This window comes from Ruegeria sp. CDSA034 (genome assembly GCF_059612275.1).
Map to the genome: position 1 here is coordinate 1 of NZ_JBXWQH010000019.1, position 57,671 is coordinate 57,671.

Annotated in this window: 44 protein-coding genes (1 of these 44 running past the window's edge); 22 read left to right on the forward strand and 22 right to left on the reverse strand. The window is 54.2% G+C overall.

Annotated elements, in window-relative coordinates:
- The 5 genes from AC2FLJ_RS21615 to AC2FLJ_RS21635 form a co-directional block, all read right to left on the reverse strand.
- A partial coding sequence (locus AC2FLJ_RS21615) for a phosphoenolpyruvate carboxylase (protein ID WP_496707596.1) occupies positions 1–1,767 on the reverse strand: 1,767 nt, incomplete at its 3' end.
- Positions 1,767–2,738 (reverse strand): 2-hydroxyacid dehydrogenase, encoded by a 972-nt coding sequence (locus tag AC2FLJ_RS21620; protein ID WP_282169679.1) that lies wholly within the window; start codon positions 2,736–2,738, stop codon positions 1,767–1,769. The genes AC2FLJ_RS21615 and AC2FLJ_RS21620, both read right to left, overlap by 1 nt.
- Entirely contained in the window at positions 2,738–3,628 is an 891-nt protein-coding gene (gene sucD, locus AC2FLJ_RS21625) for a succinate--CoA ligase subunit alpha (RefSeq protein WP_496707598.1), read from the reverse strand. The genes AC2FLJ_RS21620 and sucD overlap by 1 nt, the downstream gene beginning before the upstream one ends.
- Positions 3,628–4,824: a malate--CoA ligase subunit beta gene (locus AC2FLJ_RS21630; RefSeq protein WP_058273745.1), complete on the reverse strand. Its 1,197-nt coding sequence runs from the start codon at positions 4,822–4,824 to the stop codon at positions 3,628–3,630. Before AC2FLJ_RS21630 ends, sucD begins: the two co-directional genes overlap by 1 nt.
- A gap of 31 nt (positions 4,825–4,855) precedes the next feature.
- Positions 4,856–6,097, reverse strand: coding sequence for a pyridoxal-phosphate-dependent aminotransferase family protein (locus tag AC2FLJ_RS21635; protein WP_496707600.1), 1,242 nt, complete (start codon positions 6,095–6,097; stop codon positions 4,856–4,858).
- Positions 6,098–6,350: 253 nt separating this feature from the next.
- Between AC2FLJ_RS21635 and AC2FLJ_RS21640 the strand changes: the two genes are divergently transcribed.
- Entirely contained in the window at positions 6,351–6,947 is a 597-nt protein-coding gene (locus AC2FLJ_RS21640; RefSeq protein ID WP_082649293.1) for a response regulator transcription factor, read from the forward strand.
- A 278-nt stretch (positions 6,948–7,225) separates the two neighbouring features.
- Here the strand turns inward: AC2FLJ_RS21640 and AC2FLJ_RS21645 are convergent, their stop codons facing one another.
- Entirely contained in the window at positions 7,226–8,125 is a 900-nt protein-coding gene (locus AC2FLJ_RS21645) for a LysR family transcriptional regulator (protein WP_496707601.1), read from the reverse strand.
- A 123-nt stretch (positions 8,126–8,248) separates the two neighbouring features.
- On the opposite strand from AC2FLJ_RS21645, the gene cuyA reads away from it, so the two are divergent.
- Positions 8,249–9,262 carry a D-cysteate sulfo-lyase gene (gene cuyA / locus AC2FLJ_RS21650; RefSeq protein ID WP_496707603.1) on the forward strand — a complete coding sequence of 338 codons (1,014 nt, stop codon included), beginning with the start codon at positions 8,249–8,251 and terminating at the stop codon, positions 9,260–9,262.
- Between the two features lie 3 nt (positions 9,263–9,265).
- Complete coding sequence (cuyB, locus tag AC2FLJ_RS21655) at positions 9,266–9,979, forward strand: cysteate racemase (protein ID WP_496707605.1); 714 nt, start codon at positions 9,266–9,268, stop codon at positions 9,977–9,979.
- 44 nt (positions 9,980–10,023) lie between these two features.
- Here cuyB and AC2FLJ_RS21660 read toward each other — a convergent pair whose 3' ends face one another.
- Positions 10,024–10,908, reverse strand: coding sequence for a LysR family transcriptional regulator (locus AC2FLJ_RS21660; RefSeq protein WP_496707606.1), 885 nt, complete (start codon positions 10,906–10,908; stop codon positions 10,024–10,026).
- A gap of 269 nt (positions 10,909–11,177) precedes the next feature.
- Between AC2FLJ_RS21660 and AC2FLJ_RS21665 the strand changes: the two genes are divergently transcribed.
- The 4 genes from AC2FLJ_RS21665 (at position 11,178) to AC2FLJ_RS21680 (ending at position 15,524) form a co-directional block, all read left to right on the forward strand.
- On the forward strand, positions 11,178–12,143 hold the full coding sequence (locus tag AC2FLJ_RS21665) for an ABC transporter substrate-binding protein (protein WP_496699941.1): 966 nt from the start codon (positions 11,178–11,180) through the stop codon (positions 12,141–12,143).
- A gap of 68 nt (positions 12,144–12,211) precedes the next feature.
- Positions 12,212–13,267 carry a quaternary amine ABC transporter ATP-binding protein gene (locus AC2FLJ_RS21670; RefSeq protein WP_496699940.1) on the forward strand — a complete coding sequence of 352 codons (1,056 nt, stop codon included), beginning with the start codon at positions 12,212–12,214 and terminating at the stop codon, positions 13,265–13,267.
- Positions 13,264–14,805, forward strand: a complete 1,542-nt coding sequence (locus tag AC2FLJ_RS21675) for an ABC transporter permease (RefSeq protein WP_282119241.1) — start codon at positions 13,264–13,266, stop codon at positions 14,803–14,805. The genes AC2FLJ_RS21670 and AC2FLJ_RS21675 overlap by 4 nt, the downstream gene beginning before the upstream one ends.
- On the forward strand, positions 14,802–15,524 hold the full coding sequence (locus AC2FLJ_RS21680) for an alpha/beta fold hydrolase (RefSeq protein WP_496699939.1): 723 nt from the start codon (positions 14,802–14,804) through the stop codon (positions 15,522–15,524). Before AC2FLJ_RS21675 ends, AC2FLJ_RS21680 begins: the two co-directional genes overlap by 4 nt.
- Positions 15,525–15,813: 289 nt before the next feature.
- Here AC2FLJ_RS21680 and AC2FLJ_RS21685 read toward each other — a convergent pair whose 3' ends face one another.
- The 3 genes from AC2FLJ_RS21685 to AC2FLJ_RS21695 form a co-directional block, all read right to left on the reverse strand.
- The gene (locus AC2FLJ_RS21685) at positions 15,814–16,596 is read right to left on the reverse strand and encodes an ATP-binding cassette domain-containing protein (protein ID WP_496707609.1); all 783 of its coding nucleotides are present in this window, start codon (positions 16,594–16,596) and stop codon (positions 15,814–15,816) included.
- Entirely contained in the window at positions 16,596–17,666 is a 1,071-nt protein-coding gene (locus AC2FLJ_RS21690; RefSeq protein WP_109310884.1) for an ABC transporter permease, read from the reverse strand. The genes AC2FLJ_RS21685 and AC2FLJ_RS21690 overlap by 1 nt, the downstream gene beginning before the upstream one ends.
- A 117-nt stretch (positions 17,667–17,783) precedes the next feature.
- The gene (locus AC2FLJ_RS21695; protein WP_109311180.1) at positions 17,784–18,803 is read right to left on the reverse strand and encodes a sugar ABC transporter substrate-binding protein; all 1,020 of its coding nucleotides are present in this window, start codon (positions 18,801–18,803) and stop codon (positions 17,784–17,786) included.
- A 186-nt stretch (positions 18,804–18,989) separates the two neighbouring features.
- Between AC2FLJ_RS21695 and AC2FLJ_RS21700 the strand changes: the two genes are divergently transcribed.
- Positions 18,990–20,189: an ROK family transcriptional regulator gene (locus tag AC2FLJ_RS21700; RefSeq protein ID WP_496707642.1), complete on the forward strand. Its 1,200-nt coding sequence runs from the start codon at positions 18,990–18,992 to the stop codon at positions 20,187–20,189.
- A 100-nt stretch (positions 20,190–20,289) separates the two neighbouring features.
- Here the strand turns inward: AC2FLJ_RS21700 and AC2FLJ_RS21705 are convergent, their stop codons facing one another.
- A complete protein-coding gene (locus AC2FLJ_RS21705; protein ID WP_496707612.1) occupies positions 20,290–21,189 on the reverse strand; it encodes a hypothetical protein in 900 nt (299 codons plus the stop codon).
- A gap of 406 nt (positions 21,190–21,595) precedes the next feature.
- Between AC2FLJ_RS21705 and AC2FLJ_RS21710 the strand changes: the two genes are divergently transcribed.
- From AC2FLJ_RS21710 to AC2FLJ_RS21750, 9 genes are all read left to right on the forward strand, one after another.
- Complete coding sequence (locus tag AC2FLJ_RS21710) at positions 21,596–22,309, forward strand: DUF4129 domain-containing protein (protein ID WP_496707614.1); 714 nt, start codon at positions 21,596–21,598, stop codon at positions 22,307–22,309.
- Complete coding sequence (locus tag AC2FLJ_RS21715; protein WP_496707616.1) at positions 22,306–23,622, forward strand: hypothetical protein; 1,317 nt, start codon at positions 22,306–22,308, stop codon at positions 23,620–23,622. The genes AC2FLJ_RS21710 and AC2FLJ_RS21715 overlap by 4 nt, the downstream gene beginning before the upstream one ends.
- Positions 23,612–24,568: an AAA family ATPase gene (locus AC2FLJ_RS21720; RefSeq protein ID WP_496707618.1), complete on the forward strand. Its 957-nt coding sequence runs from the start codon at positions 23,612–23,614 to the stop codon at positions 24,566–24,568. Before AC2FLJ_RS21715 ends, AC2FLJ_RS21720 begins: the two co-directional genes overlap by 11 nt.
- Positions 24,569–24,612: 44 nt before the next feature.
- A complete protein-coding gene (locus tag AC2FLJ_RS21725) occupies positions 24,613–25,863 on the forward strand; it encodes a DUF58 domain-containing protein (RefSeq protein ID WP_496707620.1) in 1,251 nt (416 codons plus the stop codon).
- On the forward strand, positions 25,863–26,861 hold the full coding sequence (locus AC2FLJ_RS21730; protein WP_496699934.1) for a stage II sporulation protein M: 999 nt from the start codon (positions 25,863–25,865) through the stop codon (positions 26,859–26,861). Before AC2FLJ_RS21725 ends, AC2FLJ_RS21730 begins: the two co-directional genes overlap by 1 nt.
- Positions 26,858–27,778 (forward strand): RDD family protein, encoded by a 921-nt coding sequence (locus AC2FLJ_RS21735; RefSeq protein ID WP_282119250.1) that lies wholly within the window; start codon positions 26,858–26,860, stop codon positions 27,776–27,778. Before AC2FLJ_RS21730 ends, AC2FLJ_RS21735 begins: the two co-directional genes overlap by 4 nt.
- Before the next feature lie 151 nt (positions 27,779–27,929).
- Positions 27,930–28,703, forward strand: a complete 774-nt coding sequence (locus AC2FLJ_RS21740; RefSeq protein ID WP_496707622.1) for a hypothetical protein — start codon at positions 27,930–27,932, stop codon at positions 28,701–28,703.
- Positions 28,704–28,914: 211 nt separating this feature from the next.
- Positions 28,915–29,946 (forward strand): NADPH-dependent curcumin/dihydrocurcumin reductase, encoded by a 1,032-nt coding sequence (gene curA, locus AC2FLJ_RS21745; protein ID WP_496699932.1) that lies wholly within the window; start codon positions 28,915–28,917, stop codon positions 29,944–29,946.
- Between the two features lie 355 nt (positions 29,947–30,301).
- Positions 30,302–31,918: a GMC family oxidoreductase gene (locus AC2FLJ_RS21750; protein ID WP_496699931.1), complete on the forward strand. Its 1,617-nt coding sequence runs from the start codon at positions 30,302–30,304 to the stop codon at positions 31,916–31,918.
- Between the two features lie 61 nt (positions 31,919–31,979).
- Here the strand turns inward: AC2FLJ_RS21750 and AC2FLJ_RS21755 are convergent, their stop codons facing one another.
- The 5 genes from AC2FLJ_RS21755 to AC2FLJ_RS21775 all read right to left on the reverse strand — a co-directional run bounded on the left by AC2FLJ_RS21755 (position 31,980) and on the right by AC2FLJ_RS21775 (position 38,397).
- A complete protein-coding gene (locus tag AC2FLJ_RS21755) occupies positions 31,980–33,446 on the reverse strand; it encodes an oligosaccharide flippase family protein (protein WP_496707624.1) in 1,467 nt (488 codons plus the stop codon).
- 158 nt (positions 33,447–33,604) lie between these two features.
- Positions 33,605–34,306 carry a glycosyltransferase gene (locus AC2FLJ_RS21760; RefSeq protein WP_496707626.1) on the reverse strand — a complete coding sequence of 234 codons (702 nt, stop codon included), beginning with the start codon at positions 34,304–34,306 and terminating at the stop codon, positions 33,605–33,607.
- 563 nt (positions 34,307–34,869) lie between these two features.
- Entirely contained in the window at positions 34,870–35,748 is an 879-nt protein-coding gene (locus AC2FLJ_RS21765) for a glycosyltransferase family 2 protein (RefSeq protein WP_496699928.1), read from the reverse strand.
- A gap of 287 nt (positions 35,749–36,035) precedes the next feature.
- The gene (locus tag AC2FLJ_RS21770) at positions 36,036–36,737 is read right to left on the reverse strand and encodes a sugar transferase (protein ID WP_496707628.1); all 702 of its coding nucleotides are present in this window, start codon (positions 36,735–36,737) and stop codon (positions 36,036–36,038) included.
- 244 nt (positions 36,738–36,981) lie between these two features.
- A complete protein-coding gene (locus AC2FLJ_RS21775) occupies positions 36,982–38,397 on the reverse strand; it encodes a hypothetical protein (protein ID WP_496699926.1) in 1,416 nt (471 codons plus the stop codon).
- A 292-nt stretch (positions 38,398–38,689) separates the two neighbouring features.
- Between AC2FLJ_RS21775 and AC2FLJ_RS21780 the strand changes: the two genes are divergently transcribed.
- Positions 38,690–39,574 (forward strand): methyltransferase, TIGR04325 family, encoded by an 885-nt coding sequence (locus tag AC2FLJ_RS21780; RefSeq protein ID WP_496707629.1) that lies wholly within the window; start codon positions 38,690–38,692, stop codon positions 39,572–39,574.
- Here AC2FLJ_RS21780 and AC2FLJ_RS21785 read toward each other — a convergent pair.
- Positions 39,550–40,257 (reverse strand): 4'-phosphopantetheinyl transferase family protein, encoded by a 708-nt coding sequence (locus tag AC2FLJ_RS21785; protein WP_496699924.1) that lies wholly within the window; start codon positions 40,255–40,257, stop codon positions 39,550–39,552. The two genes, AC2FLJ_RS21780 and AC2FLJ_RS21785, sit on opposite strands and share 25 nt — an antisense overlap.
- A 68-nt stretch (positions 40,258–40,325) precedes the next feature.
- On the opposite strand from AC2FLJ_RS21785, the gene AC2FLJ_RS21790 reads away from it, so the two are divergent.
- Positions 40,326–42,104 carry a CocE/NonD family hydrolase gene (locus tag AC2FLJ_RS21790; RefSeq protein ID WP_282169656.1) on the forward strand — a complete coding sequence of 593 codons (1,779 nt, stop codon included), beginning with the start codon at positions 40,326–40,328 and terminating at the stop codon, positions 42,102–42,104.
- A gap of 24 nt (positions 42,105–42,128) precedes the next feature.
- Here AC2FLJ_RS21790 and AC2FLJ_RS21795 read toward each other — a convergent pair whose 3' ends face one another.
- The 3 genes from AC2FLJ_RS21795 to AC2FLJ_RS21805 are packed head-to-tail and all read right to left on the reverse strand — an operon-like array spanning position 42,129 to position 46,807.
- Positions 42,129–43,226 carry a glycosyltransferase gene (locus AC2FLJ_RS21795; RefSeq protein ID WP_496707632.1) on the reverse strand — a complete coding sequence of 366 codons (1,098 nt, stop codon included), beginning with the start codon at positions 43,224–43,226 and terminating at the stop codon, positions 42,129–42,131.
- A 27-nt stretch (positions 43,227–43,253) separates the two neighbouring features.
- Positions 43,254–45,473: a GumC family protein gene (locus AC2FLJ_RS21800; protein WP_496707634.1), complete on the reverse strand. Its 2,220-nt coding sequence runs from the start codon at positions 45,471–45,473 to the stop codon at positions 43,254–43,256.
- Positions 45,470–46,807 carry a polysaccharide biosynthesis/export family protein gene (locus AC2FLJ_RS21805; RefSeq protein ID WP_496699921.1) on the reverse strand — a complete coding sequence of 446 codons (1,338 nt, stop codon included), beginning with the start codon at positions 46,805–46,807 and terminating at the stop codon, positions 45,470–45,472. The genes AC2FLJ_RS21800 and AC2FLJ_RS21805 overlap by 4 nt, the downstream gene beginning before the upstream one ends.
- 229 nt (positions 46,808–47,036) lie before the next feature.
- Between AC2FLJ_RS21805 and AC2FLJ_RS21810 the strand changes: the two genes are divergently transcribed.
- Entirely contained in the window at positions 47,037–49,532 is a 2,496-nt protein-coding gene (locus AC2FLJ_RS21810; RefSeq protein WP_496699920.1) for a condensation domain-containing protein, read from the forward strand.
- Between the two features lie 247 nt (positions 49,533–49,779).
- On the opposite strand, the gene AC2FLJ_RS21815 is transcribed toward AC2FLJ_RS21810, so the two are convergent.
- Positions 49,780–49,965, reverse strand: coding sequence for a hypothetical protein (locus AC2FLJ_RS21815; protein ID WP_496707636.1), 186 nt, complete (start codon positions 49,963–49,965; stop codon positions 49,780–49,782).
- Between the two features lie 72 nt (positions 49,966–50,037).
- Between AC2FLJ_RS21815 and AC2FLJ_RS21820 the strand changes: the two genes are divergently transcribed.
- Positions 50,038–51,063 (forward strand): glucosamine inositolphosphorylceramide transferase family protein, encoded by a 1,026-nt coding sequence (locus AC2FLJ_RS21820; protein ID WP_282169652.1) that lies wholly within the window; start codon positions 50,038–50,040, stop codon positions 51,061–51,063.
- Between the two features lie 221 nt (positions 51,064–51,284).
- Positions 51,285–52,706: a glycoside hydrolase 5 family protein gene (locus AC2FLJ_RS21825; protein WP_496707638.1), complete on the forward strand. Its 1,422-nt coding sequence runs from the start codon at positions 51,285–51,287 to the stop codon at positions 52,704–52,706.
- Here AC2FLJ_RS21825 and AC2FLJ_RS21830 read toward each other — a convergent pair.
- Positions 52,701–57,671: the 3' portion of an amino acid adenylation domain-containing protein gene (locus AC2FLJ_RS21830; protein ID WP_496707639.1), read on the reverse strand. It continues 4,872 nt past the right edge of the window; 4,971 of the gene's 9,843 nt are visible here — the last part of the coding sequence; its start codon lies beyond the right edge, outside the window; its stop codon occupies positions 52,701–52,703. The genes AC2FLJ_RS21825 and AC2FLJ_RS21830 overlap by 6 nt on opposite strands.

The window sequence follows — 57,671 nt, forward strand, 5'->3', positions numbered from 1 at the left end:
TGCCCGGCCTGTGGGGGCACCACCCCGGCTGACAGAACCACCACGTCCGTGAAAAAACGCGGCACTAAATCCCTGCGACGCAAGTGCTGTAACGATCCGGCGCTGCGCACGGTCCAGTTCCCAGGTCGAACAGAAATATCCGCCATCTTTGCCGCTGTCGGAGTATCCCAACATCACCTCGATCACATTGCCACCTGACTTAAGGCTGCGGCGGGCAAGCGGAACATCCAGAACATCCAGCAGAATTGCTGAGGCGTTGCGCAGATCACCGATCGTCTCGAACAGCGGCACCACAGAAATATCAAGTGTCTCTGATCCGAACCCGGCATAGCGGGCGAGAAGATAGACACCCAGGATGTCGTCTGCCGAGCGTGTCATCGACAAGATGAATGGTCCGACAGCTTTGGGATCCGGCCCTGTTCGAACAGCGTGCATAAGGGCTAGTAAGGCTAGTAATTCCTGCGCCTGATCACTCAACCCGTCACGCTGAGGATACTGCAGGTTCTGGTCTGCCAACTCGGTGCGCAGACGGGTCGACCATTCGGGTGTTCCGTATTTGGGCGCAGGTTCGAATGCAGACCAGATTTCTGCCAGAACGCTAGTCGTCACAGTCGAATTCTGCCGTATGTCCAAGGTTGTGGTACGCAACCCGAATACGGTTGCCGCCCGGCGAAGAGGTCGGATATGCCGCCTTGTTAGAATATCGGCGTTTACTGCACAAAGCGCCTCATCAAGCGCGTCGAGATCACACTCGAACTGCGAGATATGCTGATAACCGGCACTTGTCAGTCTTTGGCGGACGGCATTCAGGGCCTGCCGAAACGGTTCGTTCGGGTTGCGGTCATTCTTGGGTGCGCGGTTGATAATTGCCTGCAACCGTTCACCGTGAGGTTCGGTCAGTGGTAGGATCAGGGCGCTAATGCTCAGTTTTTGCGCGGCTTTATCAAGAGCCTGACAGTAGAGATCAATCGCTGTCTCGCGCCCACGTTGCAGAGCCAGTTTGGTCATCTCAGAGGTTACATTCGGGTTGCCGTCCCGGTCACCGCCAATCCAGCTATGAAATCGGACATTGGGCGTCACATTTAAAGTCTTACCCAAAACCTGCATACAGGCGTGATCGAACCGGTCGATGACCTGTGGTACAGCATCGAATATTGCGTCGCGGAAAAATTGCAAACCCCATTCGATCTCGTCACGTAAACTGGGACGTGACAAGCGTAATTCTCCGGTCATCCATAGTAGGTCGATCTCGCCTTCCAGATCATTCAACAATGTTGAACGTTCAATTGGCGTCCAGCGCTGAGATTCGAGGCTGACCAGGATACGATAAATCCGGCGGTGAATTTCAAGAACGGTGACGCGTTTGGCTTCGGTCGGATGAGCCGTTAGCGTGGGGCCAGTCATTAAACTACCTGCCAACTTTTCGGTTTCCCCAACACTCAGATTAAGGTCCGACAACACTTCGGCAAATCCACCTGCAACCGCTCGGGCACCTTTTTGGGTTTCGATTTGTCGACGATCCCGCACATCTGCGTTTTCGTCGATGATGCGCAAAAGCTGAAACCAGATCGACAGGGCCTGCAAATACGGGATTGCGGCCTGGCCAGTTGGAATGGGGGGCAGCGGCTTGGCTTCGGCCCAAGAAGCGACATGTGGCGCCCTTTTCAAAAGGATGTTTCGCCATAGCGTGCGCAATTCAGTCCGAAGACCGTCCGCATACGCGGAAGGTGGAAGGGACAGCTGGGTATCCTGAGCCAACGCTTGCATCAGATCACTTTGTCTCTTGGATTTTTGCCATTGAAGAAATCATTGAGGTTTTCAATGACGCGGAACCCCATAGCTTCGCGTGCTTCTTTAGTCGCGCTTCCGAGATGTGGCAGCATGACGAGGTTGTCACATTGCAGCAGGTCCGAGCTAATGCGGGGCTCGCCGTCAAATACATCCAGCGCCGCGCCGCCAATTGTGTCGAACATCAGGGCCTGGATCAGGGCGTGTTCGTCGATGACCTCGCCGCGCGCGGTGTTGATCAGGAAGGCGTCGGGTTTCATCAAGTCGAGTCTTCGACCGTTGATCAGGTGCCGGTTTGCGGCCCCTCCGGGGCAGTGCAGCGAGACGAAGTCGCATTGCGGCAACAGCTCATCGACAGTATCCACCTGAGTGGCATTGCACTTGGCTAAAACGTCGGGCGCCACCTGGCTGCGATTGTAAATAACGACATCCATACCAAAGCCATGATGGGCGCGGCGGGCCATTTCCTGCCCGATGCGGCCATAGCCGATGATGCCCAGGGTCTTACCGCTGACCTTGGTGCCGACCAGATGCGTGGGCCGCCAACCGGTCCAGTTTCCGGCGCGCAGCTCGCGTTCGCCTTCGCCTGCGCGGCGCGCTACCATCAGCAATAAGGTCATTGCGATATCGGCGGTACATTCAGACAGAACGTCAGGCGTGTTTGTCACGGTCATGCCAAGTTCGCGGGCTGAGGGCTCGCAAATGTGGCTATACCCGACCCCGTAATTGGCCAGAATTTTGGTCTGTGCTGCGGGGACGTCCAGCGCCTCGGCGCTGAGCGTATCGGTAACGGTGGGCAGCACCGCGTCATAGTGTTTCAGGGCGTCGCGGATTTCAGCCGGGGACATCGGAGTATCCCCGGTATTGAGTACGGTGTTGTAGTCTTCGGCCAGTCGCGCCTCGACGGCGGCGGGCCAGCGACGGGTGACAAGGACTGAAGGTTTGGTCATCACGCAGCCTTTCCCATGACGCGGGCAATGGTTTCGCCAATCACCGCCGGGTTTTCAGCAACGGTCACCCCCGCCGCCGACAAGATTTCAACCTTCTCGGAGGCACTTTCGCCAAAGGCCGAGATGATCGCACCAGCATGACCCATAGTCCGACCTTTGGGCGCGGTCAGACCTGCAACATAGGCGACGACGGGCTTGGTTATGTTGTCGCGGATGTATTCTGCGGCCTCGGCTTCCTGCGGGCCGCCGATCTCGCCGATCATGGCAATGACTTCGGTATCCTTGTCCTGTTCGAACCGCTCAAGGATATCGCGGAACGAAGACCCGTTGATCGGGTCGCCACCGATCCCGACACTGGTTGAGACTCCGATGCCGTGTTCTTTCAGCTGGGCTGCGGCCTCATAGCCGAGCGTGCCGGATCGACCGATAATGCCGACATTGCCGGGCAGGTAGATATGGCCTGGCATGATCCCCAGCAGAGCCTTCCCGGGGCTGATGGTGCCCGCGCAGTTGGGTCCGGTCAGCACCATGCGCTTGTCTTTGGGATAGCGGTACATGTACCGCTTGACCCGGATCATGTCCTGCGCCGGGATACCGTCGGTGATGCAGACGCAATAGCGGATACCCGCATCTGCGGCCTCCATGATGGAATCGGCGGCAAATGGTGGCGGCACGAAAACAAGGCTGGCATCGGCACCGGTGGACTCGACAGCTTGTTTTACGGTGTCAAAGACCGGCACGCCCTCGACGGTCTCGCCGCCCTTGCCGGGGACAACGCCGCCGACGACATTAGTGCCATAGTCCAGCATGTCCTTGGTATGGAACCGTGCCATTCGTCCGGTAATGCCCTGAACGATAACACGGCTGTCGCGATCCAGAAGAATGCTCATTAGACAGCCCTCATCTTGGTGTTTTGGGTCAGATCGTTTTGCCACGCGCCAACAGCGCGTTCGGCGGCTTCCATCAGGGTGGTGGCGCGGATGATCGGCAATCCGGATTTGGCCAGGATTTTTTGACCTTCCGCGACATTGGTGCCGGCCAGCCGCACGATGACAGGGATTTCAAGCTCAAGTTCGCGTAGCGCCTGTACGACGCCCTCTGCGACCCAGTCACAGCGATTGATCCCGGCGAATATGTTGACCAGCACCGCCTGCACGTTCTTGTCTGACAGGACCAGACGAAAGGCCTTGGCCACACGTTCGGGTGAGGCGCCACCGCCGATGTCCAGAAAGTTCGCAGGTTCGCCCCCCGCCAACTTGATCGTATCCATCGTGGCCATGGCCAGCCCGGCGCCGTTCACGATACAGCCGATATTGCCGTCAAGACCGACATAAGACAGGCCGCGATCCGCAGCGCGACTTTCGCGCGGGTCTTCCTGGCTTTTGTCGCGTAACTCTGAGATCTGCGGATGCCGGAACAATGCGTTGTCGTCAAAGCTCATCTTGGCATCCAGCGCCAGAACCCGATCGTCACCGGTGATGACCAGCGGGTTGATCTCGACCATGGTGGCGTCCAGATTGCTGAAGGCGGCGTAGCAGCCCTGTAGCGTGCGCACCATTTGCTGAACCAATTTCGCCTCAAAACCCAGTTGAAATGCGATTTCGCGCGCCTGGAATTCCTGCAGGCCCACGGCCGGTTCGACGATCGATCGCACGATGCTGTCGGGGCGTTCGGCCGAGATATCTTCGATTTCCATGCCGCCTTCCGACGAGGCCACGATCATCACCCGCTGGCTGGAGCGATCCAGCACGAAGCCCAGATAAATCTCGCGATCAATCGGCACGGCGGATTCAACGTAGACACGGTAGATGCCCTTGCCTTCGGGACCGGTTTGATGCGTAACCAACCTGCGTCCGAACATCTCGTCACAGGCTTCATGGATTTCGTTCTCGGTGTTGCACAGTTTGACACCTCCGGCTTTTCCTCGGCCTCCGGCATGGACTTGAGCCTTCACGATCCAACGATCGCCCCCCAGCTCGCGCGCCCGATATGCCGCTTGTTCGGGACTGTAGGCCAGCGCACCCGAAGGTACGGCGACACCAAAATTCGAAAGAACCTCTTTCGCCTGATATTCGTGAATATCCATCTGCAATCTTCCTCCCGTTCATGCAGTGCGGTCAGGCCGCGATCGACGTGCCGTAGCGGCTTTCCAGCAGCGCTTCGATGGCTTCAAAATCCACTGTGCCGCCCAGTTCGCGGATCGCCTCGCCAAACAGTTTTACGATACGGCTGATCGACTGATGGTTCAGTTGGTTCAGGATGCCGATGCGCACCTGTACCGGGGCGCTGAGTGTCGGCCAGATGCCAAAGCCACGCGCGCGGCAGTTCTGTACCAATTCCATTTCGCGGCCAGCCAGTTCTGTGGGCAGGTTCAGCACTACGAGGCTTGGCATGTCCGAAGTGACATCGCAGCCCATCGCGGTGACGGCGTCACGCAGGACGGCCTCATGCGTTTTGTAGGAATGCGCGCGTTTAGCCAGCCCTTCCTGCAAGGTCAGACGCAGAGATTCATGGAACGCGGCGACGGCATAGCCCGAATGGGTCCGGTGATAGGTGCCTTTCTCAACATCCTGACCGTCGACAATGCCCCAATGGCGGGCCTCGAAAATCGGGTTGTGGACGTAAGAGTAAGCACCGGTTGTCTTCAGCGCCTCGATAAAGGCGTCGGTAAAGCTGACAGGCGCATAGGTCAGGGGCAGGCAGCATAGGCCTTTTTGCGGGCACGAAGCCCAGCCTGCGATGCCGGGGAAATCGTCGATACGAAAGTCTGCAACACCCAGCGAAGACACGGCATCAATCAGACCCATGGTGCCATGATTTTCACACGCATCCGAGAATCCCTGTACATCGTTGACACGGCCGGAACCGGTTTCCCAATGCGCCATGAAAGCCCATTTTGGCTTGTGTTCGGCCAATGCGACCTCGACCATCTCACCGGTCACGGGCTGGCCATGCGGGATTTCGATCACGGTGACGCTGGCCGCAATGGGATCAAGTGGATTGGCGGCATGTTCTTCAGGTGTGGCTGCCTTAATCCGAAGGGTCAGCGCGTCAATGCCGGAAAAGGTGCCATTGGTGAACGCAACCACCTTGTCGCCAGGCATAACGGCCGAGAACATAGTGTCCAGCGCGCTCCATCCGGTGCCCGCAACCGCGAAGGTATAGGTATTGTCGGTGCCCCAGATTTTGCGCAGCATGTGCTTGCATTCGATCATACCGCGCAGGACGTCACCCTGCATGTGATCCGCAACACCCGCATTTGCAAAGGCATGCAGAACGCGGGCATCGGTATTGCCTGGTCCGGGTCCCGCAGCCAGTGTTTCCGGAATTTCGAGCGTCGGGTAGATTTGAAACGTCATTGGCGATCCTCCTCGGCGACGGGGTCCGTAATGCGCCCCGTCTGTCGCGTTACCGAAAAGAAAAGCCGATCCTTGCGTCAGGGCGCAACGTAACTTACTACTGCTTTAGGGTAGCTATTTGGGTGGGGAAAAACCTACCCATTCTGGCAAATATACCGATGTATACCGGAATCCTTCCTACCCAACATGGTAGTTCTTGGGTAAATTAGGTGGAAAATCAATGCTCGACACAACGCCCCCTCCGATCGACATTATGCTCGCCAACAACAATTCTCTCGTCCTCTCGGCGATGTCCGAAATCTTTGAGAGAGACAAACGATTCTCGTTGGTGGCGACATCTGCAACTGCCGAAGGTTTCCTTGGGGCAGTCATGCGTGTGCCGGTAAAGGTCTGTGTGGTGTCCTGGGAGCTGCCAGCTTTGGGTGCAGCCAAACTGATCGAAGTGCTGCGCGAACAGGAAAATGCACCGCGTTTTGTGGTCTATGGTGATGAGGCAGGTGATGTCCCACGTCTGGCCATGCAAGCAGGCGCCGCAGGGTTTGCACCTCGTTCCGGTGAGGTTGAAGGCCTGCTGGAGACATGCGTTGATGTTGCCAAAGGTAAGATGGTTTTCCCTTTCATCGATGTACGCACGGTGCAACATAGTCCTCTTCAGACCTTGTCGCGCAAGGAGCGGGCTATCCTTGAGGCACTGTCGAAGGGAATGTCCAACCGGGAACTGTCAAAAGAGTTACAGATTTCCACCAATACCGTGAAATTTCACCTCTCGAATATCTATGAAAAACTGTCAGTTAGAAACCGGGCGCAAGCCATCGCTTATTACTATTCAGCCAAATCTTCTTCAGATTAGGCTCGTAGGTATTGTGTCGAGACAAATAGAAAAACCTGCTCATTGCAACAAGGATGAACACCCGCTCCAATTGTGCTTGAACGTTCAAACCGAATTGGACTGGACGTTCAGCTATCTCATGAAACGTCCAACGTAGCTTTGGCCAAAAGCGCGTAGGCGACCCAGAATGAGGTCGACCGAGTAACGTGTTGCAAGAGAGTGCCCTTGCGCAACATCATGAATACGTCGTCGGTCAATATCAGCGCTCAGATGAAGCCTGTCACATCATTTCTTCGTTCTTATGATGATCGAATGCTCTGCAATTGCCTGGCTAGACGTTGCCATACTTGCTCATTGAATTCTGACTGCACTGCAGCCAATCGGACCATTCTGATTGTAAGTTCTTGTGCAGGCAGAGCATCGTCAACGCGTACAAGCTGCCCCTCTGCAAGCGGATTGGCGGCCAAAGAATAGGGCAACCACGCAACGCCGATTCCATCCAGGGCATATTGCAGCATCGCGAGCGTCAGTGCGGTCTCTGCTCTGGAGATGATTGTAATATGCTCAGGCAATCGCGGCGCGACCAATCGGGAAAACACTTGCCCAAGGAAGACATCAGGCGGGTAGACTATCGCGGGAACGGTCTCGCCAACCAATTCCTCACGCATTGCAGGCGCGCAAACTGGGATCAGAATATCTGTGCCAATCGTCTTGGCCTCAAACGCGTTTTCGAGATCTCGCGCACTGCCACCGGAAATAGTGTACATGATCGCGAAATCGACTTCTTTTGAGATCAGCTGCAACAGACATTCGTCCTGATTTCCCGATTGGACCCGCACCGAGATAGCGTCATTTTCGGTCAATGTGCGGACTACTTTTGGCGAAACGGTTGTAGTGAGAGCATGTTGGCACACAAGAGACAGAGACTTGTTGGCCCTATCACTCGCTGTTTTCAAAGTATGACGTAGTTTGTGCAACCGCGTACTCAGCTCACGCAGCTCAGGCTCCAAAGCCTGAACACCCGGCATCAGAGATACGGGTTTGCGACGGCGATCAAATAGGGTCGCACCGATACTGTCTTCGATAAGCCGTACCCGGCGGGTAAAGGCAGATTGGGTCAGCAACCGCTTGTCCGCAGCGCGGGCCAAAGATCCGCTGTCCAAAACGGCCAATATGTCATCGATCCATTCCAAACGCATGAGAACCAGTTTACTGCAACGCTCAGTAATATGCAAACTTTGCAACATAGAAGCCAAATTTCGAATTAGCGGAGCCGTATCTCACATTGTAAATTGACGGAAACCAATATTAGGAGCCATGTTATGCATCTCGCCCGCTTCCCCCGCCTTCACCTGGCTCATCTTCCGACACCGCTTGAACCGATGAAACGGTTGTCGAAAGAACTGGGTGTCGAGATCTGGATCAAGCGTGACGATTGCACCGGCATGTCAACAGGCGGCAACAAAACCCGCAAGCTGGAATTCCTGATGGCCGAGGCGGAAGCGCAGGGCGCGGATATGGTCATGACGCAAGGAGCCACGCAAACTAACCACGGTCGTCAAACCGCAGCCTTTGCCGCCAAGCTGGGACTTGATTGCCATATCCTTCTGGAAGATCGCACCGGATATCAGGACGGAAACTACAACACGAACGGGAACGTGCTGCTGGATCATTTGCACGGCGCGACGACCGAGAAATATCCCGGTGGTCACGATATGGCGGGCGAAATGGAAAAGGCCGCCGAGAAAAAACGGACAGAGGGCCGTAATGTCTATGTCATTCCCGGCGGTGGATCGAACCCGACCGGGGCACTTGGCTATGTGAACGCAGCCTTTGAGCTTTTGGGGCAAGCCAATGACAGTGGTTTGCGAATTGACCGGTTGGTACACGCAACAGGTTCCTCGGGAACGCAGGCTGGGTTGGTGACAGGAATGTGCGCCATGAATGCGCAGGTACCGGTGCTGGGTATCGGTACAAGAGCGCCTCAACCAAAGCAGGAACAGATGGTTTATGATCTCGCCTGCAAAACAGCCGAAAAGCTGGGTTGCTCAGGCGTGGTAAAGCGCGAGGACGTGATGGCCAATACCGACTATGTGGGCGAGGGCTATGGCCTTCCGACCGAAAGTGGCATCGAGGCGATTGAGATGTTTGCCGAGCTTGAGGGCATTCTTCTGGACCCCTGCTACTCTGCCAAGGGCGCCGCGGGCTTAATCGACCTGGCCCGCAAGGGTGAATTCAATGACCAGCGGATCGTTTTCCTGCACACTGGAGGTGCGGCGGCCCTGGGTGGGTATGATTTTGCATTCGACCACAAAAACCGATGGGTGAATATCTGAGCAATGACATTGCGCCCAGTTGGCATTCTAGGTGGCATGGGTCCCGAGGCCACCATCCTCCTCCAGCGTAAGCTGGTGGAGGCCGTGCCGGTAAGTGATGACCGCGATCACATCCCGCTTCTGATTGATATGAACCCGCAGGTGCCGTCGCGGATTGATCATCTGATTGAGGGGAAGGGCGAAGACCCGGGACCGACGCTTGCCGCAATGGCACGCCGTCTTCAGGGCGCTGGCGCCGCCGCGCTGGCAATGCCATGCAACACGGCGCATCACTATGTCGACGCGATCACGGATGCAGTGACCGTTCCTTTGTTGAATATGGTGGAACTGGCTGCGGATCATGCTGTCATTGAACTGGGGGCCGGTGGATGCGTTGGCGTGCTCGCCTCACCCGCAGTGCGCCGTACCCGCCTTTTCGAAACGGCATTGCAAGCCCGCGGGCTATCGATTGTCTGGCCAACGGATAGTGACAGGCTGCTGACGGCGATCCGCAGAATTAAGGTCAACGGTCCAAGTGATGACGCGCGCGAAACACTGCGAACGGCCTCAATTGCATTGGCCAAAGCGGGGGCAGATCTGCAACTTGTCGCCTGCTCAGAATTCTCGCTTATTGCCGATGGCGTCGCGGATGAGGTCAAATCAGCGGACACGATTGATTTGCTGGTCCACGCGATCATTGAGTTTTCTCAAATAGGCTATCTTAGCGACGCAGACTAGAGAACTCGCCGCGTACAGTAGCAGCTCGCTTTGGAAGATTGACGTCACAAACGTTCCCAAAGCTGGAGCGCGATTTGATCAAAGCCGGATGGATTGGAAAAGGCTGAAATTGTCAACGTCGCGCTCCACGCATCATCACCGACTGGCACTAGCAAGCCTTGATCAAGTTCTGCTGTAATTGCCGTTTCGGGCATCCAGGCAACGCCGCTTCCTGTCATCAATCGCCGCTTAATGGTCTCGACAAGGCTGTCGACATAGATCGTCTCGGTATTCAGGGATTTCCGATCAATGGTGTTTTCTACGACCATTCCCAGAAACGAAGACCGGTCATAGGCAAGATAGGGGATTGGCGGGCCGTCCTGTCGTGCAAGATCCCATCCCATAGTGCGCGCTGGTTCAACAGCCGCCACCGGCACCAGACGATCCTTTACCAGATCCTTACGTTCAAATGCGGCCTCATCAATCATTGGCGAGACTGAATGATGATAATAACAAAGCAGGATATCCACCGCGCCTTCGATCAAAAGATCACAACATGTGCTTAAGGAATCAGATAAGACACGTGTGCGTAATTCGGGGATTTGCCTCTGCAACTCGTCTATCCGGGTTGCCAGAAAATTAACGGCTATGGTGTGAAGAACCGAAAACCTGATGAACCGGCTATCGCCGCGATCGGCATCCCGTAACGATTGGCGCGATTCCGATAACTGAGACATGGCCGCCAGAGCAACAGGCAGGAACTGTTGACCGGCCTCTGTCAGCTGAACAGGGTAAGTCGCTCGGTTGACCAGGGGCAATCCAACCCAACTTTCCAAAGCTTTGATTCTACGGCTGAATGCGGATTGCGTGATGTTTCTTTCGTCGGATGCGCGGGTGAAATTCAAGGTCCGGGCAAGACATTCAAAGTCACGTAGCCAATTCAGGTCCAATGTGTGCTCCAACATGTCAACAGACGTGCTAGGCCAGCATAACGCAAACTATGCAAAGAATGAATAGTTTGATGAAATGTTTGAATTGGCTCTGAGAAAAGCTCTTGATCTAGACTTCAGGACAGGGTCTGGCGGTTGGTCTTCTTTATTTCCTTCCGTCCGATGTTGCAGCCAAAAGGATATTGGCTCGACCCTATTGCGCAATAGGAAAGTCGAACGACGGAAAAAACGACGCCGAAACACGGCGCATTTCAACAGAGGAGAAGACCATGAGAACCAATCTGAAAACGCTGGGAATCGCAGCCGCGGTCAGCATTTATGCGATGCCGGCTTTCGCAGCCGAAGAGGTCAAAATAGGTGTGCCATCCTGGACCGGCGCGCAGGCCATTGCACACGTGCTGGGTGCGGTGGTGGAAATGCGTATCGGCGGCAAAGTTGAATATGTGCCCGGCAACAACGCCACGATTTTTCAGGCGATGGATCAGGGTAAGGGCGATATCGACGTGCACCCCGATGTTTGGCTGCCCAACCAAGAAAGCTTTACCAAGAAATATGTAGACGAAGCGGGCACAGTAACCCTGTCGTCGAACCCCTATGAAGGCAATCAGGGTTTCTGCGTTAGCAAGGATTTTGGTGAAGCCAACAATATCACCGATATTGCAGATTTAGGCCGTCCCGATGTTGCCGCGCTGATGGACAGTGATGGCAACGGAAAGGGTGAAATGTGGATCGGAGCGCCGGGTTGGGCTTCGGCCAATGTGAACGAAGTCAAAACCCGCGACTACGGTCTGCTTGATTTCATCGAGCCGGTCCGCGCTGAGGAAAGCGTGAAGACCGCGCGGATCAAGGATAGCATCGCCAAAGGCGAAGGCTATGCCTTCTACTGCTACAAGCCACATGCGGTCTGGTACATGTTCGACGTGCAAATGCTGAGCGAGCCGACTTTCGACCCGGCAAAATACGTGATGGTTCAGCCCTCGGACGATCCGGATTGGTACAGCAAATCCAGCGTTGCGACCAAAGACGCGCTTAAGAACGTTCAGATCGCGTGGTCCAACACATTGCCGGACCGTTCTCCGGCAGTTGCTGACTTTTTTGCGAATTTCGCCCTGACGGCGGACGATGTTAGCGGTTTTGCCTATGAAATCAGCGGTAAAGGTCGTGATCCGGCAGAAGTTGCCCGCGAATGGGTCGAGGCGAACCCGGATCGCGTGGACGCCTGGCTGGGTCTCTGATCCCACTTCCAGAAAAAAGGGTGGCGCCAATTGGTGGCGCCACCCAAGCACAGTTCTCTGGGGGACACATGAACGACGATACCGTTATTGAAATCTCGAATGTCTGGAAGATATTCGGGGGCAGGCCCGAGGTGGCGCTGCAGGCGATCCGCGACCGTGGGTTGGACAAGTCCCAAGTGCTGGCCGAATACAACTGTGTTGTCGGCGTCGCTGATGTCAGCCTTTCGGTAAACCGGGGTGAGATTTTTTGCATCATGGGTCTGTCAGGCAGCGGTAAATCCACCCTGGTTCGCCATTTCAACCGACTGCTGGAGCCGACTGCTGGTAAGATCGAAATCGAAGGCACTGATGTCATGGCCTTGGGGCCAAAAGAGCTTCAGCAGTTTCGCAACAACAAAATCGGTATGGTGTTTCAGAACTTTGCACTGATGCCGCATCGGTCGGTGTTGGATAACGTGGCAATGCCACTGGAAATCCGGCAGGTCAGCAAGAATGAACGCATGCGTCAGGCTGCTGCTATTCTCGATATTGTCGAACTGGGTGCCTGGGGATCAAAGTTCGCACACGAGCTGTCCGGTGGCATGCAACAACGTGTGGGCCTGGCTCGCGCGCTGGCAGCCAACCCGGATGTTCTTTTGATGGACGAGCCGTTCTCGGCCCTTGATCCTTTGATCCGGCGGCAATTGCAGGATGAATTTATCCGCCTGAGCAAGATCCTGAAAAAGACCACGATCTTCATTACACACGACCTAGATGAGGCGGTCCGCATCGGCAATCGGATCGCGATCATGCGCGATGGAAAGGTGGTGCAGATCGGAACAGCCGAAGACATCGTCATGAACCCCGCTGATGACTATGTGGCTGATTTCGTTGCGGGTATTTCACGCCTCAAAGTGGTGCGCGCCCATGCGGTCATGCGGCCAATTCCAGAACATATAGCGGCCCATGGGCCGCTATCGGCGGATGCCCCGCGCGTGAATGAAGGCGAAAATCTGAGCACGCTGATAAATCTGGCAATCGACAACAGCAGCGCAATCCTTGTGGAGGACGGAGGCGTGGATGTTGGCGTCATAACCCGTGCCGATCTGTTGCGCACCGTGATCGAAGGGACCGAAGTGTCATGAGCCTTTCTGATGTGAACCCGTTGGAAGATACCGAAAGCGAAGCGGCCCTTGCTTATGCCGAAGAGCGGCGTGAAAACATTCGCACCTTTGTGCGCACCAGCCCTGACTACTACATCCGCAATTTCGACAAGATTGGTGCGTCGTCCCGCTTTACGCCAACTTTCAATCTGATGGCCGGATTGTTTGGTCCGGTCTGGTTCGGCGCGCGGGGTCTGTGGTCATGGGCGTTACCATTTCTGATCCTCGAAACAATAGCATTTGTGCAGATTGCGCGAGGACTGTTCGGCGATCTGGCAGCTGAGGCAATGGAGCGTATTGCATCGATTGAAGGGACGCTTGAACTGCGTCGTCAGCAATTGGCGGCGGCTATCGAAAACAACTCGGACAAGATCGATGTCTATCAGCGAACGGTGGACTCGCTTGAAGAAAACATAGGGGGTATCCGTGCCGAGGCCGAGGCGATGGCCGCTGAAGGTCCTTACATCATTCTGACCGGCCTGATCATACTGATCATCGTCAAACTGATACAGTCTCAGGTGGCGAACTGGGCGCTTGAGGCACGTTTCTCGGAATGGTTATCAGACCGTTCGATACGCTCGGCCATGCCGGTATCGCAGATTGTGTTCAGCGCGATCTTCATGGCGCTGATCGTCGCCGCAGCGATGATGCACTACAGTTTCCCCGGGCGCTTTTCGCTGCTTAGCCATTTCCCGACAGACCCAAACATCCGCCTGACCAGTATCACGTGGGTGGAAGATTTCATCGCCTGGTGCGTACGCAACAGCGAGGCTTTTTTTGACGGGCTGACATTCGGAATCCGCACTTTGCTGGATGCGCTAGAAGTCATACTGGTCCAGACGCCATGGATCGTGATCGCGAGCCTGATCATTCTGCTGACCTGGCTGACCGCTGGCATTAGCACGGCGATCTATTCAGGCGCATTTCTGGCCTATATGGGCCTCTTGGGTTTCTGGGAAGGTGCCATGACCACGCTGGCCTTGTTGGGGACAGCGGCGTGTTTGTCTATTGTCATTGGTATTCCGCTGGGCATGTTTGCTGCACGTCGCCCACGGTTCTATGCGTTCATCCAGCCGATCATGGATTTCATGCAAACCATGCCGGCCTTTGTCTTCATGGTCCCCGTGATCGCGTTCTTTGGTGTCGGCAAGCCGGCGGCGGTCGTGGTCACCATGATCTTCGGCGGCACGCCAGTGGTGCGCCTGACCGTTCTGGGCTTGCGCGGTGTGCCCGAAAGCGTGCGCGAAGCGGCGATCAGCTTTGGCGCCAATAAGTGGTATCTGCTGACCAAAGTTGACCTACCGCTGGCAAGCCCGTCTATTCGGGCCGGTATCAACCAGACAATCATGCTGTCACTGGCAATGGTTGTCGTGGCTTCGTTGATCGGTGCTAAAGGGTTGGGCGAGGACGTTCTGGAAGCGTTGCAGTACGCGAATGTTGGCCAAGGTATCCTTGCAGGGTTCTCAATCCTGTTCTGTGCCATGATCCTGGATCGCATCGTGCAGGGCGGCCGGAAATGACACCCGTTGTATTTATCCATGGGTTCCTGGGCGGCAGTCGGCAATGGCAAGGGCAGGTCGATGCGTTGGCAGGTTACGATGTCGTCACGCTGGACTTGCCAGGGTTTGGTGAAAATGCGCAGCTTGATGCCCTCAGCAGCATCTTGGGTTTTGCTGATTGGGCGCTGAATGAGTTGAAGATGCGTGGCATCGAGAAATTTCACCTGGTTGGGCACTCGATGGGCGGAATGGTCGTACAGGAAATGATTGCCCGCGCACCCGAGCGTGTGGACCGTTTGGTTCTTTATGGCACGGGTTCTGTGGGTGTGCTGCCTGGGCGGTTTGAAACCATTGATACCTCAAAAACGCGCGCCTGCGCAGATGGACCGCAAGCGACGGCCCGACGGATTGCTGCAACCTGGTTTCTCGAGCGGGAACGGGCTGTGACCTATGAAGATTGTGCCGCGATAGCGGAGCAAAGCAGCCTGAAAGCCATACTCACGGGTTTGGATGCGATGCATTCCTGGAGCGGTGCTGAAAGCCTGTCGGCGATCCAGGCCAAAACGCTGGTTCTTTGGGGGGATCGTGATCGTACCTACCCATGGAGCCAGACTGAAAAACTGTGGCAGTCCATTCCAAACGCCAATCTTGCGGTGATACCAGAATCTGCACATGCGACACATCTGGAAAAAGCCGGACTATTCAACGGAGTATTAAGTGATTTTTTTGGTGCCTGCTGACCTATCGTGACCAAAGTAACCAAGCAATAAATGAAATTCTGCTGAAGATTTGGTAATACACGAGATTAATCGTCACCGGGGCAGCTGTGCAGTGAAACAATGTCTACTCTGAAAAATTGCATAGATCTGTTTTGGTCAACGTGTGTTTCGGGTATCTTCGTGGGCCAGAAGTTGATGTAACAACACAACTTCCCAGGCAAGCAGGTGTTCCTAAGCGACGCCTGAGTGTCAAATTCTCGTGAATTGTTACAGACTTTCATTTCACAAACGCGCATTGCGTCGCGTTCGTTTAAGCGGCGTCCTCCTCCGGTGGTTCTTTGGCTCCGGTCATGAAAGCCACGGCGTCGGACATCGTGTAGTCCTTGGGATCAATCGTGCAGAGCCTTTTGCCCAGCCGGTGCACATGTATGCGATCAGCGACTTCGAAGACGTGCGGCATGTTGTGGCTGATTAGTATGATCGGAATGCCACGTGCCCGCACATCCTGAATAAGTTCGAGAACTTTCCGGCTCTCTTTCACCCCCAACGCAGCCGTCGGTTCATCCATGATAATGAACTTGGTTGCAAAGGCTGCGGCGCGGGCGACGGCCACGCCTTGGCGCTGTCCACCAGACAGAGTCTCGACCGTCTGATTGATGGATTGAACGGTCATCAGGCCAAGCTCGGTCAGTTTTTCACGGGCGAATTTTTCCATCGCGGGGCGATCAAGCTGACGTAAATATTTGCCCATGAATCCCGATTTCCGGATCTCACGCCCCATGAACATGTTGTCCGCAATCGACAGGGCAGGAGACATGGCAAGTTGCTGATAAACGATCTCAATCCCCATGTTCCGGGCGTCGATCGGTGAGGTGAAGTTCACCTTCTTCCCTTCGATCAGAACATCGCCCTCATCCGGGATCGTGGCGCCGCAGATGGCTTTGACGATGGATGATTTGCCTGCACCGTTGTCACCGATAACCGCGAGTATTTCACCCTGACGCAGTTCAAAATCGGAATGGTCTATGGCGGTCACATGTCCATAGCGTTTGACGATCCCACGGCCCTGGACGACTGGGGTAGTGTCTGACATTAGCCCGATACCTTTCTGATCCACTGGTCGACCGCGACCGCTGCGATGATGAGAAGTCCGATAAGAAGGAAGGTCCACTGCGCATCCGCGCCCAACAGCCTCAGACCTAAGGTGAACACGCCAACGATCAGTGCGCCAAACAGCGACCCCAGAATGGATCCGCGCCCGCCGAAAAGGGAGATGCCGCCGATCACGACCGCTGTGATGCTTTCGATATTGGCCAATTGGCCAGATGTTGGTGAGACTGATCCGATGCGGCCGATCAAAGCCCAGCCGGCAAAGGCACAGATCAAACCGGATAGCATGTAAACAGACATGAGTGTTCTGTGGACGTTAACGCCGGATAGCTCGGCTGCTTCCGGATCGTCGCCCACAGCATAGACGTGTCGCCCCCAGGCTGTGTGTTTAAGCGCGTAGGCCAATACAAAGATCAGGACGAGCATGAATAGGACGCCAACAGTGAATGTTGCACCGCCGATGCTGAATTTGGTGCCGAAAAATTGCAGAAATGGGGCGTTTGCCTCGATATCCTGGCTGCGTATCGTCTCGTTTGCGGAATACAGGAAATTTGTTGCGAGAATGATCTGCCACATTCCAAGCGTGACGATGAATGGGGGAAGTTTGACGCGGCTGACAAGCCAGCCGTTGAGAGCACCGATCAGGGTTCCGACGCCAAGTCCGCACATGACTGCGATAGGCACCGGTATGCCGTATCGGAACGAGAATTGTCCCATGATAACAGAAGAAAAAACCATGATCGCGCCCACACTCAAATCAATGCCTGCGGTCAGAATGACGAGGCTCTGTGCGGCGGCCACGATACCGACGATCTGAACTTGTTGCAGGATCAGGGTCATTGCGAAGGGTGAAAAGAATTTTGACCCTAAAAGCAGGCCAAAGATCAAAATCGCTCCGACCAGAACGATCAGAGGTACGAGGGACGGGTTGACGTGAAGCAGATGCTGAAGCTTGCCCAGCACACCACGCCGAGGATCGTCAAACTCTGCCACAGTGTCGGTTCGACTGGTGGCAGTTTCAAATTCTTGGGCGCTTTGGTTCGCTTCGGACATATCTCCCCCTTTTCGTGGCTGGCTTCGTGACCACGAAATCAGCTTACAGGAAGTTTCAGTTTGCTGGTGAAAGGAATGGTAAGGCGCCCTTGCGCGCCTCACCTGATAGGTCTGCGTTTAACCCCAGCAGAGCTCCAAACCTTCTGCGACCGAAATTGACTCCACGCCGTCAACGGGTTGATCGGTGATTAGAGCAACACCGGTGTCGTAGAAGTCTTTTCCGGGTGTATTTTCCGGCTTCGTCCCTTCGTCGGCCCATTTTTTGACGGCCTCAACCCCCAATGACGCCATCAAAAGCGGGTATTGCTGGCTTGTGGCCCCGATGACTCCGGCCTGTACGTTCTGTACGCCGGGGCAGCCGCCGTCGACCGAAACGATCAGCACGTCATTTTCACGTCCGATGGATTTCAAAGCCTCGTACGCGCCCGCCGCTGCGGGTTCATTGATCGTGTGAACTACGTTGATCGCTGAATCCTTGGCCAGAAGGTTCTCCATGGCACGGCGCCCACCTTCCTCGTTGCCGTCGGTCACGTCACTGCCGACCAGACGTGCATCCGTTTCGTCGCCAATAACATTGGGATCCGCCAGCTCCACGCCAAAGCCCTCAAGGAATCCTTGGTTGCGCAAAACGTCCACAGTTGGTTGGCTGACATTCAAGTCTAGCGTCGCGATCTTTGCGTCCGCGGCAGCATCGCCCATCTTGGCCTTTGCCCATTGTCCGATAAGCAACCCGGCCTTGTAGTTGTCCGTCGCAAATGTGGCGTCGGCTGAATCAATCGGGCTGAGGGGTGTGTCCAGCGCGATTACCAACACACCGGCGTCTCGCGCTTGTTTAACGGCGGGTACGATTGAACTTGTGTCGGATGCCGTAAGAAGAATTCCTTTTGCACCGTCGAGGATGCAGGTTTCAATGGCCTGAACCTGGGTCTCGTGGTCACCATCGATTTTACCGGCAAAAGCTTTCAGCGTCATGCCAAGCTCTTCGGCCTTGGCTGTCGCACCTTCTTTCATTTTCACAAAGAAGGGGTTGGTGTCGGTCTTAGTGATCAGGCAGACGGTTTCCCCGGCAGCGTGAGCAGATGCAGCACCAAACGTGAGAACGGTCGCAGATGCGGCTAGCTTGAGTAGACTTCTCATATTCTCCTCCCAGAAAATTGTTGTGGCCCCGCGCGGCGCGCCGGCAAGACTCGCCTCCATCCCTTAATGAAGGTCCTGTTCAAGAAACTGTGATTCTGGCCTTCCTGTCAATAAATAAATAAAGTTTATTTATTAATTTGCCCGAGCGTCTTTTCATAAGAAAACAAGGTGGTTATGTTCAGGGATATGGAGAAAGAGGCGCTAAAAATACTGACCGGCGGAGTAAGCCAAAGCGGTGTTCGCGATCACAATGAACGTCTGATTTTAACGGTTTTACAACGACATGGACCGACAGCAGGTGCCGACGTCGCGCGGCTGACGGGCCTGTCCCCACAGACCGTATCAATCATTTTGCGCAAGCTCGAAAAGGACGAGATTCTCAAGCGTGGAACTCCTCTGCGTGGAAGGGTTGGTAAACCGTCGGTTCCCATGGAGCTGAACCCGGAAGGCATCCTGTCAGTCGGGATGAAGATCGGTCGGCGCAGCGCCGATCTGCTTTTGATCGACTTCACCGGCAAGCCCCGCCAACAGATTTCAACGACCTACGATTATCCGCTGCCCGAGGCCGTGTTCGGGTTTCTGGAAACAGGTTTGGAAACGCTTCTGGTCCATGAACCCCAAAAACTTCGCGATCGCGTGTGCGGGATTGGAATTGGAACTCCATTCGAGCTTTGGAAATGGCATGATTTGTCGGGGCTGGCGGCCAAGAAATTCAGCTCTTGGAAAAACGTGAACTTCTTCTCCGAGGTAGCCAAGTTCAGCGACCTACCGGTTTTTGTCGTCAATGATGCAACGGCCGCTTGCCACGCCGAGCACCTCTATGGCCGCGGGGCTGAATATCGCGATTATTTCTACTTCTTCATCGGTTCGATGATCGGCGGCGGGGTTGCATTGAATGGCACTGTGTTCGAAGGCAATCAGGGAAATGCTGGCGCGTTGGGTGCGATGCGCACCACAGGGCCATTGGGCGAAAGCCAGCAATTGATCGATAGCGCTTCGCTGTTTTTGCTTGAGGACAGGCTGATCGAAGCGGGTGTTGATCCGGGTATTCTTTGGAAATCGCCACAGGATTGGAGCAGCATTTCCAGGTATGTCGAACCATGGATTGGCACGACTGCACAGGAATTAGCCAAGGCCGCGCTTTCAATTTGTGCTGTCATCGACTTTGAGGCCATTTTCATAGACGGCGCGTTTCCGACGAATGTGCGGGAGGAACTGGTCTCACGCGTGCGCCGCTATCTGGTTAATCAAGACAAACGCGGATTGATCCCACCAGTTGTCGAAGCCGCAGCGGTTGGAAAAAACGCCCGCGGTATTGGGGCGGCCAGCAGCCCAATTTTCCGCCAGTTTTTATTGAACACGAATGCAGGGCTTTCTGGGATGTAACCGAAGTCCACGTGCTTGTTTCGCGCACGGTCAAGGACTTGGGTGCCAAGTCTGGGAAACATTATTGGTCAGGAATCGCGGCCGCAATACAGGATCAAAACTAAGCGAAGACTTTGGCCACGTCATCGCTAGTTTCTTTTTCACGCGCCAGCATAAAAGCGATGCTTGTCAGTCCGAAAACAATAAATGGCAGCATCAGCAGATTTTCTAGCTTTGGGTATACGGCGTCAATTTCTGACAAACGTTCGAACAGATGTGTGTGAAAGACCAATGCCCGAGTGGTGAGCTTTATGATGAAGATCGCTGTTACAACGACAAAAAACTGCAGAACAATATTCCAAGTTCTGACGGGTTTCCCAAAATCTGCCACGCTAAGCCGCGATGAACCAAGTACAACTGCAAAAAACCACATGACGATGGAACATTTTACCGTAATCGGTGTTGTCGGGCTATTTAGAACAAAGATTGACCCCAAGATTATTCCACTGGTGGTAAATGCAAAAACAGCAGCGAGCGCGCGGGCAGAAAAATGAACTTTGCGCAGCGCGGTTAAATCGTCGGATACATCTTCATCAGGCATCGGCCAGAGCGCATGAAGGCTGCCCATAATGCCCAGACAGATGTACAAAGCTCCACATCCCAATGCGAGAACCGCTGCCACGTGGGCTGGAACCAGCCAAGCCACCAAGGGTGCGTTAAATGCGACCGCCCCTTTCAAAGTGATCATGACACCGCCGAACAGGCATACTGCAACCTGAATTAAGATATGTCGGGCCTTATAGGGCGCGACGATCTTTTCGTTCAATCCGGGTACGCTCAATAATGCGAGGATGGCGACAAGGCCGGCAACCGTGAAATAGGGAACAATGCCCAGATCGGATCTGGTATTCCAATCAAGCTGTTGCACCAGGTACCACACTGACAGTGCGACGGTCAAAGTGGTGATAGCGATGACAATTCTCAGCAATAAACGATGAGCTATTAGGATTAACCAATTCATAGGTGGGGCTTATTCGGGAAACTTGGCTAAACTGCGACGATTTTGTTTCTTTGCAGCGCGACCTGAGTAACCAATCAATTTCTCAAGACCATTCCCAAAATCATGTTTGTTGAACGTTTCTTCCCAGGTTGGCATTGAGGCACCTGTCGTGGACATTGCGCCGCGATCTGCGGTTTTTCCGGTTCCAGATTGGTGCGTAAGCAGTACTTAGTTTGACCCAGAAGGTCCTATAGGCAAATACTGACCCACGTCGCGGTTTTCGCTGTGTACGATGAAGGCATATGCCTCACCTTAAAACTGCATTGAAACGCTACGCGCTGACACAGAGATCTTGTGCCAAAACCAAGCGAGATCAGTTAACAACTTAAGATTGCGTGCCGGCTGGCATTCTACTATCGATATGCACATGAGCCGTTATTTGCGATTGATTTACTTAACCAGCATTTTCTTTGTGCCGCATTTGACAGCCGCCCTAGAGGCTACCGAAAACCCCGTTGAGATCGGCGAAAGTGGCGAAGCCTATCTGAAGGCGATAAGATTAAGCCGTGTCGATGCAGATGTGGCCTACTTCGACCCTGCAAGCCCTCCGCCTCCGATACAGACAACGCAAGAGCCGCGACCACCCTCTAGTTCAAACCAATGGTCGGTGGGCGGCGATGTGAATTTCGCGACACTGCTTATTTCCGCCGCGATCCTGATGATGATCGCTTTTGTCTTTGTCCGCTACGGCAGCGGCTTTGCCGTCACATTCGGGCGCGAGCGAGAGAATACGGAAAGCGGGCGTGACGGGCGTGCACCGCGTGCGGGGTTAGGAACGCCGCCCACTCCGGGCAGCTTGAATGCGATCCTGCGCATAGCGGACCGGCGCGAAGCTTTGATCCGTTTGGCGCAGGCCGCCCTGGGCGCGGCGATCAAGGCCAATGGGGTGCTGCTGCAGCGCAGCTGGACCGCGCGCGATGCGTTGCGCCACTTGCCAGAGGACCAACATTGTCTTGGCGCCCTACGCAATTTGGTTCTGGCAAGCGAACGGGTGCATTTTGGGGGGCGGGACGTAAGCGAGGATGACTTTCAGGCCCATGTCGAGGATATCCGTCCGCTTTTGACTGAGGTCCCCAAATGAACTCCTCAGCGACCGAAGCAACGAGGCGCGGCCCCAGAAGTGAAACCTTGATTATTCTAGGTTTCGTGGCGTTGCTGCTGTTCACGATCTTTTACGTTATATCGCAACGCCAGCAGGTTCTGAGAAGCTCTCCGTCTGGGTTTGACGGTCTGCGGATCTGGCTAAATACGAATGAGGTAAGTGCGCAGAGCTTTCTGGGGGGCTGGCAGGTCGATCAGGAAACTGTTGGCCTGTTGGTGCTGCCGCTATTTGACACTGTGCTGGATGAGGATCGGGTTCATCCGCGCTCAAAAGAAGAACTGCTTTTACAGCAGGATGAATACGATCTGCGGCTTGATGCGGTGCTGGACAAGGCCAGTCGGGTACAGACCTTGGTGATCTTGCCCAAATGGCGCAGCGGGATGCGGCTAACCGGTCGGGCGCATCCGGTCTTGATCAGTCGGCAGCAACAGATCGAAACACTGCTGCAACAGCTGACCGGTCAAAGGGGTGCTCGGATCGAATATGCGCGCACGCCTTTTACGGATTTCGACTATTTTGATGGCGAAGACGTTCGGCAATCGGCTCAGATCTATGCGGCACAACTGTTCACCGGGGCTGATTGCTCTCCGCTGATTGGTAACTCGGATGCGATGCTTCTGGCGGAATGCCCGCTGGCGGATGATGCAGGGGGCGCGCGGGTTTTGGTTTTGTCGGACCCCGATTTGTTGAACAACCATGGGCTGCGCTTGGGCGATAATGCCATTGTCGCCCGCAATCTTCTGAGCGCACTCGCCGACGACCGCAACGTGATGATCGACTACAGCCGCGAAGTCTGGCTCTCGGACCCCGAAGAAACCGTGCGCTACGAACGTAGCTGGGCCGATCTGAAGCGATTTTTTGGCCCGCCTTTTCTGACGCTCTGGCTGAGCGGGGTATTGGTGTTGGCTCTGTTTATCTGGCGCTCATGGCAGCGTTATGGCCCGGTGCAGGCTGAGGACGGTGTCAACACAAGCGCAAAATCGCTGGCCGTGCGAGCACGGGCACGTCTGATGCGGCTTTCGGATCAAGACGGGGCTTTGGCCGGCGAATACGCAAAGGCCCGGCTAGCGGCATCGGCGTCGGCTTTGTTTGGCCCGGCGCTTGCCCATCACTATGCTGAACCCAAGGTCTTTTTAGGCTATGTGGCGCGGCACAATCCGGATCTCTCTCGCGACCTGGAAACAGTGTTGAGGGATATCCGGAACCTTCCACATCGGATCCCACCGGCAGAGGCAATGCACCATGTGGACGAACTTGAAGCGCTATTGGAGCTGATAACGAATGACACTTGAAACATTGCGCGCGCGCTCGGACGCGCTGCGTGCCGAGATCGGGAAGACGGTGCTGGGGCAGGAGGATGTGGTCGAGCTGCTTTTGGTCTCGCTTTTTGCGCGCGGCCATGTCTTGCTTGAGGGGCCGCCGGGCACCGCCAAGACCCTGTTGGCGCGCAGTTTTGCCGCTGCGCTGGATCTGGAATTCGGGCGTATCCAGTTCACCCCCGATCTGATGCCAGGAGACGTACTGGGCACCTCGATCTTCAATTTTCAGACCAATGATTTCGTCCTGACGCGCGGCCCGGTCTTTACCCAGGTGCTTCTGGCGGACGAGATTAACCGCGCGCCTCCCAAAACGCAGGCTGCGCTCTTGCAGGCGATGAACGAACGGATGGTCAGCATTGATGGCAATGATCACTCCTTGGGCCGTGAATTCATTGTAGTCGCCACCCAAAACCCGATCGAGCAACAAGGTACGTACCCCTTACCAGAGGCGCAGTTGGACCGGTTTCTCTTTAAGCTTGAAATCGACTTCCCGCCCGAGGCAATCGAAATGGCGATCCTGCGCCAGCATGCCAATGCCCCGATCGAAAGCGGTATGGAAACGGATGTACTGTCGAAGACCCTAGATGCGGCTGCCCTGGCGGAATGCCGGGCGCTGATCGACGGGATTATCCTCGATGACGATATTCTTGCCTACATCCTGCGACTGGTCCGGGCGACACGGGAAAGCGCCGAAATTGCTTTTGGTGCCTCTACACGCGCCGCTGATGCGCTGGCAGCAGCTACGCGGGCACAGGCGGGGTTAAACGGGCGGGATTTCGCAATCCCGGACGACGTAAAACGGCTTTTCGTACCAGCGTTACGCCATCGAGTAGTTCTGGGTGCCTCGGCCGAGATCGAGGGCCGAAACTCTGCTACGGTTCTCGAAAACATCCTCAACCAGATCGAGGCCCCCCGCTGATACGCCCGTCTACCAGATTGCTGAGCGCCGCCTGCGTCGCCCTTGTGTTGTCGATTCTGGGACTTGCATTTTTCGGCGGGTTGCGTGAATTGGCGCTGGCGCCGTGGGTCCTGTTGGCGCTTTTGTCAGCGGCGGATCTGCTGATATCCTTCAGCCGTCGAAAGCAACTGGTTTTCGACATGCGGCCCGAGATTTTTGTGGGCGAAATACAGGTGCTGAAATTGCAGGTTCCGGACGCTCCGAAAGACTTGCAGGCGCGGCTAGAATGGCCAAAAGGATTGATCGGGGCGACGGATTTCGAGTTCAAGATCGGACCGGATGGGACCGGATCAGCCGAGATTGACTGTCGCGGCGTGCGGCGCGGCATCTGGGCTTTCGAACATCTCTGGCTTCACTGGTCGTCACGCCTGAAGCTTTTTGATTTCGTGCCACGACTGGATTTCGCACTGGAAGTTCGGGTGGTGCCCAATATTCGGCTTATTCAGTCGGGTGAGATTGCCACGACGGTGCAGTCCACGCTTTATGGCGTGAAGGAAAACCGTGCCATCGGCGAAGGGTCCGAATTTCACCAGCTTCGTGATTTCGTACAGGGTATGGACGTTAAATCGATCGACTGGAAACGCTCGGCCAAACGGCGGGGGCTTGCAGCTAAAGAGTTAAGGGCCGAGCGCAATCACCACGTTATCGTAGCGCTGGATAACGGCTATCTGATGCGCGAAGAGATCGCCGGTGTGCCCAAGATTGACCATGCCGTTACTGCCGCGCTGGCCGTTGCCTGGGCGGCGGCAATTGGCGGTGATCTGGTGGGGTATTACGCCTATGACGTGCGTCCGCGATCTTTTGTGGCACCACGGGCGGGGCGACAGGCTTTCGCGCGCCTGCGCAGCTGGACCAGCGAGCTGGCCTATGTGGGTCACGAGACCAACCATACCCTGGCCCTGACTGAATTGAATGCCCGCACCCCAAAACGCAGTCTGATCATCATTTTCACGGATTTCATCGACACGACTTCGGCCGAGCTTCTGATCGAGAACATCGCCATTCTGTCAAAGCGTCATCTGCTGATCTTCGTCACCATCCGCGACCCAGAGGTCGAGGCGCTGGTGGAATCCGCACCCAAGGATCTGGACGGGGTCGCCACGCTGGTGGCCGCGAACCAGACGATCAGCGAACGTCGTCTGGTGCTGGAAAGGTTGGCGCGTTTGGGGGTCACGGTGCTGGATGCGCGTCCCGATACGGTGACTGCCAAGCTGATCTCGACCTATCTGGAAATCAAGGCGCGGGAGTTGATCTGATGGCGGAAAGCGACCTCATCCGCTCGGCCCGGTTCCGGAAAGAGCGCGAAGCCGACTGGCGTCGTCTGGAAACTTTGGTCACCCAGGCCGAGCGTGTCGGCCTACAGCGAATGGATTTCGCGGCCGCTCGCGATCTGGCCGCGCTTTACCGAAATGCGACCACATCCCTGGCCATTGCCCGCGAAATTTCGTTGGACAAGGCGCTGCTGGACTATCTCGAAGCGCTGACCGCACGCGCCTATCTGTCAGTCTATGCCCCTCAGGAGCGTCTGGGCGGGCTTGTGCGCAAGTTTTTTGTCAGCGGCGCGCCGATTGCGATACGTCGATCCTGGTTGTTTATCCTGATTGGTTTCCTGTGTATGGGGCTGGGGGTTTTGGCGGGATATCAGCTGTTTCTGGAAAACCCGGCTTGGTATCATGTTTTCATGCCGCCGGAACTGGCCGGAGGGCGCGGGCCAACATCTACTACCGAAGAGCTGCGGCAAGTGATTTATGATCAGGATCCCAGCACCTCGGGACTTGGGGCCTTTGCCACTTTCCTGTTCTCGCACAACACGCGCATCGCGATCTTTGTGTTTGGCCTTGGGGTATTCCTGTGTGCGCCGGCGGTCTTGCTGACCTTCTTTAATGGCCTGTCGCTGGGCGCATTTTATGCGCTGCACGTGGAACGCGGTCTGGGCAGTGATCTTGGGGGGTGGTTGTCTATCCACGGGGTGACCGAGCTGTCGGCAATCTGCATTGCATGCGGCGGTGGGGTGCAACTGGGGGCAGCGATCCTTTTTCCGGGGAAAAGAAGCCGCCGCGCTGCTTTGCGCCACGCGGGCCGGGATGCCGTAAAGCTTGCGCTGGTGGCGGCCTTTATGTTGGTGGTCGCTGCCCTTGTGGAAGGGTTCGGGCGCCAGCTTATCCAGGACAAAGCCATAAGGTACGTGATTGGCTGGGGGCTGGGACTATGCTGGCTGGCCTGGTTTGCCTTGGGCGGTAGGGTGCGGCGATGAAACTGTGGCGACGCAAAGACAAGACGGCAGCCCCATCGCTGGGTGAGCTGATCCCGCCCGAAGGTGTACCCATCCACCTTGAGGTGGCCGGGCTAGGGGTGCGCCTTGCCGCGCAGCTTACAGATGTGGGCATTACGCTGATCGCCGCCGTCGCAGTCCTGATATTGATCATGTCCCTGGGTATTGGCACACCTACGACGCTGCTTGCTATCGGCAGTCTTCTGTTCTTCGTGATCCGGGTGCCCTACTACGTCATCGCCGAACTGGCGTGGAACGGTCAGACATTGGGAAAGCGGTTGATGAAGATCAAGGTCGTCTCACATGATGGCCGATCGCTTAGCACGCATGCGTTGGTGCTCAGGAACCTTATGAAAGAGGCTGAGATTTTTCTGCCCGCAACCCTGCTGCTGACACTTGATACCTCATCACCCGTGGCCTCGGGGCTGGCACTGGCCTGGATACTGGGGGGGCTATTTGTGCCGCTGTTCAATCGTCACAGGCAAAGGCTGGGCGATCTGATGGCCGGTACACATGTGATCCACCTACCGGTGCCGGTGCTGTTGACGGATTTGGCTCAGGTTCCGGTCGGCGAGACGGCCGCAAAAACGCGTTTTACCTTTCTGGCGCATCAGCTTGATCACTACGGCGCATTCGAATTGCAGACCCTTGAAACGCTTTTGCGGGCGCAAGAGAAAAGGCGCGCGTCGGGTCCCTCTCAGAATGACAGGGCCACCATTGAAAGCGTGGTTGAAAAGATCCGCCAAAAGATCGGCTACGCGAACAAAGTTCCCGAGGCCGATCGGCTGAAATTCCTCCGGGCGTTCTATAATGCGCAGCGTGAACATCTTGAGAAACGCCAGTTGTTCGGCGAACGCCGCAGGGACAAGCACTATGCGGTCGACGATAACTCTTCGTAATTCATGTCAATAGCCGCCCCTTTTTTGCCCAAAAATTGGCTTGGAAAGGCCGCTCTCAAACTCAATTACCGGTGTCATAAAGATACTGAAGACAACCTTAGATGATCATCATACACTAGCCGAAACACAGAGTAGTATTGAGGATAAAACAGTGGCCAGCACAACAGAACACACGGGCAGCGAGGCGCTCGGCGTCGGGAGTATCGTGGGCGAGAGTTTCTCGATCCTGTTCAAAAATTTTATCACCGTCATCCTGCTAGCGCTGGTGCCGACGTTATTGAGCTCAGTGATTGCGGGTATGATGGTCGGGGCCGATGTGGCGTTGGGTGCGGCAGACCCCGATTTCAGCACCTCTTCCGGCGTCACCACCTGGGTACTGACGATTTTGCTGCAGGTCGTGTTCTATGCCCTGACGACCGCTCTGCTGGTGCAACTGGCATATGACGCCAAACTCGGACGCCGCCTGCAGGTGGGTCGTTACTTTGCACCAGCTCTGCAAGCTGCTATCCCGGTTGCGGTGCTGACGACGGTCGCAGGAATTCTGACCGGGTTTGCAACGCTTGCTTTGATCATACCCGGTCTTTGGGTTTATGCGGTTTTTTCGATGGTTGCGCCTGCCGTGGTGATCGAGAAAGCAGGATTTGGCGGGCTTGGGCGCAGCGCGGCTTTGAGCAAGGGATACCGCTGGCCAATTTTTGGCGCTTTGCTTCTGATCGGTATCTGCGCCGGGATCGGTGGTTTCCTCGCCAGTTTCGCCGCCGGTTTGCTTGAAGGTGTCGGAAGCTGGGCAATGACGGCAGGTTTTTCAGTTGTTGCAGCTTTTGGTGCGGGGTTGAGCGGCATTTCAGTCGCTCTGATCTATGCCCGTCTGCGCGAGATCAAAGAAGGCGTGAGCGTCGATCAGATCGCATCTGTTTTCGATTAATCAAGTGAGGTTACAAAGGGTGTGATCACCCCTTGGAGGCCGAAGGCGCTGGCTTGCGCCTTCGGCCTTCTGATACGCTTGGCTGCATTGAACAGGTAGCGTGGATTCGCGCAATCCGTGCTTCATTTTGTAACCGAGGTTTTTGGGCTGGACAGTTTTTGACAATCTTGCTTGGCTGCGTTGCACCACTCTCATTTTTTAGGAGATTTCAATGCCCCAAGCATCCGACACCAACCGTCGCATAGTTCTTGCGGAACGCCCCACTGGTCGCCCGGACAAAAACACTTTGCGGCTTGAAATCACAGACATTCCAACACCCGGCAACGGAGAGATGCTGGTGCGCACGGTGTACCTGTCTCTGGACCCTTACATGCGGGGTCGTATGAATGACGCGAAATCCTACGCTGAACCGGTTCCGATCGGTGGGGTCATGACGGCTCAGGTTGTGGGGCAGGTAGTGGAATCGAACCTCGAAGGGTACGAAGCCGGAGACTACGTTTTAAACACGAGTGGCTGGCAGGATTATGCGATCTCAACTGGTGAGCAGGTCGTCAATCTTGGCAAGACGCCGGACAATCCGTCCTGGGCGTTGGGTATCCTGGGAATGCCCGGCTACACGGCTTATGCGGGGCTGCTGAAGATAGGCGAACCAAAACCTGGTGAAACCGTTGTCGTGGCGGCTGCGGCTGGACCGGTGGGCGCAACCGTGGGTCAGATCGCAAAGCTAAAAGGGTGCCGCGTGGTGGGTATCGCGGGTGGCCCGGAAAAATGCGAACACGTGGTAAAGAACCTTGGGTTCGACGCTTGTGTGGATCACCGCGCGGCGGATCTTTCGGGACAATTGCGCGACGCGTGCCCTGACGGCATTGATGTCTACTTCGAGAATGTCGGTGGCAAGGTGCTGTATGCGGTCTTACCGCTTTTGAATCCGTTTGCGCGTGTTCCGGTCTGCGGCGTCGTGGCCTGGTACAACTTGCCGGGTTTGCCGGACGGACCGGATATGGGCCCGGTGATCATGGGTACCTTGTTGCGGATGAAGGTCAAAATGCAGGGTTTCATAATTTTCGACAATTTCGGCCCCGAGGTTTACGCCGAGTTTGTCCGGGACATGACAGGATGGCTGAAGGACGGCTCAATTACGTATAAAGAGCATGTGGTTGAAGGTCTTGAAAATGCTCCGGTTGCATTTAACCAACTGCTGGCCGGAGAAAACTTTGGGAAAATGGTTGTAAAGGTGGATTGAGCCAGGGCAGTGAAAGTTGGTCCTTCCAACTCAGACCCTAATTCGTTCGCAAAACGCATGAGTGTCAAATTTCAAAACTATGTAGAAACCTGGCTCAGGACTCTCTGATCTTCGTCTGGGTGCATGATTCCTGATTGAAAAAATTCGAGCGGTGAATTTGCCAGACTTTTTCCGGCGGAGTGACGAGCGGTAGGCTCCGTCCGGAACCTTTCTGTCCCAAGTTTCAAAGTAAAGCTCGCGCCGATGACTGCTGGGTCCTGAGTGGCCACGATCAAAGAAGCCCACGCGATCATTGAATCTGGCCGCATGATCGGCAAACTCGTTGTTGCATTTTAATCAGAAAGACCAATGCTCCATGACAAGCGTCCGGAAACTTGATGGGGATTACGACTATATCATAGTCGGCGCGGGCACGGCCGGGTGCGTTCTGGCCAACCGCCTGACAGAAAACCCCAAAACGCGGGTGCTGTTGCTCGAGGCCGGCGGCTCAGACAACTACCACTGGGTGCATATACCGGTGGGGTATCTTTATTGCATTGGCAACCCGCGCACGGACTGGATGATGAAAACTGCCCCCGAGCCGGGCTTGAACGGACGTTCGCTGGTTTATCCGCGTGGCAAGGTGCTGGGGGGATGCACCTCGGTCAACGGCATGATCTATATGCGCGGACAGGCAGCGGACTACGATCATTGGCGGCAGCTGGGCAATGCCGGATGGGGTTGGGATGACGTGTTGCCCTATTTCCTGAAATCCGAGGATCACCATGCCGGGCCCGCAGACATGCATGGGCACGGAGGGGAATGGAAGGTCTCGAAACAGCGCTTGGAATGGGACATTCTGAAAGCCGTGCAGGAGGGCGCTAAGGAATTTGGCATCCAACCGCGCGCAGATTTCAACGATGGCAGCAACGAAGGGACCGGTTTTTTCGAGGTTAATCAACGCAACGGTGTGCGTTGGAACACGGCCAAAGGCTTTTTGCGCCCGGCGATGAAACGGCCCAACTTGCGCGTTCTGACCCATGCTGAAACCGAGACGCTGTTGTTCGATGGCAAGCAGGTGACGGGCGTACGCTACCTGCACAAGGGCGTTCAATATGACGCCTATGCCGGGTCCGAGGTCTTGTTGGCGGCGGGCGCGATCAACACGCCCAAAATTTTAGAATTGTCAGGCGTGGGCCGGGGCGATGTGCTGTCTGAACATGGCATCGTCTTGCAACACGAAAGTCAGGGCGTGGGTGAGAACCTGCAGGACCATTTGCAAATCCGCACTGTGTTCAAGGTCCAGAACGCAAAAACCCTGAACACGATGGCGAATTCGCTGCTTGGGAAAGCAAAGATTGCATTGCAATACGGCCTGACGCAATCAGGGCCAATGTCGATGGCCCCCAGCCAATTTGGGATGTTCACAAAATCCAATCCCGATCTGGCTACACCCGACTTGGAATACCATGTGCAGCCGCTGTCCACCGACAAGTTGGGTGATCCGCTTCACCCTTTCCCTGCGATTACTGTATCGGTCTGCAACTTGCGACCTGAAAGCGTGGGCACCTGCCATATTCAGACGAAAGACATCGAAGCACAGCCTGATATTCGCCTGAACTACCTTTCGACTGAAAACGACAAACGCGTTGCAGCGAAATCCGTGCGACAGGCGCGGAAGATTATGACGGCGAACGCTCTGAAACCCTATCAGCCTGAAGAAATCTTGCCTGGCCCGGCGATGGAGTCAGAGGAAGACCTTGTGAAAGGTGTAGGTGATATCGCTACGACTATTTTCCACCCTGTCGGCACCTGCAAGATGGGCTCGGATGCTTCTGCTGTGGTCGGCCCGGATCTCAGGGTGCATGGACTGTTGGGATTACGGGTGGTTGACGCATCTATCATGCCAAAAATCGTATCCGGCAATACGGCCTCCCCGGTTGTGATGATTGCGGAGAAAGCGGCAGATATGATCCGCGAAGGAACTTTATAAGTGACGTATATTGCGCATTGCGGATGTAAGCCACGAAACCGTGCGGCATCTCCTTCTCTGCTCACCCCACTGAATGTTCCGAAAAGCCTCTGTTTCTCAGTGCGTTGCGCAAAGATCCATCCAGAAGAAGAACGGCTGGAATGACGAAGGCCATCATGCCCAGCCCAATCAAGACAAACCGGACTAGATCGTGGGCTTCCGAAAACAGATTTAGCCTGTCTGCGAAGAAAATGGGAATGCAAGCCAACGCAAGCGCCGGTAGCACTGCCCAAGACCTGCAGAGGATGATATGCCAGTGAATACCGGCATAACGCTTCATGATGATTGCGTTGATCGAAAAGACAATGATTGAAGCCACGACTTCGGACAACGCAATTGCGGTTATGCCGAATGACGCCGCCGACAGGATCGCGGCAATCGTGATTCCTGAATATAGCGCCATAATCCAAGGTAATTTCTGAACTTGACCAGCCAGCGTTAAAATCGCGGCGCTGGCATTTCCGCTGCAACGGATCAGGGCAGCAACAGCAAGAATACGTAGAACCGGTGTTGCGGGCTCCCAACCGGGTCCCAAAATCCCGGCTGTCAGCGTATCCGCCATGAGGAACACGCCGATAAACAAGGGAACCGCCCCATAAAACAGAATGGGAAAGAAGCGCAGCGAAAGTGCCCCAAATCCAGACGTATCGCCATAAGCATCACGGCTGCGGCGGAAGAGATTCCATGACAGTATACGGGTCGGTTCGCTGACAATTTCTTCAAATGCCGCGACAATGCGCTGCGCCGCACGATAATATCCGGCTGAGGTTGCGCCCAAAAATCCACCAATAATCAGGGTTGCGAAATAGATACGAACATTCACCACCAGACGGGTCATTATGATCTTTTTGGAAAAGGCCACTGTATCCGTAAGCGTTTCACGCCCCATGATCTCGGGTGTGGTTTTACTTACAATCAGACCACTGACGCTCCAGATTACGGCGCCGCAAAGCCGTCCCCACGCCAGCGCCATAACGCCAAACCCTTGATACAAAGCCCAAATCGCGACGGCCAGGTTCGCAACGTCCGCAATCGGCGTGATCAGCGCTGCGGTCGTCAACCGGTCCTGCCGGACCAAAACGCCATTGTATGCAGCACCCATCGAAGTAAAAAACACACCGACTGACAAAACCTGAAGAAGCGGCTTGGCAACGGGGTCCGAAACTATGCCCCCGATAGCGCTGCCGCTCAAAACACCCATCGCCGCGATCGTAAAACCGCATAGAATTGCCACAAAGAGAGTTTCGCGAATGCGGTCCTCGGGCCCATGCCATTGCATGATGTACTCTGACCATCCTGCCATTGAAACTTGTGTCAGGATAACGACCATTGCCGCAGCCAACGCAAAAACGCCAAACTCGGCAGGAGTCATCATACGTACGGCCACCAAGAAGATCGCAAACTGCGTCAACTGGGTAAAAATCTTGGATACCGTGGTCCAAACCCCGCCACGCAACACGGTATCTTTTTTTTGGGCTGGCTGTGTCATTGGCTCAACCTGTCCGACGCACCGGTTCTGGCGTCAAAGTTGGGCCATTGTTGGCCGCCGCCATTCTCAGCAGGACAAGCAGATGACAAACCCAACCAACATAGGCGACACCACGCGTCAAATCTATCGCAACGGGTGTTTTCCAAAACGTCCCTCCATTACGTGGCCACAGGGGCACGCAAACGTTCCGTCCCCCGAGTTGTGCTTGGGCTTTGCAGGATATCGCGGTACAGAGACAACAAGGCGTCGCACCAAGCTTGCGAAGACAATGAGATGTGGCGCGCGCCCGTTTTGGCATTCGAAGCCATTTGCGCGACCCAATCATCGTCAGCAGACAGGCCGGCCAATGCTGCAACCAGCGCATCCCGATCTCCGGCGGCAAAGCTCTCGCCCATCTCTTGAGCGCAAATGTCCCGACTAATTAGCAGGCTATCCGATGCCAGAACCGGAACGCCACATAACAAAGCTTCGACCGGTGCCAAACCAAATGGTTCGGGACCCAATGTCGGCGCTACCAGCATCCTGGCTTTGGCCATGGCGCGCTCCAACCCGGTACGATCTTGCCAACCATCGAACCGGTGTTCGGGAAAGTCGGCCTTCAGTTTCGCCAGATCCAGACCACTGCCCACAAACCGCATTTTGACGCCGGCACACCGTGCGGCCTCGGCCAATAGGAAGACCCCTTTGTACTCGTGCAGATCGCCAACGTACAGAAACTCACTGTTCTGATGGCATGGCACTGGATCTGGACAAAGAGGTTCTGACGGATTGGCTAAAGCGACTACCGGGCCGGGCGTGCCGTCCGGAAACAATCGGTGTTCCATACCCGGGTGGATTAGTAAGGTCGTGACGTCCGGCAATAATTTGCGTCGCGCTCGGTTTTGTAGTGCTTGCCGCGACACCCGCCAGATTTTCTGCCCGTAGCTACGCTTGTCACAGTTATGCAGTATGCATGACGCGGACATCGCAACGCGTGGACACGTGTTTTGCTGGCGAAAATCAAAAAACGCGCCATTGGGACAACTCAGAAAGTAGTCGTGGGCGTGCATGACTGCGCGGCTTCTCACCGGCTTAAGAGGGCACAAAAGCGACGGCGACAAAGTCTGATGATACCCATGAACATGGTAGATGGTGCCCGGGCAGTCATTTTTTTTGATCCAAGTGGCTAGCCGCTTCTTAACCCTACGATTCCAGAGCCCCGACGCGGCTGCGGACAGTCCACCCTGATCCAACAAGCTTTGACCACCCATAGATATCAGCTCGACCCCAGTCGGCATCTCCCCCCCATCGTCGCCACAAAAAAATGTAACAGGGATGCCCTGTCTCGCAAGCAACCGGGCCTGAAGAACCGCAAGCTTGGAAGCCCCTCCGCGAATTTTTGCGAAGTCACTAAGTACCACCACGCGACTTGGAGCTGAGTTCGTCATTCGAACCGCTCCACTTTCTCAGGGTTAATCCTGCCGCGCGCCAAGTCGCCAAAGGCATGCAGGTTTCCTTTCAAGCGCCCCAACCGATCAATTTCAGGCTCGGAATTGAAAGACCTGACAAAGTTGCTCGCCAAGTTTCTACACATGATGTTCAGAGCGCGATTAAACGCCATCGTCCCTTTTCTATGCAGATAAAGCGGGTTGGCAATTTGCGAGTACCCAACACGCAAGCCGCTTGATCGCCCAACCTTGGTTCCTAAATGGACACCTCGCAAATTGCTCGATCGAACGATGCGACCATGCGCAGACATCTGGCGTGAGAAATCTACATCCTCAAGCCAAGCGTAAAGCTTGAGCCGCGTATCAAAGAGTATTTTGTCCAACAAAGCTGGTGCAGCGCGCAGCGCCATGTTGCAGCCATAGCAATTGTAGACGTCAGTAATTTCAGAAGTAACGGTGGGCGCTGTTCGCGAGACCATTTCCAAACCTCGCAAGTGGCTGATTCCCGGGCCATGTATTCCATCTGCCAAAACTGTCCCTGTCGCCATGACGACGTCGGTCCGAGACTTGAACAGATGTTCTAGGTTGGCCAGATAATCCGGCGCCATTAGAAAATCGTCATCCAAATACAGCAGGACATCTTCTTCCTGCAGCATGCTCAAGGCTGTGTTTCGTTGAATGCAACAGCCGCGTTCGCTTTGAACGATGCAAACTGGGAATGGCAAATTGGCAATTTTATGCGCGTCAATATCGTCGGCCCGCGCAACAACTACGATCACGAGGTCTGGAAATCTTTTTTGGCGCGCTATGTCCAAAACTGTGGGAACCACAATATCCGGGCGATTTGTAGTCGGAATGGAAACAATTAAACGCATAACGCTAACACACTTTAGACATAATATTGCCGATAAACCGCCGCCACAGCCTGCCTTATTGACAGGTATTCGTACTCAGCGTAGCCGTGGTGGTAATGATGAAAAAGAAAAGTCGAGCATAGCAAATGGCCCTCGTTCACGAGAATAAAACGTTGCGTTTCAACATCATCGAAATGATCGAATCCGCGTCACCTAAGTTACTACGCAGGCTGGTGATTGGCGGTTGTCTCCTCTTCTGGTTAGTCGTGGTTTTGTTCGTTTTCTTCTGACCGCAACCCAAGATTTCGCTACCGAGCACCATCGCTCATGATCATCACTTTTATCGTCTTGAGAATGATTTTGAGGTCGCGTCCAAATGACCGGTTGTTCACGTAATAGACATCCATCTGTACTCTTTCGGCATAGGTCGTGTTGCTCCGCCCACTGACCTGCCAATACCCGGTAATCCCTGGTTTGACCGAAAGATAGTCACTGAAATGCTCGCCATAGTGCGACGCTTCTGCAGCAACGACCGGGCGAGGTCCGACAATCGCCATGTCGCCCACTAAAACGTTCCAGAATTGCGGTAGTTCGTCCAAGCTCGTCTTACGGAAAAACTCGCCGACCGTCGTAATCCGCGGGTCATCATCCAGTTTCTGTTGAGCTTCCCACTGGGCGCGCGCTTCGGAGTCAGATTCCAAGATCTTCGCCAAACGCTCTTCGGCATTCCGTGCCATCGTTCTAAACTTGAGGCAGTTGAATTCTTTGCCATCTCGGCCGATGCGTTTGTGCCCAAAAAAAATCGGCCCACCGTCCGTTATCAAAATAACAAGTGAGATCAGAATGAGAAAAGGAGAGAAAAAGATCAGCGCAAAAAATGCAAACAAACGGTCAAACAACGATTTGAGAAAAGTGTCTGAACCACCGTTGTACTTCTTTAATCGACCAGAAGATGAGCCACCGAGCAATGAAGACTCCACCTCAGCCCCACGATTAAAATTCGTTCTCATTACACAGCCAATCGTTAATACAATACACAACACGCGCGACCCGAAAAACATTGGCCCGCATTACAATTCCCCACCATTCAAAGTATAAGTAAATCCCTGCCCAAGCCGCAACTTTTTTGTAAAATCGAGGAAGGGCAGCAGGCGTCCTGTGGATAACCTACTTCTTCAAGTCAGTTTGTCGCCATAAGATCAACAGTACTCAAGTTTACCTCCGGACTGTTCCTGACAAAAAAATCCACCAAAGCTAAACACGATTCGAAAACCCTTTGGCAGATGCTGCCAAGGTCTCAGTCGTGTAGCCTTCGAAAACCTGTTCTCGGGCAACAACGCACAGCCCCGAAACCGCCATAAGAAGCAGAGTTGGATCCGGTGTCGTTGCTGAAACTAACATGGCTGTCAATAATGTCAGCGCGCAAACGCGACCAGCGCTAAACAACCGTAGCGTGCCGCGATCGGCTCCTGTAGCTGGCAAACCAATTGCGCTGAAAATGAACATCAAAAAAGCAATCGTTCCGGGAAAGCCCACACTTCCTAAAAGAACGGATGCAATGCCATTCCCCCGCACTGAGCCGACTCCGGCCCCAAGCCCCCAGGTTTGGAAGAAAGTATCAAACCCAGCCGCAGCCCACGCGCCGCGTTCCCGTCCTGATAGGGAATCTTGTTTGGAAAAAACCAAACGGTCTAGAATATCTGAAACGCTATCCATCACGACTGGCACCAGAAGTAACGCACTGATCGCAATGGCGAAAAACGAAACGCCTATGACCATGAGATGCCCAAACCCACGAGACATATTGAAGCCCAGAAAAACTCTGAAATGCAGAGTCACGAAGAATACCCCTGCGGCAAGAGCGGCTATGCCTGTGCTGGACATGGCAAGCACGGCGCCAACAAAATTGGCTGCTGCCAAGATGCCGTGGCTTTGCGTTCTGACAACCAAGTAAGACATAAAAAAGTAAGTAAAGAACGCAGCCGAAGCGGCCCCATAAGCGGACGCTTCGGCATATCCTCCGATCACCCTACTGAACGGCCCCACCAGATGTTCGTTTAGAAGGGTATAGTCGGCAGTTCTGACTAGGCTCAAAACCGCATCGGCACCCAGAAAGTCTAAGAGTCCAAGAACCACGTTAAGCGAGGCGGCCCAAACCAGTCCTTTTTCAATGAACTCTGCCCCGCGCCGTCTGGCGACAAAAACTGTCGCTAGAAAGAAGGCAAAGGACAGCAGGATATAGACCGATTGCGCTATGTTGGAGTTTGTAGGCCGTAGTGGCAGCATTACAGAGCTGAAGAAGTTACTAACCTGTGGCCCTCTGTTTGTCACCGTCATCGGGAAAACAAGAAACTGCCCCTCGAACAGGCGCACTAGGACGATTCCGGAGAAAACAGAGTACAACGCAAAAACAAGAAGATAGACACCCGACGGGGGCAAACGGAATTCTGCCGACCCAGGCGCATGCGTAATCCGCCGTAAGATCAATAGAAAGATCGAAAGAATTGCCAATAAATTGGCAATGATCATTGAGAGACCACCGGCAACCAACGCTGCGAACATCCCAAATGGGATGACCGCTATGGCCATCAAAATCCCATTGTCAGCATTTCGTGCGCTGAGCCAAAGCCACAATAGCAAGAATGCGGCTGCAGCAGGATAAACAGCCATTTTCGTCCTCGCTTACAACCTCGGAGCGTGAACCCCGAACGGAACATCTATTAAATTGGTCAAATTCACTGTTTCGTCTGTTACTTCGACAAGCATCGTTGCCCGAATCGGTTATCGGCAAGCGGCATATCGAAAATCGTTCTCTGTCAAAGTAACTGAGCATTTTCAGATCGCGAACCGAAAGCACTAACACCCCAAAATTCGAGCAGCAATTGCCAACTATCCCTCGTAATGTTTCCGAAATGTTAACAGTAACGAGCGCATTTTGCCTTTGGGTTTTCCCGAATCCGGTTTGAAAGTAGTTTGGCGGAGTATTTTCTTCGGGCTCAGAATTCATACTGGCGGTTTTTCTCGCTTTTTGTGCGGTGGTAAAATTTTGTTTAGATCACGAGAAACCCTAAAATTTAGCTTAAGTCTTTTGAAACGTGGGATTGGGCTACCGGTTTCAGCAGCTTGGGCTCGGCTAATGACGACCGGCATTCGCCCCCCGGCCATGGTTGGCGCTTATCCAAACTATGCAGCGGCCGCAGGTAAAGCCCACGGCAACGGGTATAATGATAAGGACGTGGCACAGGTGAACACCGACCTGATGCGCAAAACCGTTGTTTGGGATTATCCGGTCATTCATTGGATTAACGAAGTTTTTAGCGAAGGAATGCACCTGCTGGATGCAGGGGGGCATTTCGGGTCGAAATACATCGCCTTTCGGGATTTGTGTCCAATCGACAGGTTGCAGTGGACAGTTTACGATTTGCCCATAACTGTCGATCTGGCCCGCGCCGCACAGGAGAGTCAGGAGTTACCTGCTGAAATTGTGTTTCAAGACGACCTTGCGAAAGTTGGTCAGATAGACGTGTTGCTAGGGTCGGGCCTGATGCAATACTTGGATATTTCTCTGGCTGAATTGATCGGCAAGCTCGACGCCCCACCCAAATACATCTTGCTAAACAAAGTCGCGACTCGCTGTGGCCCGACCGTTGTAACTCTGGAAAAGATCGGGCCTGGCCGGGTGCCTTATCAAATCAGAAACAGAAATGATTTTGAAAAAAACCTAACCGAAATGGGCTATGTAATACGCGATCAATGGGACATCCCATCTCTTGGTCGTATCATTTCAACGCATCCCGGTTTGGGCCCAAGTGTCAGCCGAGGCTATTTTCTGGAACGTCGTGAGTAGGCTCGGACGATCGGATCACCGGATCGCCACCGAAGCTCGACAGGGCCACCTGTATCGCGCAGGGCCAACGCGCCGATCCAACCCGGCGCAGGTTCGAAATGAGTTAAAGTCCAACGTAAAGGGTCGTCGTCTTCAATCCGCGTCAATCGAGGAGGGACGTCGGGCGAGAGGGTCACGTCGAAAGAATCAAGGGGCATGTACAACCCATGCCCCAGTGATTTCAGAACAGCCTCTTTTCTGGTCCAGCAGCGAAAAAACCCTTGCAACCAATCCGACGGTTGCAAGCACGACAACTCGGCGTATTCCGCTGGAGAGAAATGATGTTTAGCCACCGCATCTTCGATAGGTCGCACCAACTCGATATCGAGACCCGGATGGGCATACGAGCACACTGCCAATGCAGCCCGACCGGCAGAGTGACTGAGGTTAAACCCAGGGCCATTTTGCAAATACGGCTTGCCATGCGGCCCGTACTCAAACTCGACCGCCTTGGCGTCAAGACCAATGTAATCCGCCAAGATTCTCCGCAATCCGGCGCGACCTACAATGTACATGCTCCGATCACTGGATTTGACAAAACGATCGGCCCTTCGCAGTTCGTCAACCGACAGTTCCTTACTAAAATGATCAAGGTGTTCGTCTGCTTCTTCCAGAGACCACAGCCAAAGATCCACACTGAGCACGCAAAAAATCCTTCCTTCTAATACCGAAACTACTCGTGGCGAACCTAGCAAGTCGATAGGGTGTTTAAATGAAACGCAAGGTTGTTCTTGTTATCTGTTCCGTGATTGCAATTGGTTGTTTAGTCCTGATGGGCAAAACCCTTTTGGACAAAAACCGAAATCAAATCGCGTGGTGGGTACAAGCTGGTGCACCGGATTTAGCGGATGTTATGGTGACGGTGCCTGACGGCGTGCGCCTGGCGACGGATGTCTACCTTCCGGCTGAATCCGGCCCGCGCCCAACGGTTTTGATGCGCCTTCCCTACGGCAAACGAACCTACGGCGAAGTGCGGTTTTGGGTTGGAGAGCTGACGCGCCGGGGGTTCGCTGTGGTCGCTCAGGACATGCGCGGACGGTACGGATCAGAAGGGACATTCGCCCCATACCCCAACGAGGGTCCGGACGGCGCGGCCACGCTAGATTGGATCATTAATCAACCGTGGTCAAATGGACGGGTTGGAACACTGGGTTGTTCAGCTTTGGGTGAATCCCAACTCATGTTGGCGGCTCAAGGACATCCAGCCCTGCATGCCATAGTTCCAATCGCAGCAGGCGGCGCAATCGGGTCAGTCGAAGGGAAGAACGCTTATTTCAGTGCCTTTGAAGGCGGAGTCTTCAACCTGGCAGCCAGCGTCGGCTGGTTTGGTACAGAAGGCGGCAAAACCGCACCCAAGTCTGGTTATCATCCAATTGATCCGGGCGATGTTCTCGATGGACTTCCTGTCGACGGCCTAGTCGCACAATTGCGCTCGGACGAGACTGATTATGAAGCGTTTTTGCAGAACTTCGATAACCCTCAATACTGGCGGGACGCCGGCTATATCACCGGCAACGAGGCGTTCTCGGTACCTGCACTATTCATTGATACCTGGCATGATCCCGGAATAGATTCGAGCCTAACACTGGCTGAAACTCTGCAAAATGCGGGCGCATCCGTAAATACTATCATCGGCGCAGGAACACATTGCAACTACCTCGGTACGGACGGTGACACGGTCGTTGGGGATCTACCAGTCTCACCGGATCGCCGCATCGGCTATGTTGATCTCATTAGCCGGTTTCTGGCTTGGCACCTGGGGAACGGACCCGCCATTGATTTACCCGAATACACCTATTTTACACTCGTGGATAACCAGTGGCGCGAAGCCAACAAATGGCCGCCTGCCGACGCAATTCAAAAGCAGCTATATTTGAGCGCAGGTCAGTCATTGCTTTGGAAAAAAAGCGCAATTTCAGACTTAAAGAGTAGCTTTTTGTCCGACCCCGAAAACCCTGTTCCCTCTATCGGTGGCCCGCTTTGCTGCACTGGAAATCCCGAGGATCGAGAAGGGCCCGTGTTGCAGAACTCGATCGAGAAACGAGACGATGTGCTGTTGTTCTCATCCGCACCGCTGGAACAGCCAATAACAGTCGCGGGCCCAATCCAAGCAAAGCTATGGGTCACCATTTCAACTCCGGATTCCGACCTAGTCTTGCGCATTTCGGATGTAGATACACAAGGAAATTCGCTATTGGTGCAAGAGGGCGCATTAAGGTTGCGATACAGGGGTGGATTTGAAACACCCGAGCTGATGACCCCAGGACAGATCTACGAAGTAACAGTCGACATGCGCCAAATCGCCTATAAGTTCGAAGCTGGTCATCAAATTCGGTTGCACGTGGCCGGAACCAACTTTCCGCGCCTTTCAAGAAACACCAATACAGGCGGGCCAATCTATTCTGAAACAGAGGTCCGATCGACAGAGATCACTGTGCTCAGTGACACTAACGAACCCTCCGCGCTGATCCTGCAAACCCTGCCGAATTGAAATAGGTCAAAAACAGCGAAGCGCTTAGACGGCCCAATCACTAAGGACAGCGTCAACGACGTTGGAGAACTCACGTCGAAACCGTTCTGCACCGAACCCGCTTGCGTGTTCGCTAATGTCGCCGGAATTAAAATGCGCGCGTTCAAACCGATGAATAGTCTCCACAATAGAACTGCTTGATTGATCGTCGAAGAACAGGCCTGTACGGCCCTCAATAACACTGTCGCGCACACCGCCTTGGCCGTAGGCCAACACAGGTGTCCCGCAGGCCATGGCTTCGACCGGGACAATACCAAAGTCTTCTTCGGCTGGGAATATCAACGCTTTCGCAGTCTGATACAGACCCGGCAAGTCTGCACTGGGGACCCGACCTAGCAACCGAACATTTGGAGGAAGATTCTGCTCTAACTCGGACCGCTGGCTACCATCACCTACGACAACCAGTTCCCGGTCGAGATCACGAAAGGCCTCGATGACCAAGTCCGCTTTTTTGTACGGAACCAGTTCAGAGACAAACAAGTAGTGGCTGCGTTTATTGGTCTCGTCAGGTAGGTGGTAGGCATCAAGATCGACCGGCGGATGCACAACCTGTGCGTCACGATGATAGTAACGCCGTATTCTCTGTGCCACAAAATTGGAATTGGCCACAAACTTGTCGACTCGGGCCGCAGTGCTGACATCCCAAATTCTAAGCCTGTGCGCGAGATGCGAAAAGTACATCTTTTCAATCCGTGACAACCGCTTGCTGTAGGCACCGTACTGATCCCAGATGTATCGCATCGGTGAATGTGCATAGCAAATATGAGGCGTACCCGGTGGTGCGATGATACCTTTGGCCGGCCCACTTTCGGATGAAATGATCAGGTCATAACCCGACAGATCCAGTTCTTCGAGTGCCCGAGGCATAAAAGCCAGGTACTTTTGATAGTGGCGTCGCGCGCCCGGAAGCCTGGCGATGAATGTTTCATGGATGGGACGGCTTTTTAGCCGAGGCGACAGTTTGTCTGGATCGGCAACATGCGTGAACAGGTCAGCTTGAGGAAATAGGTTGACCAATTGTTCCAACACGTGCTCGCCACCGCGCATACCAGTCAACCAATAATGGACAAGGGCAACTTTCATAACATCACTGTCTTACAAACACTCAAATCAATAGTTGTACTTGTACGAATAGCTCCCAAGATCACGCGCTGCTGCATCCTGGCGACGTACCATTGTCATCACCGTTCCAAACACCGGTTGCCCATTCTCCTCCAACCTCGCAATCGAGCTAAGCACCACCTTGGCCGGTGTCTTGCCACTACGCACGGCGACCAGGGTTGTGTCGGCATGTTTGGTCAGCAGAATTGCATCTGACAAATACAGCACAGGCGGCGCGTTTACGATGATGACGTCGTAGCGAGCACTTACTCGGCTTAACAAGCCAGCAAACAGATTAGACGACAGCAAATCCGCCGCGCTCGCGGTTTCAGACGATGGTGAAATGACATCAACGCCAGCCAGATCGGATCGGATGGGTAAGTCCTTAATCTTTGCATTTCCATTAAGGTATTCCACCAAACACGGCCCGTCGGACGGTAGGTCCAATGTTTTTCGTACATCCGGATGCCGAAGGTCAGCATCCAACAACAAAACGGATGTTTTCGAAGTGCTGATTGCCCGCGCCAAAGCACAACATAGTGACGATTTTCCTTCTGCCGGAACAGAAGACGTAATCATTATTACTTTGGGCTGACGGGATTTCCCCAGCCCGAACAGGCTCGTGCGAATGGTGCGCACGTTCTCCATGAACTGTGATTTTTCCACGCCTGACAGTTCTTGTCGCAGCCATCTGTATTTGCTTCCAAAATGCCGGACGTATGGGATCAAAGCCAGATTGCGGCGCTGTGTCAGTGCTTCCAATTCATCCGCTGTGTTCACCGGCGACCGCGCCAGATTTCGCAAGAATACGAAAGCAGTGGCTGCAGAAAGGCCGAAAACAAAGGCCGCGATCATGTGCAGGGTCTTGCGCGGACCAGAGGGGACAGACGGAACCTCGGCCTGACCAATAATACGCGCTTCTGGAAGCTGGAAATCCGCCTGTGCGCTGGTTTCCTTGAAGCGCGAAAGAAAGTTTTCGTAGACTAGACGGTTGGCATTCGCCGCCCGTTCCAGTTGCCCTAAACGTACCGAGGCCTTGGCCAGTGAATCCGCCCTCTCAGATACAACGGCGATCTGGCTCCTCAAAGCGTTCTCTCGATTGGTGGTCACGATAACGTCACCCCGCATTTCTTCGATCCTACGCCTCAATTCGGTATCAATCGATTGGTCAATATTCGCGATTTGCGCGTTAATTCGAACCATATCCGGATGCCGACGCCCGAGGGTGCTAGCCAATTGAGCCTGATTTGTCGCCAATTCTGTTCTTTGCTGGGTCAATGTTTCCAATAGCGGTGAGGTCACAACGTCTGATACTGCGCGTAAGCCGCCAAGATTTTGTAGCGCTTTAACCTGAGAGAGGCGCACTTCAGCATCCGCGCGCTCGGTTGAGCTGCCGACCAATTTAGTATTCAATTCGGCCAATAGCTGGCTGATGCTTTCTTCATTGCCATCCGCGATTTCGATCATCTCGGCCTTGAAATCAACCACCGCTGCGTCTGCAGCTTCAAGTTGAACGCTCAATTCAGCCAACCTGTCAGATAGCCAAGAATTGGCGCGCAATGTGGCATCCATTTTCGAGTCAAGCTGACTGTTAATGTACCGGTTTGCGATGGCGTTGGTTATGTCTGCAGCAAGCACCGGATCGGTGCTCTGGAAACTCACTCCAATCACATAGGACACCCCAATCTGCGTTACAGACAGATTGTCTCGCACCGCACTGATAATCCATGAACGTAGCGTTTCTTCGGGTAATCGCGCAGCGACCACATGTGGCGGATCGTCTCCGCGCAATAGACGTTTGGCCCGGCCGAATAGGCCTTCGCTGCGCTGTTGGCGGGGGTCGTATCGGGGATGCTCCAACAAACCCAATTCGTCAACAACCTGGCCAATCAGCACGTTCGACCGCATCGTCACGACCTCACCGGCCAGGACCGAGCTGTTCAGATTAAGGTCAGAAACCACTTCCTCGACAGGCGATACACTTTCTTCGCGCGTGTCGAGAATGATCTGCGAATAAGCGGTGTAAGTCGGAGGAATAAAGAGCAGATAAATGAACATCGCTACGGCGCACCCGATGGCCGCTGCGGAAATCAATCGTGCATTAACCCGTAAAATCGAGAACAGATACATCACGTCGATAGATTGGTAAGCTAGGAAACCGGCATTCGATTTGGCAGCGCGACCCACTTCGCGCGGGTTGGACGACTCCGGGTTTCTACGCACATTCATTGTAGTTCACCCAACGTTTCGGGTGGTTTCACCACGATAACCAGTAAGTCGCCCGGCGAAAGCTCGTCCCCGGGTCGCAACAGTAGCTTGCGAACCCCGTTGTCTTCGCGTCGGCGCACTTGGAATTCGAGCAGCATTTCGCTCTCCAAACCAGAGGCCGCATTCATCCACTGGTCCAAAAGCCCCAATCTGTCTTCGATAGAATTTCTGTTTGAAATCAGCTTCTTGATCTCGTTCCAGATCCGCTGGGATTCGTTGAGCCGCTTCTGCTCCAGATCCGAAGCGAACTGGGACAATCGTCCCTTGAGAGTTGCAAGTTGCACCAATGCCTCGGACTGTCGCTCGCGTTGATCCAACAGACTGCTTTCTGCCTGGGAAGTCTTAAGCTCAAAGTCTCGGACATCAAATTTTGGGATCAAACCTCGGGCCGCCAGATCAATCATTCTCTCCAGTTCTGTCTGAGAAACATCCACAATCCTTTGCTGCACGACTTCGCGCTGCCGCAGGATGGCGATCTGGCTTTCAGCTTCGGACACGGCCTGCGTCAGAAGCTCATGTTGGGTTATCGCATTCCGCGTCTCCAACGTGATGACCTGATCTTCACTTGCTTTATGTTCGTCAAACAACTCTCGGTTCACTGCCGGGCGCAGGTCTGGCGGCAGGTTAGACCAATTCAAACTGTCCTCGCCTTTCAACAATGCCTGAGCCCGTGCATATTGGGCGGCCGACAATGCAAGATCGTATTCAAGGCTGTTCAACGTGCCTTTCAGATTTCTACGCTCTAGAACACGGGCTTCTTCGTTGTTTGCAGAAATCGCTGGACCCCCAGCCAAACCGACGGCTTGTTCTGCAGTCATGAAAGGCTGGTAGTCGAAGTTTCCCGGATTCTTAACATCCCCCAAAACCGAAATCGGCCGGAAACTTGCAACCGAAAGCTCGATCAAGGGGTCCACAAAAATTTCATTTTTTACGTAGGTGCGATGAATTAAATCCCTCGCATCGCCAACCGCAATAGAAGATACCTGTAGACCGCCGATGTAAGGTAACTGCACCTCACCATCGAGGCCTACAGTAAATCGCTGCGGTGGTTCATTATCATCGAGAATATCCAGCTCGAGCTCGTCACCCACGTTTATCAGATATCCATCAAAGGTTGTGGCCCGGCCAATACCGCCGTCCATCACTGCGCTTACAAAAACGGAAACAGCGCACAGGCTACGCACGAGATTTCGCGCGGAAGCTAAATCAGAACCCTTAAGCCAAATCATCGAATCGCTTACAACTAAATAACAACTGTCACATGATAGCGAATAATTGTGCCCTGTCAGGAGCATTTCACCCCGTGAGTTGCGAAGTGCGGGCTTAAACTTATGATTGTTGTACGGCGCCTGTAGTATTTAGCGAGTTTTATTTGACTCGCGCGACTGCGGCAGAGAAACTTGGATTGTGTAATTAGTACCCGCATTTTGCCCTGTTCGCCGCATGCCGGGAGTTTTTTGGCTCGAAATAGCTTGCGAAACGTTTTTCCGCGTCCAGGGTGATTGGGTTTAGCGGAGCGATTTTATGAAGGCATTGAAGCAGCAGCAGATAGTCGGAACCTTTCCCACTTCTGTTACCCAAAAACGGTGCTGGTTTATGGAGCAGATTCACCCCGGTAATAAGGGACTGAATCTAGCCATACGGTGGGAATTGCGAGGACCGGTAACCAGCGACATGGTTCAAACTGCGTTCCAGAAGATCATCGACCGGCATGAGATTTTTCGAACACGTTTCGTAGAACAAAACGGGGAGCCTGTGCAGGAAGTCTTCGCACATGTTGAATTCAAACTCGATCTCGTTGATATCCTTAATGTCCCCAAAGCCGATCGCGCAGAGCGAATTAACTCGATTGCCATTGCACATTCAGAACAGCCATTCGACCTGTCTGAACCCTGTCTCTTTCGCGTTGCGATGGTTCCAATGGAAACTGAACGCGCAGCTCTATTGATTTCGGTACATAACAGCGTGTTCGACGGATACTCCATCGGTGTCCTGGGTCATGAACTGGGCGTACATCTCGAAGCGCTGCAGACTGGTACCGATCCTGATCTGCCAGAATTAACACTGCAGTACGGTGACTTTTCTATGTGGCTTTCTGATTACGAACAGAGCGGTGCCATGGATGAAGAGGAAGAGTACTGGAAGCAAACCCTCGGTGGCATGGAATATTTCGAACTGCCGCTTGATCGACCGCGTGCGGCCTCAGAGCCCGAGCCGAAGTCATTTGCCAGGGAACTTCCGCAGGACTTCGAAACCAACCTTTCTGAAACCGCAAAAGAGCTGGATACCTCAGTCTTTGCCCTGGGCGTTTCCGCTTTCAGCACGGCGCTAGAACGGTTTTCGTGCCGCAATGACGTAAGCTTTGCCATCCAGGTTGCAGGCCGAACAGAAATAGATTTGGAACCACTGATCGGGATTTTCACTAATCCCATCGTCATGCGCCTCGACATTGACGCAAGCAGATCAGTAATCGATCAAGGTCGCGCTGCTCGTGAGGTCGTAAATGGCGCCCTGGCACACCAGACATTGCCCTTCGATAAGCTGGTTCAGGTACTAAACCCACCGCGAGACCCGTTACGTATCCCGTTGGTTTCGATCATGTTTAACCTTCAGCGCGTTTTCTTAAACGAAAGGAAATATGGCGATATAGAACTGGTTTCGGTTCAATCACACTCACCTGGTACGCTTTACGATCTCAATGTAAACATTATAGGTCGAAATTCAGGATGGCGTCTGGCGATAGACTACAATGCCAATCTGTTTGACGAGTCCACTATTCAGGCGTTTTCGGACCTTTTGCTCGAGGTGTTCCAAGCCTTGATGCGACGCGACCCCGCTCCGACCTCAGCGATAGCAGCAAATCGACCCACTAAGGTAAAAAACCCTCCGCTAAACCTGAATGGTTTTACGTCACTTGCAAAGCCAACACCGTCCCCGAACAACGTTAAACCTCGACTGGCCTCCTTGTGGTCCGACATTCTTGCGCTGCCTGTTGATCACGTCAACGGAGATTTCTTTGATCTGGGCGGTTATTCCGTACTGGCTTTGCAAATGTTGTCGCGCGTAGGAGAGACTTTCGAGACCAGACCAAGTCTGCACGCGTTTTTGAATGATCCGACTCTGGACGGGCTGGCCAATCTACTGGGACAGACCGAACCTGTTGCAACAAAGCATCCAACGCCTCGAGACGAAACAACGCCCGATTCAATCTGGTCTCTGGCCGAACTCAAATCCGCGCCAGAAACCGCGCCCATCTTGCTGACGGTTAATCAACCATTCCTTTATCAATCACTGGGCAAAGAGATCGGAGCAATTTGTGCTGTTGCCAATATCGGTATTGCTGATCGGGCGCAGCTCAATGCGCTATCTCAAGCCGGATTCGACCCGGCGATTGACGAAGCGGCATCAATTGTTCAAGCCCGATATTCAGGGCGCGACATACTTTTGTGCGGGCTTTGCGTCGATGGTCGTGTCGCGTTTCGGCTAGCTAAGCAACTAACTGCTTTAGGCGAGCGGGTGCGTTGTGTTGGTATGATTGACACTTGGGCCCCCGGCGCAATTGGCAAGTTTACACGGTCTCAACGCATACGCGATAAATGGACCATTAGAATGCGCAGGCTTCGGTATTACCTAAGCCTACGGTGGCGTGGAAAGATCAGTACAACAGATCTCCTCGGTCAGAACGATTTTGCACAGCGTATTCTCCAAGCAACAGGGCTCGCACCACCGGCGTCTCCAACCGAAACGCTGGTCGACGACACCGTGGATGCTTTAGTAAGTCAAACGCGGGCCTACAGCTTTGAACCATATGACGGCGAAGTTGTTCTCTTTATCACAAGATCTCAGGCCATGGTTCCTGACGATGGCGTATTGGGATGGTCGGAGCTGCTTTCGGCGGACACAGCTGTCTATCCGGTGAATGGCTGGCATGGTGACTCCCTCATGCGATCGGGCTTTGGCCGAATATCCGAAGTCTTCGATGCGAAGGCACGCCGATTGGAGAGCGACAGTGCAAAATGAAAAGCTTAAAGTCGCACTGGTAACACCACCGGGACTGCTAGGCTTGCAGGATTGGCAAGCGATATTGATCGACCGATTGCGAAATGATCCCCGGTTTGAAGTTACGGGTCAGATTGTTGGCGGAATTGATCGGCGGGACCGTTCAGGAACACTTTTGATGCGCTTGTTAATGCGGGCCGAACAGGTTCTGGCCGCGCGACGTATTCTGCCTTATGATACTCAGCCGGCCGCAGATTTCCTTAGCACTCTACCGGTCACCCAAGATCAGGCCGACCTTGCGCTTGCGCTTGGCCCCGCTTCGCTGACAAAGTATCAGTTGGCCCAGCTCCGTTTCGGAGAATGGGCAGTTGCATTTGGCGGTATGAGCGACCCATTCAAGGCTGCCATGACAACTGGAGCGGGCCGCGCCCCCCATGTCCAGGTCGAAATCCATTCGAGATCCTACGAAGACCCAACTCAACGGGTTTTTCGGCAAACCAGCTACAACCGCAAACCTGGCAGTGTTTTGACCGGAGCCTTTGTAGCTGAAAAGTCGATCCTCTTTCTGTTCCATGCAATGAATGAATTGGCAGAGCGTCGCATTGTGCCTGAAACCAAGCAGCTTCCCGAGGCTACCAAGGCAAAACCTGACTTTGAATCCTCTCTCGTCTATGCATTCAACCTTGTAAGTGACGTGTCAGAAAAACTGAAATCTGAACGTCTTGCACGAGCCGGACAAATCAGAGAGTCTTGGCAACTTGGTAGCTCATCCGGTCCGGTCTCAGGGTTTCATCCACGAAAGGCAAAAGGCCTGCCGCGATCGTCTTGCATAATGGCCGATCCCTTCCTTTTCGAGCATCAAGGGCAACAGTGGGTTTTTTTCGAAGCCATGAATGCCGAAGATATCAATGGTCGCATAGAGGTGGCGCGTCTGGAAGGAGACTGTCTTACCGAACCCGTTACCGCGTTGAAGTGTACTTATCACCTTTCTTTTCCTTTCGTGTTTCGGGCCGGAGACTCAATCTTTATGATGCCCGAAACCCAGGCAGCTAAACGCCTTGAGATATGGCGTTGCACCAAATTTCCAGAAGAATGGGAATTGCATGCCACAGCATTCGAGGGTCAGTACTTAGCAGATTCCAGCATGTATCTTGGGGATGATGGGCGGTGGTGGTTGATTACCAACTTATCTGATCATTTTGCTTTTCAGGATCATTCCAGCGAACTGTATCTGTTTGAGGTCGATGGCCCGGATCTGAAAACGATCAAACCTCATCCAAAAAATCCTGTCGTGTTTGGGTCAGACTGCGCCAGAAACGCAGGGGCGATCATCCGGCAAGGGGATCGGCTATTCCGGCCGTCGCAAAACAACAGCCATGGCGTGTACGGTTTTGGCCTGAACCTCATGGAAATTATCAAGCTTGACGAAACAGAGTACGAAGAGCGGTTTATCCGGCAGTTCACGCCCAAGGATCGACCTGGTGTCAAAGGCATGCATCATCTGAGTGTTGCCGGTGGCCAGATCGTGATGGACTGGAGCAGCGCAGAATGAAGTGGAAACTCGCGATCTCAGTTGTGTTTCTGGCGGGATCAGCCATCGCCGACGAAGATGGGTTCAACCTTGGCGTACAAACGCATCTGGAACAGGGATGGAGCAGAGCCGCCCTCGATCTGGCGCAAGATCTGGGTGCGACGCACCTTCGTGATGAGATTGGGTGGGCCACGGCGGAACAACGACCAGGCGTTTACAATTTTGCGGTCGCGGACAAGTACATGTTGCCGCTGATTGAAAAAGGTATGGTACCGCTTATCGTCATCACCGACAGGAATCCTTTGTACGACAACGGTGATACGCCGCACAGTAAGGAGGGTCGCGAAGGTTTCGCCGCCTGGGTAAGCGCCATTATCAGCCACTATGGAGTCGATAATTTAAAGATCGAAATCGGGAACGAATTCAACTCGAGCGATTTTGTCAGAGGTCCATTTACCCAGAACCCACCGGCATATCTGGCTGCACTGGTTCGAACGGTACACACGCGCCTGGAGCAGGATCATCCCGATGCCAAGATCATCTGCAGCGGCTTAAACACAATTGCGATCGGGTTCTATCGTGAATTTTTTCGTCAGGGCGGCCTGCAAGCCTGCGATGCGATTTCCGTGCATCCTTATCGCGACAACCCCAATACCGTCCTGCCAGAACTGAATCGTCTGAAGGCCTTGATGCAGGAATACGGTGGAGAACGCCCTATCTACGTAACCGAGTTCGGCAATTGGTTTGAAGATCAGAATGATGCACCTGATTACATGATCTTGATGGTGACACAAATGGCGGCATCCGGGATAAACGACGCGTATTGGTATGCGTTGCTGGATGAGCCTTGGTGGCCCAATATGGGCTTGCGTACGCAAAACGCTGAAAAACGAAAACCCGCAGCGGACTCATTTGAGTTTCTACAGCGTGAGCTCCTGCCATTCGGCCGTCCTGTCGCAAGCGAAACGATTGAACCAGCGCGGATCTACGAATTTGGAAAAAACGGTGAAGCTTTCGTCGCGTGGGGCAGCGGCGTGCTCGAAGTGAAAGGAGTGGCTGAGTTTTTTGATGCTCGCGGCCGCCCCATTGATCCTGTGAACACTCTGACAGATTCGCCAATTCTGATCATTGGACAGAATCTGAGAGTCGAGTTGTCAGTACAAACAGTACACGCGGACACGCGATACCAGTTCAATCAGGCACCGTGGAGCTACTTTGCCAGACGCCCCAGCATCGGTCTGGTTCCGCTGGAAATCATCGATTGGTATTGGCCGAGCTACCGCGGCGCACCTGATCTTTCGCCTCTTCGCATCACTGACGACGGCGTGACGACCGCGCGGTTCAATGGCAAACCTTACACCGCCATAGAACGATTTACTGCACAAATGGATGGTCGATTTATAGTGAATGGGCAGTGGAAAGCCTCCTCAGAGACCGAACCATCGCGCCTGTTTATCTTGCACAACGGAACACCTGTTCACGAGGTCGAGGTTACAAATGATGGCTATTCTTTGCCCGAGATTGGATTGGAATTGCAATCTGGTGACACGGTGGATTTCGAAATCGTACCTACTGGCCCAAATGGCGATGGATCCGTAAAACGCCGGATCAAGATATCAGGGCCACCCGTTTCGCATCCGGGTGATTCTGAAAATCGCTTATAGTCCCCGGCGGGCACCACGACGATAGGATTTCAGCGAAGGTTTGCGCGGTGCGCTGTCCTCCTCTGCCCGATTGTCAGCAAATGCGGCAAGGCGCGCAATTGAGGGGTATTCCAATAGGTGTCTCGCCTCAACGTTCAAATCAGCATCGATCATGCGCGCGGCAATACGGAATACTGTTAAGGAATCTGCGCCCAACGCAAAAAGGGTTTGCGACGTTGAAATTTGATCGATACCCAGAGCGTCTTCCCAGATTTTTGCCATTTTCTTTTCCGTCGGCGTACTGGGCTCAGTGTACAATGCGGTGACTGTCGCAACAACTTCCGGATCAGGCAGAGCTTTGCGATTCAATTTTTCGTTGCCGGTTTTGGGCAAATTACTGAGGAATACCCAAGCAGTCGGCACCATGTAGTGCGGCAGCCGTTCGGCCAAAGCCGTAGTCAGGCTTTCCGGTTTGGGATCATGTCCTGGCTCGGCAACGACATATCCGACCAACTGCTTGTCTCCACGCGGCGAAGGACGCAAAGTCGCGGCGGCCGCCTGAACGCCGCGCACCGCGCGCATTGCCGTTTCAATCTCTCCAAGCTCGATGCGGAAACCGCGCAATTTGATCTGCCCATCATTGCGACCCAACACTTGGATTGTGCCGTCGACCAAACGGCGGGCAACATCGCCAGTCTTATACAAAAGACGTGGGTGCCCGTTCAGGGACACTTCACGAAATGCTGCTTGTGTTAGATCGTCGCGTCGGAAGTACCCCTTCGCCAACCCTGTACCACCAATGTTCAGTTCGCCCTCAGCCCCGATTGGCAACGGCTGGTCGTCAGGACCAAGCACATGCAATTCGGTATTGGCTATGGGATGACCAATCGTAATCAATTCGCCCGAATGAACCTTTGAAACAGCAGACCAGATCGTGGTCTCGGTCGGGCCATACATGTTCCACAGATCCGCGCCGCTTTCCATCAACCTCTCTGCGAGATCGGCTGGCAAGGGTTCACCGCCCGCCAACATGGTCAAACCTTTGTCAGGCCGTAACCCAGCTTCAAGAAGCATGCTCCACAGCGTAGGCGTGGCCTGAATATGCGTGACATCGCCACGCTTCAAGCGTTCGACCAATCGGAACCCGTCCAGAACGTCTTCTTGTGCCGCGATAACCACTCGACCACCCTGCAGCAACGGCAGGAACAGTTCCAGAACCGAGATATCGAACATCGTTGTAGTCACTGACAACATTACCGATTGCGGGTCGAAACCGGGTTCGTACGCCATAGACGTCAGGAAGTTGATCACCGAGCGATGGCCGATCTCAACCCCTTTTGGCGTGCCGGTAGAACCCGAGGTGAACATCACATACGCCGTTGGATCAACTCTATCTGCGATGATCAAAGGAATGCCACCCGCTCTTACTTGACTCATCTGAAGCTCAGGCAGATCAAGACCTTCAGCGCAGTCGGGTAGATTGGCCTGATCGTGCAGGACGGCAGAAACATCTGCCGTCTCAAGTATCATGCGCAGCCGCGATGCGGGTTGAGCGGGATCAATCGGCACGTAGGCGTTGCCGCTTTTCAGAACGCCGAGCAAAGCTGCCAGGCATTGTGATGACCGAGACATGGCCACGGCAATCCGGCCGCCGGACCCGCGGACAAGGGCCTGGATGTCAGCGGCGACCGCATCACTTAGCCGGTCAAGTTCCGTGTAGCTGAGCTGTCCCAGATTATCCTCAACTGCGATCGCGTTTGGATAAGTTTTGGCAGTTTCCGAAATTAGCCTGTCGAGCGTTGTCGCCTGTGGCAAAGCCTCGCTCGTTCGATTCACAGTCTCCAGCATCCACTCGAGCTCGTCGGCGGGCTGAACGTTAACCTTAGACAGAGGGCGCGCGGAATCCTCTGCCAGTTCGGAAAGAACTGTCTCAAAGTACTTCAACCAACGCATCACCGTGTCTTCGTTATAGACGTCAGTGTTGTAGTCGACATCCACTCGCAGACCGTCGCGACGTTCGATCACGTTAAAGAACAGGTCGAAATTCACAGCTGTTTTAGGGTTGGGTGCCGACGTCATGCTAAGCGGGCCCATATCTACGGCCTCGCCCAGTCGTTCCAGATTGAACTGCACTTCTGTGAGCGGCAACCGGTTCAACGTGCGCTCGATATTCAGATCGCGAACGAGTGTTCCGTAGGTATAATCCTGGTGGTCAAATGCATTCATAACCTGATCACGAACCTGCGTCAGAAAGTCAGCAACCGAAGCATTCCGGTCTTGAACGGCGCGGATCGGCAGAAAATTGACGCAGTGACCAACCATTTCGTTGTTGTCCAGCAAGGCCTGCCCGCCGGTTGGCACCCCAATGACCAGATCATGAGACCCGGTCAGCCGTCCTAATACAATCTGCAACGCGGCAAACAGCGTTGCAAACAGCGTGCAACCTTGCGCGGCACCGGCCTTACGTGCCGCTGACGCGACATCTCCCGATATGCGCGCCGTGCAAGTCGCACCGGAGAATGTTTTGATTGCAGGTCTAGAATGATCTGTTGGTATATCCGGCAATTCAGTAGGTTCTGAATATTGTTCTTCCCAATAGGCGCGCGTCGCCGGTCGCACATTTTTACCGGATTGAGTGACGGCATAGGCAGCGAAAGACGGGGCCGGCGGAAGGTTCGCCGGCGTACCCGAAACCTCTGCTTTGTAAAATGCCACCAGGTCCGAAGCCAGTACGTTGTATGACCAACCGTCGCATACAATATGGTGTGCATTGATGATCAGAACATGTTCTTCCGCCGACATCCGTGCAACGAAAGACCGTATGGGAGGCCCCGAAATCAAGTCGATTTCAATCGAAGAGTCTTCGCGCACGAGGCTGGCCAACGCAGCCTCTGAATCTTCTTTGTCACTCAGATTATGAAGCGTAAGCTGCAGTTCGAATGGATCGACAATGTTGAACGTCTCACCGTTTTTGGCAAAGACCTGACGCAACCCATCATGCCGTTCAATTACACGGTTAAGCGCCCGTTGTAAGGCGTCTTGGTTCAATGAACCCGTTAGACGGAACGAGGCGCTTTCATTGAAACTGCACGACGCTTTCTCTCCCAGTTGACTGGTCATCCAAACTTCGCGCTGTGCTTCGGTCAGGGGGATACCTTCGGTTGGCGGTTTGGCTACCGGCGTTGTAGCGACGGGTTTGGCTTTCCCGTCGCCGACAAGGATACCAACGCTTCTGAGCGCATCGACGGATTGTTCAAACGCGTTCACAACCGCATCGAAGTCCTGTTCAGTATGGGCAGTCGTAAAGAAGCAGGCATACCCGACCTGAACATGGATACCGGCCATCTTCATGAGCGGGTAAAACAGGGCGGCATTGGGATCGAAGTCCATTAGTTTTGGAACAAACCAGCTTGAATAGCTTTCGACCAATTGCGGTAACCCGCGCGCTACAAGAATGGCATTCATCCTGCCGACTGCATCAGCCGTCCAGGCGGCCGTGCGCTGCCAAAGATCGGACCCATTGGTGCCCATATGTTCTAGCGTTGCGTCCACCGCGGCAACAATCAACGGATGACGAACGAACGTTCCTGCAAAGAAGGTTGGAGAAACTTCCGGGACCGAGTCATCACCGAACTGCCACATGCCGCCGTCGAGTGCATCCATAAACCGGGCTGAACCCGCCAGCATGCCAATTGGCATACCGCCTCCGATTACCTTGCCGTAGGTTGCCATGTCGGCCTGGATATCCCACTCGCCCTGCATTCCCCGGGCACCAACCCGGAAACCGGTCACAATTTCATCCATGACCAAGGCCGCACCGCTTTCGTGTGTGATATGGCGCAGTTCACGCACAAATTCCTGAGGGCGCAGGTTTGGGTTCCGGCTCTGTACTGGTTCGACAACAACAGCAGCGACTGAGCCAATATTTTCGCGAATCCAGTCGATGCTTTCTGGCGCGCCATACGGCAACACAACCATGTTGGACAGGCTCGAGCGCGGAATTCCCGGTGCAATCGGCAGAGCCGCAGGGTCGCCACCACGTGATTTGCCTTTGACCAATACTTCGTCGAACTGGCCATGGTAGTCACTGCCAAATACCACGATCTGGTCGCGGCCTGTTACCGTTCGTGCAATGCGCATTGCTGCCATCACAGCCTCGGACCCGGTGTTGCAGAAGGTAGCACGCTCATGACCTACAAATTTTGCAAAGCGTTCCAGAACTGGGCCGGCGAGATCACATTGCGGTCCAATTGCAAAGCCGCGTTCCATCTGTCGTGATACAGCATCAATGACAAAATCCGGCGAATGGCCAAAAGCTATAGGCCCGAAACCACTGACCAGATCTATGAATTCATTACCATCGATATCCCACAGGCGCGCACCTTTAGAACGATCGGAAACAACCGGGAACACCAACTCCTTCCATTCAGCGCGAAACCCAGCTGCCGTGCGCGGGTCGGCCATCACAGATCGGTAGGTCTGTACATACTCTTTGGATTTGGCGTGCCGCTGGCTGTAACTTGTTGCCAAGTCCCGCGCAAAGGCCAGTTGCTCGGACGTGAGGTCGCCGCCGGCTGCATTGGTTGCACGTCCAATCGAAAAGGCGCCTTTGCTCGCCGCATTTTTGGGCAGCGCAGGAACTGCAGGTTTAATCTCTGCCTCGACTTTTGGTGTACTGGCCACAGCAGTAGGTGCCGCTGTCTGAGCTCCAGACAAAGCCTGAAGCTGTTGTGCAAAAAGTGACTGCATAGCAGCGACCTGCGCCTGCATGACAGCAGCGACTGACCCATCACCAATCGGCGCGGCGGGCACTACTGATGGTGGCAATACCGCAGGAGCCACGGGTTCCGTAGCGCTTTGCGTGACCGTTTGTGTGGCCTCCGGTTCAACCGAGGGAACAGCCGTTTCGGGGGGTAGGCTTTCATCCAGGTAATCAACGAGCGCCTCAGCGGACGGATAGTCGGACATCAATTGCCGGAATGTCAG

Bases quoted from the DNA above. Each gene is read 5' to 3' on its own strand.
- AC2FLJ_RS21690 (WP_109310884.1), bottom strand. From the start codon at position 17,666: ATGTCCGAAGCGAACCAAAGCGCCCAAGAATTTGAAACTGCCACCAGT.
- AC2FLJ_RS21730 (WP_496699934.1), top strand. From the start codon at position 25,863: ATGGCGGAAAGCGACCTCATCCGCTCGGCCCGGTTCCGGAAAGAGCGC.
- AC2FLJ_RS21715 (WP_496707616.1), top strand. From the start codon at position 22,306: ATGAACTCCTCAGCGACCGAAGCAACGAGGCGCGGCCCCAGAAGTGAA.
- AC2FLJ_RS21795 (WP_496707632.1), bottom strand. From the start codon at position 43,226: ATGAAAGTTGCCCTTGTCCATTATTGGTTGACTGGTATGCGCGGTGGC.
- AC2FLJ_RS21710 (WP_496707614.1), top strand. From the start codon at position 21,596: ATGAGCCGTTATTTGCGATTGATTTACTTAACCAGCATTTTCTTTGTG.
- AC2FLJ_RS21825 (WP_496707638.1), top strand. From the start codon at position 51,285: ATGTTGCCGCTGATTGAAAAAGGTATGGTACCGCTTATCGTCATCACC.
- AC2FLJ_RS21665 (WP_496699941.1), top strand. From the start codon at position 11,178: ATGAGAACCAATCTGAAAACGCTGGGAATCGCAGCCGCGGTCAGCATT.
- AC2FLJ_RS21675 (WP_282119241.1), top strand. From the start codon at position 13,264: ATGAGCCTTTCTGATGTGAACCCGTTGGAAGATACCGAAAGCGAAGCG.
- AC2FLJ_RS21700 (WP_496707642.1), top strand. From the start codon at position 18,990: ATGGAGAAAGAGGCGCTAAAAATACTGACCGGCGGAGTAAGCCAAAGC.
- AC2FLJ_RS21770 (WP_496707628.1), bottom strand. From the start codon at position 36,737: ATGAGAACGAATTTTAATCGTGGGGCTGAGGTGGAGTCTTCATTGCTC.
- AC2FLJ_RS21815 (WP_496707636.1), bottom strand. From the start codon at position 49,965: ATGGATTTCGACCTGGACATGGGGGGCGCGGCCCGCTCCAGTTGTCAT.
- cuyB (WP_496707605.1), top strand. From the start codon at position 9,266: ATGACATTGCGCCCAGTTGGCATTCTAGGTGGCATGGGTCCCGAGGCC.
- curA (WP_496699932.1), top strand. From the start codon at position 28,915: ATGCCCCAAGCATCCGACACCAACCGTCGCATAGTTCTTGCGGAACGC.
- cuyA (WP_496707603.1), top strand. From the start codon at position 8,249: ATGCATCTCGCCCGCTTCCCCCGCCTTCACCTGGCTCATCTTCCGACA.
- AC2FLJ_RS21680 (WP_496699939.1), top strand. From the start codon at position 14,802: ATGACACCCGTTGTATTTATCCATGGGTTCCTGGGCGGCAGTCGGCAA.
- AC2FLJ_RS21775 (WP_496699926.1), bottom strand. From the start codon at position 38,397: ATGGCTGTTTATCCTGCTGCAGCCGCATTCTTGCTATTGTGGCTTTGG.
- AC2FLJ_RS21735 (WP_282119250.1), top strand. From the start codon at position 26,858: ATGAAACTGTGGCGACGCAAAGACAAGACGGCAGCCCCATCGCTGGGT.
- AC2FLJ_RS21805 (WP_496699921.1), bottom strand. From the start codon at position 46,807: ATGCTCCTGACAGGGCACAATTATTCGCTATCATGTGACAGTTGTTAT.
- AC2FLJ_RS21765 (WP_496699928.1), bottom strand. From the start codon at position 35,748: ATGCGTTTAATTGTTTCCATTCCGACTACAAATCGCCCGGATATTGTG.
- AC2FLJ_RS21695 (WP_109311180.1), bottom strand. From the start codon at position 18,803: ATGAGAAGTCTACTCAAGCTAGCCGCATCTGCGACCGTTCTCACGTTT.
- AC2FLJ_RS21705 (WP_496707612.1), bottom strand. From the start codon at position 21,189: ATGAATTGGTTAATCCTAATAGCTCATCGTTTATTGCTGAGAATTGTC.
- AC2FLJ_RS21800 (WP_496707634.1), bottom strand. From the start codon at position 45,473: ATGAATGTGCGTAGAAACCCGGAGTCGTCCAACCCGCGCGAAGTGGGT.
- AC2FLJ_RS21755 (WP_496707624.1), bottom strand. From the start codon at position 33,446: ATGACACAGCCAGCCCAAAAAAAAGATACCGTGTTGCGTGGCGGGGTT.
- AC2FLJ_RS21670 (WP_496699940.1), top strand. From the start codon at position 12,212: ATGAACGACGATACCGTTATTGAAATCTCGAATGTCTGGAAGATATTC.
- AC2FLJ_RS21720 (WP_496707618.1), top strand. From the start codon at position 23,612: ATGACACTTGAAACATTGCGCGCGCGCTCGGACGCGCTGCGTGCCGAG.
- AC2FLJ_RS21645 (WP_496707601.1), bottom strand. From the start codon at position 8,125: ATGCGTTTGGAATGGATCGATGACATATTGGCCGTTTTGGACAGCGGA.
- AC2FLJ_RS21640 (WP_082649293.1), top strand. From the start codon at position 6,351: ATGCTCGCCAACAACAATTCTCTCGTCCTCTCGGCGATGTCCGAAATC.
- AC2FLJ_RS21630 (WP_058273745.1), bottom strand. From the start codon at position 4,824: ATGGATATTCACGAATATCAGGCGAAAGAGGTTCTTTCGAATTTTGGT.
- AC2FLJ_RS21810 (WP_496699920.1), top strand. From the start codon at position 47,037: ATGAAGGCATTGAAGCAGCAGCAGATAGTCGGAACCTTTCCCACTTCT.
- AC2FLJ_RS21750 (WP_496699931.1), top strand. From the start codon at position 30,302: ATGACAAGCGTCCGGAAACTTGATGGGGATTACGACTATATCATAGTC.
- sucD (WP_496707598.1), bottom strand. From the start codon at position 3,628: ATGAGCATTCTTCTGGATCGCGACAGCCGTGTTATCGTTCAGGGCATT.
- AC2FLJ_RS21620 (WP_282169679.1), bottom strand. From the start codon at position 2,738: ATGACCAAACCTTCAGTCCTTGTCACCCGTCGCTGGCCCGCCGCCGTC.
- AC2FLJ_RS21685 (WP_496707609.1), bottom strand. From the start codon at position 16,596: ATGTCAGACACTACCCCAGTCGTCCAGGGCCGTGGGATCGTCAAACGC.
- AC2FLJ_RS21635 (WP_496707600.1), bottom strand. From the start codon at position 6,097: ATGACGTTTCAAATCTACCCGACGCTCGAAATTCCGGAAACACTGGCT.
- AC2FLJ_RS21790 (WP_282169656.1), top strand. From the start codon at position 40,326: ATGAAACGCAAGGTTGTTCTTGTTATCTGTTCCGTGATTGCAATTGGT.